This is a genomic window from Mycobacterium sp. 852002-10029_SCH5224772 (assembly GCF_001667315.1).
Lineage (GTDB): Bacteria > Actinomycetota > Actinomycetes > Mycobacteriales > Mycobacteriaceae > Mycobacterium.
Window position 1 is genome coordinate 115344 of sequence record NZ_LZHT01000110.1, and the last position, 55459, is coordinate 170802.

Annotated in this window: 63 protein-coding genes (1 of these 63 running past the window's edge); 24 read left to right on the forward strand and 39 right to left on the reverse strand. The window is 66.2% G+C overall.

Annotation, left to right across the window (positions count from 1 at the left end):
• Window positions 1-87: 87 nt before the first annotated feature.
• Both A5775_RS19950 and A5775_RS19955 read right to left on the reverse strand, forming a co-directional pair.
• Complete coding sequence (locus A5775_RS19950) at window positions 88-384, reverse strand: hypothetical protein (RefSeq protein ID WP_082953094.1); 297 nt, start codon at window positions 382-384, stop codon at window positions 88-90.
• 206 nt (window positions 385-590) lie between these two features.
• Entirely contained in the window at window positions 591-1919 is a 1329-nt protein-coding gene (locus A5775_RS19955; protein WP_067256354.1) for a HAMP domain-containing sensor histidine kinase, read from the reverse strand.
• A 255-nt stretch (window positions 1920-2174) separates the two neighbouring features.
• Here A5775_RS19955 and A5775_RS19960 point away from each other — a divergent pair, with 255 nt between their 5' ends.
• The 4 genes from A5775_RS19960 (at window position 2175) to A5775_RS19975 (ending at window position 6282) form a co-directional block, all read left to right on the forward strand.
• A complete protein-coding gene (locus A5775_RS19960; protein WP_067256189.1) occupies window positions 2175-2825 on the forward strand; it encodes a TetR/AcrR family transcriptional regulator in 651 nt (216 codons plus the stop codon).
• On the forward strand, window positions 2822-4033 hold the full coding sequence (locus A5775_RS19965; protein WP_067256191.1) for an acyl-CoA dehydrogenase family protein: 1212 nt from the start codon (window positions 2822-2824) through the stop codon (window positions 4031-4033). The genes A5775_RS19960 and A5775_RS19965 overlap by 4 nt, the downstream gene beginning before the upstream one ends.
• A gap of 61 nt (window positions 4034-4094) precedes the next feature.
• On the forward strand, window positions 4095-5312 hold the full coding sequence (locus A5775_RS19970) for a GNAT family N-acetyltransferase (RefSeq protein WP_067256193.1): 1218 nt from the start codon (window positions 4095-4097) through the stop codon (window positions 5310-5312).
• Between the two features lie 22 nt (window positions 5313-5334).
• Window positions 5335-6282, forward strand: coding sequence for an FAD-binding oxidoreductase (locus A5775_RS19975; RefSeq protein WP_067256355.1), 948 nt, complete (start codon window positions 5335-5337; stop codon window positions 6280-6282).
• A 16-nt stretch (window positions 6283-6298) separates the two neighbouring features.
• Here A5775_RS19975 and A5775_RS19980 read toward each other — a convergent pair whose 3' ends face one another.
• From A5775_RS19980 to A5775_RS19990, 3 genes are all read right to left on the reverse strand, one after another.
• Window positions 6299-6580, reverse strand: a complete 282-nt coding sequence (locus A5775_RS19980; RefSeq protein ID WP_067102654.1) for a hypothetical protein — start codon at window positions 6578-6580, stop codon at window positions 6299-6301.
• Window positions 6581-6700: 120 nt separating this feature from the next.
• Window positions 6701-7738 carry an LLM class F420-dependent oxidoreductase gene (locus A5775_RS19985; protein WP_067256358.1) on the reverse strand — a complete coding sequence of 346 codons (1038 nt, stop codon included), beginning with the start codon at window positions 7736-7738 and terminating at the stop codon, window positions 6701-6703.
• Between the two features lie 11 nt (window positions 7739-7749).
• A complete protein-coding gene (locus tag A5775_RS19990; RefSeq protein ID WP_067256195.1) occupies window positions 7750-8172 on the reverse strand; it encodes a nuclear transport factor 2 family protein in 423 nt (140 codons plus the stop codon).
• A 122-nt stretch (window positions 8173-8294) separates the two neighbouring features.
• On the opposite strand from A5775_RS19990, the gene A5775_RS19995 reads away from it, so the two are divergent.
• Entirely contained in the window at window positions 8295-8861 is a 567-nt protein-coding gene (locus tag A5775_RS19995) for a PadR family transcriptional regulator (protein WP_067256197.1), read from the forward strand.
• Window positions 8862-8886: 25 nt separating this feature from the next.
• Here the strand turns inward: A5775_RS19995 and A5775_RS20000 are convergent, their stop codons facing one another.
• On the reverse strand, window positions 8887-9777 hold the full coding sequence (locus tag A5775_RS20000) for an SAM-dependent methyltransferase (protein ID WP_067256199.1): 891 nt from the start codon (window positions 9775-9777) through the stop codon (window positions 8887-8889).
• 122 nt (window positions 9778-9899) lie between these two features.
• Here A5775_RS20000 and A5775_RS20005 point away from each other — a divergent pair, with 122 nt between their 5' ends.
• A complete protein-coding gene (locus A5775_RS20005; RefSeq protein WP_067256201.1) occupies window positions 9900-10655 on the forward strand; it encodes a haloacid dehalogenase type II in 756 nt (251 codons plus the stop codon).
• A gap of 36 nt (window positions 10656-10691) precedes the next feature.
• Here A5775_RS20005 and A5775_RS20010 read toward each other — a convergent pair whose 3' ends face one another.
• On the reverse strand, window positions 10692-11411 hold the full coding sequence (locus A5775_RS20010) for a CoA pyrophosphatase (RefSeq protein ID WP_067256203.1): 720 nt from the start codon (window positions 11409-11411) through the stop codon (window positions 10692-10694).
• A 72-nt stretch (window positions 11412-11483) separates the two neighbouring features.
• Here A5775_RS20010 and A5775_RS20015 point away from each other — a divergent pair, with 72 nt between their 5' ends.
• Both A5775_RS20015 and A5775_RS20020 read left to right on the forward strand, forming a co-directional pair.
• Entirely contained in the window at window positions 11484-12377 is an 894-nt protein-coding gene (locus A5775_RS20015; protein ID WP_067256205.1) for a hypothetical protein, read from the forward strand.
• Window positions 12374-12640 carry a YdeI/OmpD-associated family protein gene (locus tag A5775_RS20020; protein ID WP_067256207.1) on the forward strand — a complete coding sequence of 89 codons (267 nt, stop codon included), beginning with the start codon at window positions 12374-12376 and terminating at the stop codon, window positions 12638-12640. Before A5775_RS20015 ends, A5775_RS20020 begins: the two co-directional genes overlap by 4 nt.
• A gap of 30 nt (window positions 12641-12670) precedes the next feature.
• Here the strand turns inward: A5775_RS20020 and A5775_RS20025 are convergent, their stop codons facing one another.
• From A5775_RS20025 to A5775_RS20035, 3 genes are all read right to left on the reverse strand, one after another.
• Window positions 12671-13024 (reverse strand): VOC family protein, encoded by a 354-nt coding sequence (locus tag A5775_RS20025; protein ID WP_067256209.1) that lies wholly within the window; start codon window positions 13022-13024, stop codon window positions 12671-12673.
• A 72-nt stretch (window positions 13025-13096) separates the two neighbouring features.
• Window positions 13097-13567, reverse strand: a complete 471-nt coding sequence (locus A5775_RS20030) for a hypothetical protein (protein WP_231995226.1) — start codon at window positions 13565-13567, stop codon at window positions 13097-13099.
• A 176-nt stretch (window positions 13568-13743) separates the two neighbouring features.
• The gene (locus tag A5775_RS20035) at window positions 13744-14628 is read right to left on the reverse strand and encodes a cyclopropane mycolic acid synthase family methyltransferase (RefSeq protein ID WP_067256215.1); all 885 of its coding nucleotides are present in this window, start codon (window positions 14626-14628) and stop codon (window positions 13744-13746) included.
• A 341-nt stretch (window positions 14629-14969) separates the two neighbouring features.
• Here A5775_RS20035 and A5775_RS20040 point away from each other — a divergent pair, with 341 nt between their 5' ends.
• The 3 genes from A5775_RS20040 to A5775_RS20050 all read left to right on the forward strand — a co-directional run bounded on the left by A5775_RS20040 (window position 14970) and on the right by A5775_RS20050 (window position 18688).
• Window positions 14970-15542: a hemerythrin domain-containing protein gene (locus tag A5775_RS20040; protein WP_067256217.1), complete on the forward strand. Its 573-nt coding sequence runs from the start codon at window positions 14970-14972 to the stop codon at window positions 15540-15542.
• A gap of 298 nt (window positions 15543-15840) precedes the next feature.
• Window positions 15841-17169, forward strand: a complete 1329-nt coding sequence (locus A5775_RS20045; protein ID WP_067256219.1) for an MFS transporter — start codon at window positions 15841-15843, stop codon at window positions 17167-17169.
• 163 nt (window positions 17170-17332) lie between these two features.
• Entirely contained in the window at window positions 17333-18688 is a 1356-nt protein-coding gene (locus A5775_RS20050; RefSeq protein ID WP_067256223.1) for a wax ester/triacylglycerol synthase family O-acyltransferase, read from the forward strand.
• 35 nt (window positions 18689-18723) lie between these two features.
• On the opposite strand, the gene A5775_RS20055 is transcribed toward A5775_RS20050, so the two are convergent.
• Window positions 18724-19326 (reverse strand): TetR/AcrR family transcriptional regulator, encoded by a 603-nt coding sequence (locus A5775_RS20055; protein ID WP_067256226.1) that lies wholly within the window; start codon window positions 19324-19326, stop codon window positions 18724-18726.
• 103 nt (window positions 19327-19429) lie between these two features.
• Between A5775_RS20055 and A5775_RS20060 the strand changes: the two genes are divergently transcribed.
• From A5775_RS20060 to A5775_RS20075, 4 genes are all read left to right on the forward strand, one after another.
• The gene (locus A5775_RS20060; RefSeq protein WP_067256228.1) at window positions 19430-20608 is read left to right on the forward strand and encodes a spirocyclase AveC family protein; all 1179 of its coding nucleotides are present in this window, start codon (window positions 19430-19432) and stop codon (window positions 20606-20608) included.
• Window positions 20609-21430 (forward strand): CbbQ/NirQ/NorQ/GpvN family protein, encoded by an 822-nt coding sequence (locus tag A5775_RS20065; protein ID WP_067256231.1) that lies wholly within the window; start codon window positions 20609-20611, stop codon window positions 21428-21430.
• Window positions 21430-23109: a nitric oxide reductase activation protein NorD gene (locus A5775_RS20070; RefSeq protein WP_067256233.1), complete on the forward strand. Its 1680-nt coding sequence runs from the start codon at window positions 21430-21432 to the stop codon at window positions 23107-23109. Before A5775_RS20065 ends, A5775_RS20070 begins: the two co-directional genes overlap by 1 nt.
• Before the next feature lie 77 nt (window positions 23110-23186).
• Window positions 23187-24404 (forward strand): cytochrome P450, encoded by a 1218-nt coding sequence (locus A5775_RS20075; RefSeq protein ID WP_067256236.1) that lies wholly within the window; start codon window positions 23187-23189, stop codon window positions 24402-24404.
• Window positions 24405-24425: 21 nt separating this feature from the next.
• Here A5775_RS20075 and A5775_RS20080 read toward each other — a convergent pair whose 3' ends face one another.
• Together A5775_RS20080 and A5775_RS20085 are read right to left on the reverse strand one after the other, a co-directional pair.
• Entirely contained in the window at window positions 24426-24845 is a 420-nt protein-coding gene (locus tag A5775_RS20080; RefSeq protein ID WP_197512769.1) for an ATP-binding protein, read from the reverse strand.
• Window positions 24846-24974: 129 nt separating this feature from the next.
• Window positions 24975-25955 (reverse strand): 2-hydroxyacid dehydrogenase, encoded by a 981-nt coding sequence (locus A5775_RS20085; protein ID WP_067256241.1) that lies wholly within the window; start codon window positions 25953-25955, stop codon window positions 24975-24977.
• A gap of 85 nt (window positions 25956-26040) precedes the next feature.
• Here A5775_RS20085 and A5775_RS20090 point away from each other — a divergent pair, with 85 nt between their 5' ends.
• Window positions 26041-26898: an LLM class F420-dependent oxidoreductase gene (locus tag A5775_RS20090; protein ID WP_067256243.1), complete on the forward strand. Its 858-nt coding sequence runs from the start codon at window positions 26041-26043 to the stop codon at window positions 26896-26898.
• A gap of 16 nt (window positions 26899-26914) precedes the next feature.
• On the opposite strand, the gene A5775_RS20095 is transcribed toward A5775_RS20090, so the two are convergent.
• Together A5775_RS20095 and A5775_RS20100 are read right to left on the reverse strand one after the other, a co-directional pair.
• Complete coding sequence (locus tag A5775_RS20095) at window positions 26915-28429, reverse strand: SulP family inorganic anion transporter (protein WP_067256246.1); 1515 nt, start codon at window positions 28427-28429, stop codon at window positions 26915-26917.
• A 312-nt stretch (window positions 28430-28741) separates the two neighbouring features.
• A complete protein-coding gene (locus A5775_RS20100) occupies window positions 28742-29164 on the reverse strand; it encodes a nitroreductase family deazaflavin-dependent oxidoreductase (protein ID WP_067256249.1) in 423 nt (140 codons plus the stop codon).
• Between the two features lie 160 nt (window positions 29165-29324).
• Here A5775_RS20100 and A5775_RS20105 point away from each other — a divergent pair, with 160 nt between their 5' ends.
• Both A5775_RS20105 and A5775_RS20110 read left to right on the forward strand, forming a co-directional pair.
• The gene (locus tag A5775_RS20105) at window positions 29325-30224 is read left to right on the forward strand and encodes a class I SAM-dependent methyltransferase (protein WP_067256252.1); all 900 of its coding nucleotides are present in this window, start codon (window positions 29325-29327) and stop codon (window positions 30222-30224) included.
• Between the two features lie 135 nt (window positions 30225-30359).
• A complete protein-coding gene (locus tag A5775_RS20110; protein WP_067256255.1) occupies window positions 30360-31046 on the forward strand; it encodes a class I SAM-dependent methyltransferase in 687 nt (228 codons plus the stop codon).
• Window positions 31047-31065: 19 nt separating this feature from the next.
• Here the strand turns inward: A5775_RS20110 and A5775_RS20115 are convergent, their stop codons facing one another.
• The 3 genes from A5775_RS20115 to A5775_RS20125 are packed head-to-tail and all read right to left on the reverse strand — an operon-like array spanning window position 31066 to window position 33583.
• Window positions 31066-32679: a PPE domain-containing protein gene (locus tag A5775_RS20115; protein WP_067256360.1), complete on the reverse strand. Its 1614-nt coding sequence runs from the start codon at window positions 32677-32679 to the stop codon at window positions 31066-31068.
• Between the two features lie 20 nt (window positions 32680-32699).
• Window positions 32700-33008 carry a PE domain-containing protein gene (locus A5775_RS20120; protein ID WP_067256362.1) on the reverse strand — a complete coding sequence of 103 codons (309 nt, stop codon included), beginning with the start codon at window positions 33006-33008 and terminating at the stop codon, window positions 32700-32702.
• A gap of 17 nt (window positions 33009-33025) precedes the next feature.
• Window positions 33026-33583, reverse strand: coding sequence for a hypothetical protein (locus tag A5775_RS20125; protein ID WP_067256257.1), 558 nt, complete (start codon window positions 33581-33583; stop codon window positions 33026-33028).
• Between the two features lie 71 nt (window positions 33584-33654).
• On the opposite strand from A5775_RS20125, the gene A5775_RS20130 reads away from it, so the two are divergent.
• From A5775_RS20130 to A5775_RS25725, 3 genes are all read left to right on the forward strand, one after another.
• Window positions 33655-34080: a hypothetical protein gene (locus A5775_RS20130; protein ID WP_067256260.1), complete on the forward strand. Its 426-nt coding sequence runs from the start codon at window positions 33655-33657 to the stop codon at window positions 34078-34080.
• The gene (locus tag A5775_RS20135) at window positions 34077-34862 is read left to right on the forward strand and encodes a hypothetical protein (protein ID WP_067256262.1); all 786 of its coding nucleotides are present in this window, start codon (window positions 34077-34079) and stop codon (window positions 34860-34862) included. The genes A5775_RS20130 and A5775_RS20135 overlap by 4 nt, the downstream gene beginning before the upstream one ends.
• A 67-nt stretch (window positions 34863-34929) precedes the next feature.
• Window positions 34930-35097 carry a hypothetical protein gene (locus tag A5775_RS25725; protein ID WP_197512754.1) on the forward strand — a complete coding sequence of 56 codons (168 nt, stop codon included), beginning with the start codon at window positions 34930-34932 and terminating at the stop codon, window positions 35095-35097.
• A gap of 47 nt (window positions 35098-35144) precedes the next feature.
• On the opposite strand, the gene A5775_RS20140 is transcribed toward A5775_RS25725, so the two are convergent.
• The 13 genes from A5775_RS20140 to A5775_RS20200 form a co-directional block, all read right to left on the reverse strand.
• A complete protein-coding gene (locus A5775_RS20140; RefSeq protein WP_067256265.1) occupies window positions 35145-35513 on the reverse strand; it encodes a hypothetical protein in 369 nt (122 codons plus the stop codon).
• 13 nt (window positions 35514-35526) lie between these two features.
• Entirely contained in the window at window positions 35527-35751 is a 225-nt protein-coding gene (locus tag A5775_RS20145) for a hypothetical protein (protein ID WP_067256364.1), read from the reverse strand.
• Window positions 35752-36024: 273 nt separating this feature from the next.
• Window positions 36025-37284: a TetR/AcrR family transcriptional regulator gene (locus A5775_RS20150; protein ID WP_067256267.1), complete on the reverse strand. Its 1260-nt coding sequence runs from the start codon at window positions 37282-37284 to the stop codon at window positions 36025-36027.
• A 129-nt stretch (window positions 37285-37413) separates the two neighbouring features.
• Entirely contained in the window at window positions 37414-38199 is a 786-nt protein-coding gene (locus A5775_RS20155; RefSeq protein ID WP_067256270.1) for a mannan-binding family protein, read from the reverse strand.
• Window positions 38200-38211: 12 nt separating this feature from the next.
• Window positions 38212-38808: an Mce protein gene (locus tag A5775_RS20160; protein WP_067256272.1), complete on the reverse strand. Its 597-nt coding sequence runs from the start codon at window positions 38806-38808 to the stop codon at window positions 38212-38214.
• A 33-nt stretch (window positions 38809-38841) separates the two neighbouring features.
• Window positions 38842-40092 (reverse strand): MlaD family protein, encoded by a 1251-nt coding sequence (locus tag A5775_RS20165; protein ID WP_067256274.1) that lies wholly within the window; start codon window positions 40090-40092, stop codon window positions 38842-38844.
• Window positions 40089-41321 carry an MlaD family protein gene (locus tag A5775_RS20170; protein WP_067256277.1) on the reverse strand — a complete coding sequence of 411 codons (1233 nt, stop codon included), beginning with the start codon at window positions 41319-41321 and terminating at the stop codon, window positions 40089-40091. Before A5775_RS20170 ends, A5775_RS20165 begins: the two co-directional genes overlap by 4 nt.
• A 2-nt stretch (window positions 41322-41323) precedes the next feature.
• Window positions 41324-42439, reverse strand: coding sequence for an MCE family protein (locus tag A5775_RS20175; RefSeq protein WP_067256279.1), 1116 nt, complete (start codon window positions 42437-42439; stop codon window positions 41324-41326).
• Window positions 42436-43482 (reverse strand): MCE family protein, encoded by a 1047-nt coding sequence (locus A5775_RS20180; protein WP_067256281.1) that lies wholly within the window; start codon window positions 43480-43482, stop codon window positions 42436-42438. Before A5775_RS20180 ends, A5775_RS20175 begins: the two co-directional genes overlap by 4 nt.
• Window positions 43475-44554, reverse strand: a complete 1080-nt coding sequence (locus A5775_RS20185; RefSeq protein ID WP_067256284.1) for an MlaD family protein — start codon at window positions 44552-44554, stop codon at window positions 43475-43477. The genes A5775_RS20180 and A5775_RS20185 overlap by 8 nt, the downstream gene beginning before the upstream one ends.
• The gene (locus A5775_RS20190; RefSeq protein WP_067256286.1) at window positions 44551-46125 is read right to left on the reverse strand and encodes an MlaD family protein; all 1575 of its coding nucleotides are present in this window, start codon (window positions 46123-46125) and stop codon (window positions 44551-44553) included. The genes A5775_RS20185 and A5775_RS20190 overlap by 4 nt, the downstream gene beginning before the upstream one ends.
• Entirely contained in the window at window positions 46126-46983 is an 858-nt protein-coding gene (locus A5775_RS20195; protein WP_067256289.1) for an ABC transporter permease, read from the reverse strand.
• Between the two features lies 1 nt (window position 46984).
• The gene (locus A5775_RS20200; RefSeq protein ID WP_067256291.1) at window positions 46985-47854 is read right to left on the reverse strand and encodes an ABC transporter permease; all 870 of its coding nucleotides are present in this window, start codon (window positions 47852-47854) and stop codon (window positions 46985-46987) included.
• A 333-nt stretch (window positions 47855-48187) separates the two neighbouring features.
• Here A5775_RS20200 and A5775_RS20205 point away from each other — a divergent pair, with 333 nt between their 5' ends.
• Together A5775_RS20205 and A5775_RS20210 are read left to right on the forward strand one after the other, a co-directional pair.
• On the forward strand, window positions 48188-48796 hold the full coding sequence (locus A5775_RS20205; RefSeq protein ID WP_067256293.1) for a hypothetical protein: 609 nt from the start codon (window positions 48188-48190) through the stop codon (window positions 48794-48796).
• On the forward strand, window positions 48787-49533 hold the full coding sequence (locus tag A5775_RS20210; protein ID WP_067256295.1) for an Mce protein: 747 nt from the start codon (window positions 48787-48789) through the stop codon (window positions 49531-49533). Before A5775_RS20205 ends, A5775_RS20210 begins: the two co-directional genes overlap by 10 nt.
• A 22-nt stretch (window positions 49534-49555) precedes the next feature.
• Here the strand turns inward: A5775_RS20210 and A5775_RS20215 are convergent, their stop codons facing one another.
• From A5775_RS20215 to A5775_RS20230, 5 genes are read right to left on the reverse strand one after another with little or no spacing between them, the layout of a single operon-like run.
• Window positions 49556-50512, reverse strand: a complete 957-nt coding sequence (locus tag A5775_RS20215; protein ID WP_067256298.1) for a dipeptidase — start codon at window positions 50510-50512, stop codon at window positions 49556-49558.
• Window positions 50513-50536: 24 nt separating this feature from the next.
• Entirely contained in the window at window positions 50537-51100 is a 564-nt protein-coding gene (locus A5775_RS20220; RefSeq protein ID WP_067256300.1) for an arsinothricin resistance N-acetyltransferase ArsN1 family B, read from the reverse strand.
• Between the two features lie 55 nt (window positions 51101-51155).
• Window positions 51156-51590 (reverse strand): SgcJ/EcaC family oxidoreductase, encoded by a 435-nt coding sequence (locus A5775_RS20225; RefSeq protein WP_067256302.1) that lies wholly within the window; start codon window positions 51588-51590, stop codon window positions 51156-51158.
• The gene (locus A5775_RS25915; RefSeq protein WP_231995227.1) at window positions 51587-51979 is read right to left on the reverse strand and encodes a hypothetical protein; all 393 of its coding nucleotides are present in this window, start codon (window positions 51977-51979) and stop codon (window positions 51587-51589) included. The genes A5775_RS20225 and A5775_RS25915 overlap by 4 nt, the downstream gene beginning before the upstream one ends.
• Window positions 51976-53004 (reverse strand): NAD(P)/FAD-dependent oxidoreductase, encoded by a 1029-nt coding sequence (locus A5775_RS20230; protein WP_231995228.1) that lies wholly within the window; start codon window positions 53002-53004, stop codon window positions 51976-51978. Before A5775_RS20230 ends, A5775_RS25915 begins: the two co-directional genes overlap by 4 nt.
• A gap of 441 nt (window positions 53005-53445) precedes the next feature.
• Between A5775_RS20230 and A5775_RS20235 the strand changes: the two genes are divergently transcribed.
• Window positions 53446-54201, forward strand: coding sequence for an alpha/beta fold hydrolase (locus A5775_RS20235; protein ID WP_067256366.1), 756 nt, complete (start codon window positions 53446-53448; stop codon window positions 54199-54201).
• A gap of 10 nt (window positions 54202-54211) precedes the next feature.
• On the opposite strand, the gene A5775_RS20240 is transcribed toward A5775_RS20235, so the two are convergent.
• The 3 genes from A5775_RS20240 to A5775_RS20245 all read right to left on the reverse strand — a co-directional run.
• Complete coding sequence (locus A5775_RS20240; protein WP_067256306.1) at window positions 54212-54889, reverse strand: Crp/Fnr family transcriptional regulator; 678 nt, start codon at window positions 54887-54889, stop codon at window positions 54212-54214.
• A gap of 134 nt (window positions 54890-55023) precedes the next feature.
• Entirely contained in the window at window positions 55024-55155 is a 132-nt protein-coding gene (locus A5775_RS26085) for a hypothetical protein (protein ID WP_255362123.1), read from the reverse strand.
• Between the two features lie 137 nt (window positions 55156-55292).
• A protein-coding gene (locus A5775_RS20245; protein WP_067256308.1) for an FAD-binding oxidoreductase crosses the window boundary here: on the reverse strand, window positions 55293-55459 show its 3' portion. It continues 1267 nt past the right edge of the window; only the last 167 of its 1434 coding nucleotides appear in the window; the start codon falls outside the window, past its right edge; its stop codon occupies window positions 55293-55295.

Consider the following 55459-nt stretch of genomic DNA (forward strand, 5'->3'; position numbering starts at 1 on the left):
CGTCGATAAACCTCAGTCGCCACTCAAGACCCGATAGTCACAAAAGCACCGGCTTAACTCGTGGCGGTCGCGTCCTGAGCGCTTTTGTCAAACGCGGTCGTGATCGCATTCCGCTTCGAGTCGAGTCGAGTCGAATGGGCCATACCAAATAGCGGCGTAATAGCCACCGGGGATATTGCGGCGAATGGCAAGTCGGGTGGATGACGGTGGCACCGATTCCGGCGACATGAACCGGTATGTACCCGGCTTGCTCCAGCCCGGCCGGTACGCAAACTCGTCTGCGGTCGCAACGAACGGCTCGAATCCGAGGAGCGGCATCCGCGCGTCGTAACAGGCTTTGGCGGCCGGTGGATCCGGCACGTCGACACCGGGGTGGCCCAGCACCGCGTCAGCGTCCCGCTTCGCCGGCGTGGTCCGCGCGCTGACCCACATGCCCTCCGGCGGCAGCTCTCCTCGCCCGGGACTCGCGATCGGGCGAACCGGTACGTCGCCGCAGGCACAGGTCCGTCAGCGTCTGTCGGTTCATGCGGCAAAGCCGACATGGAATCCGGTTGCCACACAGAGCATTTCGACCACGACGCGGGCCGCCGCTAGGCGGGGCCGCGCCCATCGCCGGCCAGCCTCAGCAGAAGACGCGTTCCACCAAGCGGGCTGGTCTGCAGTGCCGCTGTGCCGCCGTGCAATTCGGCTTGCTGGGCGACCAGCGCCAGACCTAACCCCGACCCCGAGCGCGACGCTGTCGATCCGCGGGCGAAGCGCTCGAACACCGTGGCACGCTCGGACTCCGGAACCCCGGTGCCGTCGTCGTCGATCGCGATCTCCACGCCCTCACCGGAACTGTTGACGGTCAGCTGGATCTTGCCGGCATTGCCGTGCTTGACCGCGTTGGCGATCGCGTTGTCGATCACCAGCCGCAACCCGGTGGGCAGCCCGATCATCAGCACCGTCGGCGAGGGCACCAGTGACACCTCGGTGTCGGGGTAGATGCGCAGCGCGTCGTGCGCGGCACGGTCCAGTAGCTCGGTGATGTCGAACGGGACGAAATCGTCGACCGTGGTCAGTTCGCCCTGGGCCAGCCGCTCCAGCGCGGTCAGCGTCCCTTCGATGCGGCTCTGAGTGCGGATGACGTCGCCGATGACCTCGTGACGCTGCTCGGGAGGCAGGTCCAGGGTGGACAACACCTCGAGGTTGGTGCGCATGGCCGTCAGCGGTGTGCGCAGCTCGTGCGAGGCGACCGCGGCGAAGTCGCGGGCCGACTCGAGCGCGGCCCTGGTGCGCTGCTGCTCCTTGCCGATGCGGTCCAGCATTCCCTCGACCGCCTCGGCGATCTCGACGGCCTCGCGCACTCCGCGAACCTGGACTTCGTCGGGGCTGGACTGGGCATTGATCGCGCGGGCCTGCTGCGCCAGCAGCAGGAACGGATTGACCATGATCAACGAGATCACCCAGCCCACCACGACCGTGCCGCCGATCACGCTGGCACAGATCAACAGCACCCGCAGATGCAATTCGTTGATCCGATGCTGGGCCTCGGCCAACGGGGCGGCCAGGGCTATCGAGGCAGGGCCCGCGCTGAAGGTACGAACGCGGTACTGCACCCCGTTGATGGTGGTGTTGGCGTAGCCGTCGGGGAGTTGGGGCAACACGATGCTGCTGGGCGCCGACACGGTCACACCGCCGATGCGCGCGGTGCGCACCAGGTTGCCGTCCGGCATGTGCCGGTCGGGGCTGGCGGGCGGCGCGGTGTTGAGCAGGCTGCTGATGTCGCCCAGGCTGGACACCGAATCGAGCCGGCGGTCGAGCTGGCTGTACTGGTCGTTCGTGACGCCCACCCATACCCAGGTGCCCAGCAGCACGACGAGGGTCATCACCGACAGGGCGGCGACGATGACGATGGTGCGCAACGACAGCACCCGCATCGGCAGCTGTACATGCGGGAAGACGCGGATGTCAGGCTCCTTCGGTGGTTGGCTGGTCGGCGGTGAGGCACGACCGACCACGGGGCCTTGTCGACCAACCCGAGTACAACCCTCACGGCAGTAGCGGTTCGGCGCGTTCAAGCCTGGTGGCGTTTCACAAGAATTTACCGCTAACCGCGTCCGCCTCCGCCGCATCACCGGCCAAGGACCGGGTGCCGTTTTGCTACGGACGCGGTGAGTGAGTACTCTCTCACCGTGCTCACTGGGCCTAGTCGGGGACGTGACCGACTGCTTTCCGCGGCGTTGCGGCTCTTCGCCGCCAAGGGGTACGCCACCACGTCGGTGGCCGACATCCAGCGCGAATCGGGCCTGGCACCCGGCTCGGGCGCCCTCTACAAGCACTTCGGCTCCAAACGCGAGTTGCTCGAAGCCGCGGTTGCGCACCGGATCGACAGCATCGTGGCCGCGCGGAAGCAGTACGACGCGGGGCAGCCGGGCAGCGTCGAGCAAGCGGTGCGCACCGCCGGCCAGCTGATCTGGAGCAACCTCAAACACAGCGAGGATCTCCTCAAGGTCATGCTGCGCGAGCCCGACGAACTCGGCGATCTCGACGAGAAGACGTGGCAGGTCATCACCGACAACGCCTACCAGCGCTTCGCCGACGAATTGGCCGCGTCCAATCGCTCCGGCCGCACCAGCATTCCCGACCCCGAAGCCGCGGCGGCCGTTGCGATCGGCTCGCTGTCCTACGCCGCGACGCTGCAAGCGCTGACCGGCCGCCTGCCCGGCAACACCGACGAAGAACGGTATTTCGAGGCGTGGGTCAACCAGACGGTCAGCGTCCTCGCGCAGTACGCAAATCCCCGGAACCCGTTGAACACCAATGATTCAGGAGCAGACCTGTGACGTTTTCACTACAACTGTCCGACGACGTGATCGAAGTCCGCGATTGGGTGCACCAGTTCGCCGCCGACGTCGTCCGCCCGGCCGCCGCGGAATGGGACGAACGCGAGGAGACACCGTGGCCGGTGATCCAGGAGGCCGCGAAGGTGGGGTTGTACTCCCCTGACCTGTTCGCCCAGCAGGCCGCCGAGCCGACGGGCCTGGGCATGCTGACGGTTTTCGAGGAATTGTTCTGGGGCGACGCCGGTATCGCCCTGTCCATCATGGGCACCGGGCTGGCCGCGGCAGCGCTCGCGGGCAACGGCACCCCCGAACAGCTGGGCCGCTGGCTGCCCGAGATGTTCGGCACCGCTGATGAGCCCAAGCTGGGTGCGTTCTGCTCGTCCGAGCCCGACGCGGGCTCCGACGTCGGCGCCATCCGCACGCGGGCGCGCTACGACGAGGCGACCTCCGAGTGGGTCCTCAACGGCACCAAGACCTGGGCGACCAACGGCGGCATCGCCAACGTGCACATCGTGGTGGCCTCGGTCTACCCCGAACTCGGCACCCGCGGCCAGGCGACGTTCGTCATCCCGGCTGGCGTCAAGGGCCTGGCGCAGGGCCAGAAATTCAAGAAGCACGGGATCCGCGCCTCCCACACCGCCGAGGTGGTGCTCGACAATGTCCGGCTGCCCGAGGACCACATCCTCGGGGGTCGGGAGAAGTTCGAGGCGCGCATCGCCCGCGTCAAATCCGGCTCCTCCACGCGCGGGCAGGCCGCGATGAAGACCTTCGAACGCACCCGGCCCACCGTCGGCGCGATGGCCGTCGGCGTGGCCCGGGCCGCCTACGAGTACGCGCTCGAATATGCCTGCCAGCGTGAGCAATTCGGTCGCAAGATCGGCGAGTTCCAGGCGGTGGCGTTCAAGCTGGCGGACATGAAGTGCCGCATCGACGCTGCTCGCCTGCTGGTGTGGCGTGCCGGATGGATGGCCCGCAACGACCAGTCATTCGACTCCGCGGAGGGGTCGATGGCCAAACTGGTGGCCAGCGAGACCGCGGTCTACGTCACCGATGAGGCGATCCAGATCCTGGGCGGCAACGGGTACACCCGCGACTACCCCGTCGAGCGGATGCACCGTGACGCGAAGATCTTCACCATCTTCGAGGGCACCAGCGAGATCCAGCGCCTGGTGGTCTCCCGGGCGCTGACCGGCCTGCCTATCCGGTGACGGCGGCGCTGCCGCGCAGCCCGCGCTCCATGCCGCAGGCGGAACGCGACATGATGGCGTCATGGCCACCGAGATCCGGGTTCTCGACAGTGAAGACGCCCTCACCGCCGCCGCGAACGTGTTTCGCACCGCCATGGTCGGGTTTCCGCCCCTCTCGGGCCTGGCGCCCGGTCAGATCACGACGCTGCTCGAGCGGGGCCGGACCGTCGGGGCATTCGCCGACGGGCAACTTGTCGGCACCGCCGACGCCGTGACGAGCCGGTTGACGCTGCCCGGCCCGGCGATCGTGGGGCATGCCGCCGTCACCCACATCGGCGTATTGCCGTGGTTCACCCGGCAAGGCATCGCCACCGAGCTGATACGACACCAGTTGCGCGACTTCGCGGCACGCGGTGAGGTGGTGACGACCTTGCGCGCCTCGGAGGCGACGATCTACGGGCGGTACGGCTATGGCGTCGCGAGCTCGTCACAATCCGTCGAGGTCCGCACGGCACGTGCGGAGCTGCGGCGCGAGGTCGGGACCGGCGGCCCGGTGCGACTGCTCGACATCGCGCAGGCGTGGGATGTGCTGTCGCGCATCTATGCCGAGAACCGTCCGCGCCGCCCGGGAACCATCGACCGTCCCCAGGTGTGGTGGCAGGGCGTCCGGCTGCGCACCGAATCCGCCTCGGGGCCCGCGTATGTCGCGGTGCACGGCGAGGCGGGATCCGAATCCGGTTTCGCCCGATACCGCCCGATCGACACCGAGCAGTGGTTCGTCAGCGACCAGCGAACCATCGTGGTGGAGGATTTCTTCGCGCCCACCACCGAGGCCTACCTGGGACTGCTGCGCTTTCTGCTCGGACTGGATCTTGTTGACCGCGTGGTGTTTTGGATGCTGCCACTCGACGACCCGCTGCCCTGGCTGATCACCGACCGGCGCGCCGTGCGGGTCACCGCGGTGCACGACGAAACCTGGCTGCGCATCATCGACGCCGAGGCAGCGCTGGCCGCCCGCGGCTATGTCGGTGACGGCGCGGTGACCATCGCGGTCAATGACCCTCTGCTACCGACGAATTCGGCTAGTTTCGCCATTGCGGGCGACGGCGCGGCGGTCACCGACCGGCGACCCGACCTCGAAGTCGAGGTCGACGGGCTGGCCGCCGTTCTGCTGGGCGGGACCACGTGGCGCGAGCTCGCCGTGGCCGGCCTGGTCCGTACCGACGATCCGGCGGCGCTTGTGGTGGCCGATCGACTGTTCGCCGTGCCCGAGGCGCCCCACGCCGGGTTCTTCTTCTGACAACACCCGGGGGGTGAAGAGCATGATCATCGTCATCGGCGCGGGGATATGCGGACTCGCGGCGGCCTACGAACTCTCGCGGCGCGGGCACGACGTGATCGTGCTGGAGCGCGGCCAGCCCTTCGGCGAGCAATCCGCCGGGCTGGCGCGGATATTCCGGATCGCGCACCGACGACCCGACCTATGCCGGTTGGCGCTGGCGGCCCGGGCGGGCTGGCAGCGTTGGGAGTCCGAGTTCGGCGCGGGACGGCTGCTGGGCCCGGAGGGCTTCGTCGCCGCCGGGGCGTGCGACGACGTTGCGGCGGCCATGACATCCGCCGGCGCGCGGTTCTCCTGGCTTGACCCGGCCGACATCGCGGCACGGATTCCCTTCGCGGTCGGGCCTTGGGAGACAGGCGTTTTCGATCCGCTCGGCGGCAGCCTGCGCATCCGCCGCGCGTTGAGCGCATTGGCGCAACGCGTCTCCATCCGGCGCGACGAGGTGCTGTCGGTGGCCGACGACGGCGCGACGACCCTCGCCAACGGCACCGTGCTGCGCGGTGAGCGGGTGCTGATCTGCGCCGGGGCACACACGCCAGATCTGTTCGGCCCGCTCGGCGTCGACTTCGTCCCGCACACCCGGTTCACCTATCGCGGTGCGGACGCGGTCGGTGCGGCGTGCCTGTCCGCGCCCGAAGGCTACGGATTACCGCTCGGCAGTACGGGCCGGTGGGCGTTCGGTCAGGACGTGGCGGACCCCGCGACGGTGCGCGCGCTGTTTCCGTCGCTTTCGCCGGTGGATCAGGTGGACTGCGTCAGTGTTCGTGCACCGTGGCTTGATTCGGGCGGCGACGGCTGGACCGTGGCGCAGCGTGGCCGTGTGCTCGCGTTCGTCGGCAGCAACCTGATGAAATTCGGTCCGCTGCTCGGTGAACTGCTGGCCCGGGCCGTGCTGTGCGACGATGTGCCCGCGGAGTTGCTTTTGGGCTAGCGAGCGCCGCCGGGCGTCAGCCGTGCGGGGCCTCAGAGATCTTGGTGTCCGGCTTCCCGAGCGTCTGGCAATACGTCGTCACGGAGAGCCGGGTTGCGGAAATCTCCACATTGGTCGGATCGGCACCGCTCTTGTCTTTGAGCATCTTGCTGACTTCGTCGTTCTGCTTCTTTTCGTCCTGCGTGGTGAAGTCTTTGCACTTTGTGTCGCCACCGGTGTTGATGACCTGTGAGGCCGAACACGCGCTGGACAGCAAGACGGAGATCGCGATCGTGGCTGCCGCAATGTACTTCATCATTGGCCTTCCTGGGTACGAGTAGTGGTATCAGTACACCAAATCTGCTGGTTTCAAACCCCATCAATCCGCGAACTGCCCCGGCCTCTGCGCCACCGATCGATAACCGGCGGCGGCCGGCACTCACATCAGCTGGCGCAACGTCTCGATCAGCTTGATCCGCTCAGCCGTCGTCGACGCGATGGGCGCCACGTTCAGCGTGGTCACCCCCGCCTCACGGAAGGCCGCCAGACGTTCCCTGACGAACTCGCGGGTTCCGATCAGGTTGACGTCGCGCACCAGGTCGTCCGGCACGACCTTGGCGGCGCCGTCTTTGTCACCGGCCAGGTAGAGCTCTTGGATCCGGTCGGCTTGCGACCCGTACCCGTACTTGGTCGCAAGGGTGTGGTAGAAGTTCTTACCCTTGGCGCCCATCCCGCCGATGTAGAGGGCCAGATGCGGTTTGACGAATTCCCTTAGCGGCTCGACGTTTTCGCCGACGGCCAGGACGGGTCCGGCATAGATGTCGAGCTCGCCCAAGGCGGGGTCCCGCTTGGCCCGGCCGGCCGCCAGCGACGTTCCCCAGACATCCTGCGCCTTTTCGGGCAGGTAGAAGATCGGTTGCCAACCCTCGGCGATCTCGGCCGCCAATTCGACGTTCTTCGGCCCCAGCGCGGCCACCAGAATCGGGATGCGTTCTCGGACAGGCTGATTGATGAGCTTGAGGGGCTTTCCCAGCCCGGTGCCCCGCTCTGGGGGCAGCGGAATCGTATAGTGCTTGCCCTGGTGCTGCACGGTCTCGCGCCGCCACACCTGGCGGCAGATGTCGATGACTTCGCGCGTCCGGCCGATCGGGGCGTCGTAGGGCACACCGTGGAAGCCCTCGATGACCTGCGGACCGGAAGCGCCCAGGCCGAGGGTGAACCGGCCGTCGGAGACGTAGTCCAGCCCGGCCGCGGTCATCGCGGTCAGAGTGGGCGTTCGGGTATAAAGCTGCAGGATGCCCGACGCCAGCTCGACCCGTTTCGTGCTGGCCGCCAGGTAGCCGAGCGCGCTCACCGCGTCGAACGAATACGCTTCGGGCACAAACACAATGTCCAGCCCGGCGCTCTCCAGGTCGGCCACTTCGGCGGCCACGTCCTTGAAGCCGCCGGCATAGTTGATGCTCAATCCAATCCGCATGGTCACTACTTCTACGCGGTGCCGGATTGATTGGCCAATTCGAGCGCCTCCTGGCGGATGCGATCGAACTGGGCACCCATCGCCTCTGACAGTGCGGTCGCGCCCGACAGCGGCCGCACCATCACCATGAAGTCGTCGATGAGTCCGTCGTCGTTGAAATGCAGGAAGTCGCACCCGGTCACCGTCACCCCCGGCGCCCCGACGATCCCGGTCTCGAAAACCAGCGCGTGGTCGCGGCCGCCTGCGTCATGGATCTCCCGGATGTAGCGGAAGTTCTCGAAGACGCGCAGCACCCCGCGCAGGATGGCCGCGGTCATCGGCTTGCCGACGTAAGGCTTGAACGCTACCGGGCTGGTGAACACCACCGATTCGGCCAGCATCGCCTGGATGGCCGTTTCATCGCGCTCTTCGACCGCCTGGCGGAACGGGTGCATCAGCGACCTCACATAGTCAACTTGTTGAGTAGGTTGGGGTTGACGCTAAGCCCCCCGCCACATGATGTCCAGGGTGCGGTTGATCACTTTGTTGCCTAATCGCGCCGTTGTATGCTCGGCCGATGTCGCTGCGCGACGCGGTGTTGGCCGCCCTCCTCGAGGGCGAGTCGTCCGGATACGACCTGGCCAAGGGCTTCGACGCCTCGGTCGCAAACTTCTGGCCGGCCACCCCGCAGCAGCTGTATCGCGAACTGGATCGACTCGCCGAGCAGGGCCTCATCCGGGCGCGGGTCGTGCACCAAGAACGCCGGCCCACCAAGCGGATGTTCTCGCTGACGTCGGCCGGCCGTGAGGCGATCCGGCAATTCACCGCGAAGGCGCCGAAGCCCTCGGTGATCCGCGACGAGTTGCTGATCAAGGTTCAGGCCGCCGACGCCGGAGACATGCCGGCCGTGCGCGACCTCATCCACGAGCGACTGCGATGGGCAACCGCCAAATCGCAGCGCTACGAACGGTTGCGGGCGCGACTGCTCGACGGCCGCAGCGAAGAGGAATACCTGGCCTGTGTCGACCGGGTCGGCCCCTTCCTGACGCTGATCCGCGGAATCTCGTTCGAGGAGGAGAACATTCGATGGGCCGAGCGCGCCCTGGCCGTCATCGAACGGCGCTTGTCGGCGACTGGCGGGTGAGTTTGTCGGCGGTCTCGGGCAAGGTTCAGCGTTCGCGGACCGCGGTGAAGAACTTGGTGCGCATCAACCGATCGAAGACCGCCGGCAGCTCGTGAAACGGCCGTCCGTAGTCGGTGGCCGCCTTTTCGACCAAGTCGACGCCGGTGACACGCCAATACCGCTGGGCCAGAAACTCTTTGGTGTCGGTGCGCGCATCGTCATACCACAGTTCGGCCACCGGCGGGTGACCGGTGTCCTGGCTGATGGTCGGGACATTGTTCGCGAATTCCTGTACTTCGCCGGGGGCGGGACCGAGTTCGGCGGCCAGGCGGCTACCGGCAGCGGATAACTGGTGCAGCTTGTCGAACAGCGCATCCTGCGCCGCCCCTGGCAAATATGGCAGCAGTCCCTCGAGCGCCCACGCCGTCGGTTGGCCGGGGTCGAAGCCGGCCGCAATCAGCGCGCCCGCCCAGTCGTCGCGTAAATCGGTGGCGACGGTGACGCGCCCCGTCGACGGCACGGCGCCCTGACGGTCGAGGACCTGTTGCTTGAAGTCGAGCACTCGAGGCTGATCAACTTCGTAAACCGTATGACCCGAGGGCCATTGCAGTCGGTACGCCCGGGAGTCCAATCCGGCCGCCAAGATGACCGCCTGGCGCGTCCCCGATCGGGCTGCGTGGGCGAAAAACTCATCGAAGAACCGCGTCCGCACCCCCACCCACTGCGCGTTGAAGGCCGCGGCACTACTCATATCGGCGTTGTCAACGGCCGCAATCAAATTCGGCTCGCCGGCGGCGGTGACGAAGCCGGCGGCGTAGTCGTCGTTCGCCAACGGCGGCCGCAGCCCGGCGTCGAGGGCCCGCGCCGCACACACCGCCAAGGCGGTGAAGCCGACACTTGTCACGATATCCCAGGTATCCCCGGCGCTTCGGGCCACAACGGCCTCCCATCAGTCATGAACCAGGACGCTGACAGTTCGTTCGCACAGCTAACGATACCGTACGCCGTGTGCCTCGGCCGGCCGTGTCGCCGCCGCCGAACGCGACGCTAGCCTGAGGAATGACCGATTACCGCTCGCCCTCGACCGGCCGGGCAGTGCGTGCCGTTCTGTTCGATACCTTCGGAACAGTCGTCGACTGGCGATCCGGGATCGCCGCGTCAGTGCGGCACTTCGCGCAGCGCCAACACCTCAGCCTCGACCCAGGCGCGTTCGCGCTGGAATGGCGAAGCCGGTACCTGCCCTCCATGTCCGAAATCCACTCGGGCCGCCGGGAATTCGTGCCGCTGGACGTTCTGCACCGAGAAAACCTCGTCGCATCCCTCGAGAAGTTCGGCGTCAGAGCCGACGCACTGCCCGGCGACGAGGTGGAGGCGCTCGCCCGGTCGTGGCGCTGGCTGCCGCCGTGGCCGGATAGCGTCGAAGGCATCGGCGCCATGAAGCGACACGTCATTGTCGGGCCGCTGTCCAACGGCAACACCGGACTGCTGGTCGACATGGCCAAGTACGCGGGCCTGCCGTGGGATGTGGTGCTCGGTTCCGATGTCAGCAAGGCCTACAAGCCCGACCCGCGCGCGTACCGAACCCCCGCGCATTTGCTGGGCATGGAACCCGGCGAAGTGATGCTGGTTGCTGCACACACCGCCGACCTCGAGGCGGCCCGCGATAGCGGCCTGGCCACCGGTTTCGTCGCCCGCCCACAGGAGTACGGACCGGGCCAGGATCCAGGCCCGGAACCCCCGGGCGCCTGGGACGTCTCGGGCACGTCGCTGGTCGAATTGGCGCGGTCGCTGTTCGGTGCGCCGGGCCAAGCTTGACCGAGCGCCGCCGCCGTCGAACAGGCTGCGCGATAGCTACTTCCACGCAAAGACCGGTTGTTCCAGGCCGGCGACCGGGTCGTGGCGGCCTTCCAAGCCGAGCCACCGCAGCTGCAGGAGAACCGCCCCGGTGGGGGCGTGGATCAGGTCACCCCCCAACGGGATCTGCACAACCGGTCGCGGGCTCTCCGGGATGGCGATGAATCGTGGCGAATCATCACGTTGCAGTTGGTGCAGGCCCACCCGGTACACCGCGACGACCTCGGCGGGCGAGGGGTGCGGATCCAGGCGGCCGCCACCCCAGATCACCACCGGGGTAATGACATATCCGGACCGAGTCGGGTAGTCGTCGAGGAGTCCCAGCACGCTCGCCTCGGGCAATTCGACGCCGACCTCCTCGCACAGTTCCCGCAGCGCGGCATCGACCGCGGTCTCGCCGGGGTCGAGGCGGCCGCCGGGAAGTGCCCACTGCGCGGCGTGTGAGGTGAGACGAGATGCCCTGCGGCACAGCAGGAACGCCGCACCGCCCGACACGTCGACCATGCGCCCGTCGAGGCCGGCCCCCGGCAGCGGACGATCAGCATTCCACTCGTCCACCGACACCGGATCGACCCGATCCTCCCCGATGTCGGAATCGACGAGCACCACCGCGACGGCGGCGTGCCGCTTGGTCGAATCGGCGACGATTCGACGGTCATGATTTGCCAGGTTGTTCCGGATCCGCTCATGGAGTGACTGGTCGTAGGGGATGGTCACCTCTCGAGCCTAGGCCGGAGCGCTTGGGCGGCGTGCTTGGTTCCTGCCCGCAACCAATGGTTAACTGCGAGCATGCGACGACAACCGGTGCTGGCTCGACGCTTCTTCGATCGCTACGAGCCCGTGCATGCGGTGACATATTTCGCACCCGAGGCCCGGGCGGCATTGGACGCGTTGGGTTACCGCGGTTTCTGGATGGGCTACTTCGCGGCCCGCTCGGCGCCGCTGGGCATGGCGCCACCGGAGGTCGTGACCGCGGTCTTCTACAATTTCGCACCCGAACGGGTTGCCAAGGCGCTGCCGGCGGCGTGGGAGATCGCGAGCCCGCAAGCTGCGTTGCAGGCGCGGCAGGCGTCCGCGGTGGCGGCGCTGCGCCGCTATGGCCTCGGTCCGGACGAAAACGTCAGCGTGGCAGCCGAACTCGCCGGGAAGGCGGCACGCCACGCGCCGCTCGACGCTCGTCCGCTGTTCGCCGCGAACCTGGCGCTGCCCTGGCCCGCCGATCCCCTGGCCGCACTGTGGCACGCCACGACGCTGTTGCGCGAGCATCGCGGTGACGCGCACGTGGCGGTGCTGGCCGCCGCCGGGATTTCCGGCCGCGAATCCAACGTCTTGCATGCCGCGGCGGGCAACATCGCTCGCGACTACATCGCGCGCGCCCGCGATTATGACGAGTCTGCGTGGCGTCATCACGAGCAGCGCCTCGCCGAGCGGGGGTTGCTCGACGCCGGCGGGTCCCTGACCGCGGCGGGGCGCGAACTGAAGGATCACATCGAGTCGATGACCGACGCGCTTTCCTTGTCGGCGCTCGACGCGCTCAGCGACGACGAGGTCGAGAGGCTGTTCCAGGCCCTTTCCCCCATCACCCGCGCCGTGGTCGCCGGCGGCGATATCCCCGCGGCGACGCCGATGACGTTGCGTCGCGACGAATTGCACGATGACAGCGCGCATTTGGTGAGTCGATGAGCGGCCGGCGAGTACCCGGCGGGGTGGTGCACAAGCTGCCCGCCGACCTGCGCGAGGCATTGATCGCCAACGCCGCGGCGCTCGCCGCCTGGAACGACATCACGCCGTTGGCCCGAAACGAGTTCATCTGTTGGGTCGAGGATGCCAAGCAGGAGGCCACCCGGGCGCGCCGTATCCGACGCACCAAGGAGGAGTTGGAGGAGGGCAAACGCCGGCCCTGCTGCTGGCCGGGCTGCAAACACCGCGAACGCACTGGAAGGTAAACGGCCACCGGCGTTTCAATGTCCCCGCGACTAGCGGCCCAGCGGTTTGTAGAAGACCAGGCCGTTGCCCTTGTTGTCATAGACCACGGCGCGTCGTTCGTGAGCGTCGTCATAGGGGCCCTTCACGATGCCACCACCGTTGGCCTCGACAGCCTCCGCCGCGGCGTCGACGTCCGCGGTCTTGAAGCCGACCACAACCTGCCCGGGGATGGGATGGTCGACCGCGGTCGCCAGTGCCAACGTGACCGGGCCCGCATCGAGGGCCGCGAAGTGCGCCCCATCGCGAAACTTCAGCGGCATGCCCAGGGTCTCGCTGTAAAACCGGATCGACTCGTCCAAGTCGTCGGTCGACAGGATGATCATCTTTGCTTCATGCTCGCTCATGGCGCCTCCCTATGGCCGGATCGCTACCAGACTAGGCGGGGCAGGCTTCCCGGTCCGGTTCGGGGACCGCGCTCAGGCGGCGCCGGAGGAAACCGGTTGACCCTCAAGGTAATCCATGGGCGGTGCATCACCGTGTCCCGCGCCCCGGGCGGCAACCGCGGTGGCCAGCGCCGTACCGCCCTCGATGGTACCCACCACCACCACGCGGTCGTTGACCGTGAATTGCGGTGCCGCGGCGGCGGGTTGGCGACCGCGATGGGTGATCACCGTGGTGTCCGGGGTGAAGCGATAGGTCTGGGTGTACCCGTCGGCGCTGCGCATGGTCACCGAGTCCACGGTCACGGCGATCACGGTGCCCTCCTGCTTCACCGGCTGCGAGACGGCCGGCGGCCCCACATCGGCGACGACGGTTCGCTTCTCGGCGTGAACCCCGTTGAGCACCAACGCCGTCAGGCACGCTGCGCACAACAGCGAAGCGCAGACAACGTCGCACACCTTCGCTACGCCGGACATGCCGCGCCGCTGACCTCGATCGGTAGGCATCGGGGTTTGCTCAGGCGACTCCGGCATGCGGTGCTTGGCGGCCACGATCCGTCCTTCCTGCGGTTTGCGCCGAAGGACATCGACACCTAACCGGATCAGGTTGTTGCCGTGGAATTACCCGCCGTGCTACGACGGTAAACGCGGACCCCGCCGATTGGGAGGTGGACGGAGGCCTGTCAGCCCTTGGTCAGGGTGAACTGTGCGACGTCCGTGTAGCCCTCACGGAACAGGTCCGCGCAGCCGGTCAGGTACTTCATGTACCGGTCGTAGACCTCTTGGGACTGAATCGCGATGGCCTCGTCGCGGCGCGCCTCGAGCGCGGCCGCCCAGGTGTCGAGGGTGCGCGCGTAGTGCAGGCGCAGCGGCTGCACCAGCTTCACACCGAAGCCGGCACGCTGGGCGTGCTCCACGACGCCCTTGGCTTGGGGAAGGTCCCCGCCGGGGAAGATCTCGTCCATGATGAATTTCATGAACCGCAACTTCGTCATGGTGATGGGTAACCCGCGCTCGGCGAACTCCTCGTCACTGGGCTTGATGATGGTGTGCAGCATCATCACGCCGTCGGCCGGAAGCGCCTCGTAGGCCGTCTTGAAGAAATCGTCGTAGCGGTCGCGGCCGAAATGTTCAAAGGCGCCGATGGAGACGATGCGGTCGACTTTTTCGTCGAACTGCTCCCAGCCCTGCAGCAGCACCCGCTTGGACCGCTCGGACGGATGGCTGTCGAGACGCCCCTGCACGTGCGCCTGCTGATTGCGGCTCAGCGTGAGCCCGACGACGTTGACGTCATACCGCTCGATCGCGCGGACGATGGTGGTGCCCCACCCGCACCCGACGTCGAGCAATGTCATGCCTGGCCGCAATCCCAGTTTGCCCAGCGAGAGGTCGACCTTGGCGATCTGCGCCTCTTCCAGCGTCATGTCCTCGCGCTCGAAATACGCGCAACTGTAGGTGCGCGTCGGGTCCAAGAAGAGCGCGAAGAACTCGTCGGACAGGTCGTAGTGCGCTTGTACGTCCTCGAAATGCGGTTCCAAGCTGACGGCATCGCCGGGATTTTCGGACAAGGCACAACCTCTGACTTATTCATATCGGGTTTGACGGCGCGATCGAAATCGATCGCCTCACGGACGCTCCAGTGTATCCGGCCGCCTCGGCGCGCCGGACCGGCGAGTTCCCGTGCAGCGTCGGGCCGCCAAAGGGCGAAGGGCTCGCCAGATCGCTTACCTCCGCGCAAATTTGGTAATCCACTGCCGCGCAGGGCAACTCGGGCATGCACATCATTCGGGTGATCGCCGAGCCGTTATGTGGAACCCTTGGACGGGTAAGCCGACGCGGGCGTCCTTTAATGATGTCGAGCGCGTGCTAACCCGGCTGGTTGACCGGCGTGAGAGAGGCGGAGACCCCGATGGCCGACATCACCATGTTGATCCTCGCCGACCATGACTGGTTTCGCGAACAGTTCGCCCGCCTCGATTACCTTCAGGCGCAGCGGCCCGCCGACCCGACCGGGCTCGAACAGGTATGGCGACCGCTCGCCGACAAGCTCGACGTGCATGCCTACATCGAGGAAAAGATCTTCTATCCGCAGCTGCTCAAACGCGGCGGGGAGGACGCCGAAGGCGAGACCCTCGACGCCATCGGCGACCACAACGACATTCGCGACGGGGTGCGCGAGGCCGACGCGGCCGAACTCGGCACTGAGCAGTGGTGGGCGGCGGTCGGGCGGACCCGGGAGGCCAACGACGACCACATGGGCGAAGAGGAGCGCGAAGGGCTGTCGGACTTCCGCCGCAACGCCCCGATCGGCCTTCGCGAAGCGCTCGGGCGCCAATACAGCGAGTTCATGGCCGAGCACCCCACCACCGAGGGGTTGCCGATCACGGATCGCGATCCGCGTCGCTACGTCGAGCGGATGGGCGGCCCGCGGCCCAAGCCCGCGGACTGTTCGTTGCGCATCGGCAGTCTGAAGGGTCAATGACCTGCGCGCGTGACCGCAGGAACGTGACTGGGATAACCGATCTCGGCGTCGGCGGGCCATAACGCCGAGATCGCCGCTGCCGGCAACCCCGTTCTAGCTGGTGTTTGTCGCGCGCGATCGAACGCGCGCACGGCCAAGCCGGATCGCCGCGATAGCCGTCGGCCGTCCGACGTCGGGCGTGTGAAGCCCACCCCGGCGGTTGTCCCTGAGAAAGTTGTGGGTAAGTCTTGATTCGATGGGTATTCGCCGCCGCCGGAGGAAATGGGCACGTAACGAAATCAGGGTCGCCGATCCAGCGATGCGTCGGACCATCATGGGCACCGCGATCGGGAACTTCATGGAGTGGTACGACTTCGGCGTCTACGGCTACATCGCGACCACGATCGCCCAGGTGTTCTATCCCGGCAAGAGCGTCAGCGGAGTCCACCTGATCGCGACCTTCGGCACGCTCGCGGCGGCATTCGTCGTGCGTCCGCTCGGCGGGTTCATCTTCGGTCCGCTGGGCGACCGGATCGGACGCCACCGGGTTCTGGTGGTCACCATCCTGATGATGACGGTGAGCACGACCGTGACCGGCCTGCTGCCCACCTATAGCACCATCGGCATCTGGGCGCCGATCCTGCTCGTCCTCGCACGGGTATTCCAGGGCCTGTCGACCGGTGGCGAATACGTCGGCGCAATGACCTATCTCGTCGAGCAGGCCCCCGACAATAAGCGCGGCATGATGGTCGGGTTCTTGCCGATGGGCAATCTGGTGGGGTTCGTCCTGGCCGGCTTGCTGGTGACCGGGCTGCAGACCTGGCTGCCCGAGGACGCCATGCTGACCTACGGCTGGCGGATTCCGCTGCTGTTGGGCTTGCCTTTCGGCCTGGTCGCGCTGTTTTTGCGGCTCCGGCTCGAGGAGTCATCGGCCTACCAAAGCGCCCACGACGACGCGCAGTCGGGCGACCAGGGCCGCCAGCCCATCCGGCGCACCATCGTCGAGCAGTGGCGGCCGATGCTGATCTGCGCGGCGCTGGTGCTGACCTCTCAGGTCGCCGACTTCATGCTCACCGGCTATTTGCCGACGTATTTGCGGCTCTTTGTGCGCGTACGCCACACCGCCGGACTGGTCATGATCGTGTCCACGCTGGCGATCCTGATGGTCACCGTGGTGCTCGTGGCCGCGTTGTCCGATCGCATCGGCGTCAAACCCATCATGTGGACCGGCTGCGGCTTGCTGATCGTGGCCTCGATCCCGGCGTTCCTGCTCATCCGTTTCGGCGGCATTTATCCGGTGATCTTCATCGGCGTGCTGCTGGTCGGGCTGATGGAACTGTGCTTCGACAGCACCGGGCCGGCCATGCTGCCGGCGCTGTTTCCCACAAATGTGCGCTACGGGGCGCTGGCCATCTCCTACAACATCTCGATCTCGCTCGTCGGCGGCATCACCCCGCTGATCGCCCAGGCGCTGGTATCGGGCACCGGGAACGTGATGGTGCCGGCCTACATGCTGATCTTCGGCGGCGTGGTGGGTGCGATCACGTTGCTGTTCACCCCCGAAGTCGCCGGCAAGCCGTTGCCGGGCTCCGGGCCCGCGGTCGAGACCGAGCGGGAGGCGCGCGCGCTCGCCGACGACGTCCGCTAGCGAGATGTGCTGACATCGATCACCGCGCGTTGGGCGGTGGGCCGGTAACCCGTCGGTCAGGTACGTCGGTTCATTTGAGTGTGGCCGGCGCCCGGTTGGGTTACTAGGAGGTAGGCCGTCTATGCGGTGGGCGGCGCGACGACAACAGTTGGGGGCGACATCCATGGAACCGATATCACCGACGGATGCGTTGTTCCTGATCGGCGAGTCACGCGAACATCCGATGCACGTGGGCTCGCTACAGCTCTTCGAACCCCCCGAGGATGCCGGACCCCATTTCGTGCGCGACAGCTATCAGGCGATGCTCGGGTGCACGGACGTGCAACCGGCCTTCAGCAAACGTCCGGCCTTCTTCGGCGGCATCACCAACGTCGCATGGACCCTCGACAAGGACGTCGAGCTCGACTACCACCTTCGCCGTTCCGCGCTGCCGGAACCGGGACGGGTCCGGGACCTGTTGGAGCTGGTCTCCCGGCTGCACGGCAGCCTGCTCGACCGGCACCGCCCGATGTGGGAAGCCCACCTGGTCGAAGGCCTGCAGGACGGGCGGTACGCCGTGTACACGAAGTATCACCACTCCCTCATGGACGGCGTCTCGGCGCTTCGCCTGTTGCAGCGGGCCTTCACGCCCGATCCGGACGATGACCAGGTGCGGGTCCCGTGGAACCTGGCCCCGCGCGAGCGCGGCGGACGTAAACGCCCGTCCCTTTTCGAGCGGGCCGGCCGCACCGCGGGGTCGGCGCTGGCGTTGGCGCCGTCCACGCTGAAGCTCGCGCGGGCCGCGCTGCTCGAACAACAACTCACCCTTCCGTTCCAGGCGCCGCGGTCGATGTTCAACGTCCGGATCGGCGGCGCGCGGCGGGTGGCCGCGCAGTCGTGGGCGTTGGAGCGCGTCAACGCGGTCAAGGCGGCCGCCGGCGTCACGGTCAATGACGTGATACTCGCCATGTGCGCCGGGGCCCTGCGGGCCTATCTGCTGGATCAGAACGCCCTGCCGGACGCCCCGCTGACCGCGATGGTCCCGGTCAATCTGCGCAAGGACGACGACGACAGCGGCGGGAACATGGTCGGCACCTTTTTGTGCAACCTCGCCACCGACCTCGACGACCCGGCGAAACGCCTCGAGACCATCAGCGCATCCATCCGCGACACCAAGGAGGTGTTCTGGCAGCTGCCGCCGGTTCAGCAGTTGGCCCTGTCGGCCTTCAACATCGGCGGATTGTTCTTCGGGCTGATCCCCGGTTATCTTTCCGCGGCCTCTCCGCCGTTCAACATCGTCATTTCGAACGTGTCGACGGGCGGCTCGGAGCAGCTGTACTGGCGTGGCGCCCGCTTGGCCGGAAACTATCCGTTGTCCATCCCTCTCGACGGCCAGGCGGTCAACATCACGGTGACCAACAACGCCGACAACCTCGACTTCGGCCTGGTTGGCTGCCGCCGCAGCGTCCCGCACCTGCAGCGAATGCTCGGTCACCTGGAGGCGTCACTGAAGGAATTGGAGATCGCCACCGGAGTCTGAGACGCGTTGCGCCGAAGCGCTTTTCGTGTCGAGGCTCAGGGCAGTTTGATCACCGAGACGTACATCTCCACAATCGGCCGGAAGAGGTCGACGTCATCGAGTTGGCTGCCCAACACGACCGAGTCGCTGGTGGCGACGAGAACCTGGGCGAACGTCGATGCGGGGATCAGCAACGTGCCGCCGAGCCGGTCTATGCCCGCCACGATGAACTTTGCCAGCGCCTCGACGGCCTCTGATCTCTTGGCGGCCACGCGTTCCCGCGCGTCGGGGTTGCGCAGCAGGTAGAGCATGAACTCGTGACCCAGCGCTGCGTGCTCCGCCCCGCGGTCGCGGCTGAGCTGGCTCCAGCGCTTGGCGATCTCATCGAGTTCGCGCGCACCGATCTGCGTTGCCGGGGCCATCACTTCGGTGAAGTTGACAAAGTACCGACGCCAGTAGCGATCACTGACCGCCAAAAAGAGATCTTCCTTAGTCGAAAAGTGTTTGTAGATCGCGCCTTTCGTGTAGCCGGCGGCGTGGGCAATATCGTCGAGCGTCGCCGCGACGAAACCCTTTTCGCCGAAGACTTCCTCGGCGGCGTCGATCAGGAGTGAGCGAGTGTGCTCCAGGCGACGCTCTCGCGTCCAACGCTCAACCATGCGCCAGATTCTGCCAGAGCTTGCGAGAAGCTATTCCGTTTCCCAGATACTCATGAGTATATTGCTCGGAGCGTGGAATGCCGACCGGGAGGACACCAGCGTCATGAGCGATCTCGCTAACAAGAACCAAGCCTCGTCTGTCACCGAGTCACTGCCCGGCGCCGCCGAACTGGGTGCGCAGAGTCAGTCCCCGGTGAAGCCGATCAAAGTGTGGGCCGTGGCCGGTGGCGCGCTCCTGGCTCTCCAGCTATACGTGTGGATCCGCTGGATCACCGGCCCCTACTTCGAGCGGGTGCCCTCGGGGCCGAGCGAGCCACCGATGTACATGAAGGTGCCGCTCATGGCGAACGCGGTGGTTCTGTGGATCGCCCTGCCGGTTGTCCTGTGGTGGTTCTTCATCAGGCCGTGGCGGCGCGAGCGGCGAATCACGCTGGACGGCATGCTCGTGGTGTCGATGGGCCTGATGTTCTTCCAGGATCCGTTGCTGAACTACTTCAACACGTGGTGTACCTACAACACCTGGCTGTTCAACCGAGGCTCGTGGTCGTCGAACATCCCGGGGTGGGTCTCCCCGGAGGAACCGGGCCATCAGGTGGCCGAGCCCCTCTTGACCAACGCGCCGGGTTACGCATATGGCGTCCTGCTGATCACGATCGTCGGGTGTTGGATCATGCGCAAAATCAAGACGCGCTGGCCGAACATCAGCAATCTTCGGTTGGTCCTCGTCACTTACGCTCTCGCATTCGTGTTCGACTTCGTCATGGAGGGTCTGGTCCTGCTACCGATCGGCTTCTACACCTACCCCGGTGCCATCAGGTCCGTTTCGATCAACGCCGACACCTACTACCAATGGCCGGTCTACGAAGGCCTGATGTGGGGTGGCGTGCAGGCGGCGCTGTGCTGTCTGCGCTTCTTCACCGACGATCGTGGCCGCACCGTCGTCGAGCGCGGATTGGACCACGTTCGGGGCGGATTGGCGCGACAGCAGTTCACTCGGTTTCTGGCGATCTTCGCCGGCGTCAGCGCGTGCTTCTTCTTCTTCTACAACGTGCCCGCGCAATGGATCGGAATGCACGCCGACCCGTGGCCGCAAGACCACCAGAAGCGTTCGTACTTCAACGGCGGAATCTGCGGCGACGGGACGGACACGCCATGCCCGAACCCCGGTCTGCCGATACCCACCAAGCGCTCCGGGTATGTCGATGTGCACGGCCACCTCGTCCTTCCGCCGGGCGGCCAGCTGCCCGACGTCATCCCCTTCGAGCGGGCGCCAGGACACTAGGTGCTGACGAACTCCGAGCCCGCCGCCGTCCGTGCCGCTTCGGAGGCGCCGTTCTATCGGCCCGCCGGCGATGAGGTGGAGGTCTTTCGCGCGGCGGCAGGTCGCGGCCTGCCGGTCTTGCTGAAGGGGCCGACGGGATGCGGCAAGACGCGGTTCGTGGAGGCGATGGCCCATGCGCTGGGTCGCAATTTGATCACCGTCGCGGCCCACGAAGACATGACGTCGGCCGACCTGGTCGGACGTTTTCTTCTCAAAGGGGGAGAAACGATCTGGGTGGATGGGCCGTTGACCCGGGCCGTCCGCGAAGGCGCGATCTGCTACCTGGACGAAATCGTCGAGGCGCGCCAGGACACCACGGTGGTCATCCATCCGCTCGCCGATCATCGCCGCGAGCTTCTGGTCGACCGCCTGGGGACGACGGTGCCTGCGGCACCGGGGTTTCAACTGGTCATCTCCTACAATCCCGGGTACCAAAGCGTGCTGAAGAACATCAAGGAGTCGACGCGGCAGCGATTCGTGGCGATCGAGCTCGGTTTCCCGTCCGTTGACGCCGAGACGGAAGTCGTTGCCCACGAGGCGGGAATCGACGCTGCGACGGCGCGCGCTCTGGTCACGGTCGGCAACGCGATCCGACAGCTCGACGGTTCACCGCTACGCGAAGTGTCGTCCACCCGCATGCTGATCCTGGCCGGCAGCCTGGCCGCCGAAGGACTCAACCTGCGCAGCGCCGTCCAGGCGGCGATCGTCCGGATCCTGTCCGATGATCGGGAGGTCATCGCCGCGCTCGGCGAGCTCGTCGACTCACTCCTGCCCACGATGTGATGACGTCGGATTCCGTTGCCCCGCAACGGTATCGGTTTCTTGCCACCCACATCGCCGGCCGGTCCGTCGACGTCGTCGAAGCGGCGGCCGGCCAGGATGCCTACACGAACGGCGAGGTCATCTTCGTCCCGGCGGACGGCTCCGCCGCGCAGCAGCGCCGGCAGGTGCTGGTCCAGAGCGCGCTGCTCGGCGCGGGCAGCCTGGATCGCCGATGGGTGAAGCGGCTGCGGGCGCGCCCGGCCGTCGCGCGCCGCTACCTCGCCCTGGAAGGCCACCGGGTGCTGGCGGAACTCGCCCGCACGGTTCCGCTGGCGGCGGCGCTTCGCCTCGACGGAGCACCCTGTACCGTAAGCCCGGATGAGTCCCTCGAGATAGCCAGGGGCACAAGCGCAATCGCAGACCCTCCGGAGTGGTTCGGCGTCATCCGCCCAGCGCAGCTCCTGTCCTCTTCCGCCGGCCGGGCCACGCCTGCCACGGATACGGATCTCCAGAGGGCGATCGAGCTCGTCGTCGCACGGGAGACCGACGACGAGGACGACCACCCCGGCGAGGAAAGCAAGGTCCTCAAGCTGTTCGACAACCCGCTGTTCAGTTCACGAGCCCTCATGGACTTTCTCCGAAAACTGTTGGGCGAGGCGCCGTCGCGCGGTGACGACTCTTCGGGCGGGGAGTTTGCGGCCCGCGCGATCCGGCCGGCGCGAACGGTCAGCCCGACTGCACGTCCACTGCCGACACGCATCAATTTCGTCGATGGCAGGCCCGGCGCGGCATTGGGCATCGGCGGTGCCCTGCACCCGGAGTGGGACGTCTTCAACAATCGCTATCGGGCGGACTGGTGCCGGGTGATTGATTTTCCACTCACCGAGCCCACCCACATCTCGTCGGCGAAGGTGTCGCGCGACGACGAGCTACGGCGACGACTGGCGCGCGTCGGCCTGGGACCCAGGCTCCTGCGGGCGCGCGCCGACGGCGACGACATCGACATCGAGGCACTCGTCGACCTCTTCATCGACCTGCGCTCCGGCTGTTCACCCACGGAGGCCATCTACACCCAGCGTCGCGATCTCGTTCGAAACCTCGGCGTCCTCATTCTCCTCGACGCCTCCGGATCGGCCACCGACGCCGACCCACAGGGGAACACCGTCCACGATCACCAGCGACGTGCGGCGGCAACGGTGGCGATGACCCTGGAGGAACTCGGCGACCGCGTGGCCGTCTATGCGTTTCGATCCCACGGGCGGCATGCCGTGCACCTGCCGGCGATCAAAACGTTCGGGCAGCGCTTCGGCGCCCCGCAACGCGCGCGGCTCAATCAGCTTGAGCCGTCGGGCTATACCCGCCTCGGAGCGGCGATCCGCGGGGCGGGCGAGATTCTCAACGCTCAAGCCGGCACACCAAACCGGCTGCTTCTCGTCTTGTCAGACGGGTGCCCCTATGACGACGGCTACGACGGTCGTTACGCGGAAGCCGACGCGAACAAGGCGCTCGAAGAACTCCGCCGCGATGGTGTCGCCTGTCTGTGCCTTTCCATCGGGAGTACCACCGCCGCCGACTCGCTCGAACGCGTCTTCGGCTCCGCCAGCTACGTCAGCGCCGCGACCTTGACCGAAGTGAGCCCGCGGATGGACGAGATGTTCGTGACGGCGTTACGCGAGCGCGCTTCGCCGAGACCGATGTGAGAGGCGTCGTTCTACCACGGTACCTACTGTAAGGTCCACGGTAAGATCGCGCGTGCCGCTTCGGGGAAGGGTGAGCCATGCCAAGCACCGTTGATACCCGCAATCAATTGCGGCCCGACGTCGATCTGACCGACGGCGCCTTCTACGCGGGGGACTCGCGACCGACATATCGGTGGATGCGCGAGAACGAGCCGGTGTTTCGGGACCGCAATGGGCTGGCCGCCGCCGCGACGTATCAGGCGGTGATCGACGCCGAGCGGGCGCCGGAGCTGTTCTCCAACGCCGGCGGTATCCGGCCCGACCAGGACGCGCCGCCCATGATGATCGCCATGGATGACCCCGCTCACCTGTTGCGGCGCAAGCTGGTCAATGCGGGCTTCACCCGTAAACGCGTCAAGGACAGGGAGCCCTCGATCGGTGCGCTGTGCGACGCGCTGATCGACAACGTCTGCGAACGCGGCGAATGCGACTTCGTCTGGGACCTTGCCGCCCCCCTTCCGATGGCGGTCATCGGCGACATGCTCGGAGTGCTGCCCGAAGAGCGACAGATGTTCCTGCGCTGGTCCGACGACATGGTCACGATGCTCAGCAGCACGACCGCGCAAGAGGACTTTCAGGTCTCCATCGACGCCTTCGCCGCCTACACCGAATACATGACGAGCATGATCGCGGCGCGCAGGGCCGAGCCCACCGATGACTTGGTCAGCGTGCTGGTGCATTCGGAGGTCGACGGCGAGAAGCTGGCCGACCACGAGATCGTGACCGAGGTCTTGCTATTGCTCATCGGCGGCGACGAGACCACCCGGCACACGCTGTCCGGCGGCACCGCCCAAATCCTGCGCCACCCGCAGCAGCACCGCCAACTGGTCAACGATGTGGCGTTGCTGCCCAATGCGATCGAAGAGATGCTGAGGTGGACCGCACCCGTCAAGAACATGGCCCGCACCATGACCGCCGATCTCAAGTTCCACGGCACGCAGCTCGAGCAGGGCGAGAAGATCATCTTGCTTTTCGAATCGGCGAACTTCGACGAGGCGGTGTTCGGTGATCCCGATCGCTTCCGAATTGACCGCTACCCCAACAACCATCTGGCATTCGGCTTTGGGACCCACTTTTGTCTGGGCAACCAGCTGGCGCGCCTGGAGCTGTCGATGATGCTCGAAAGGTTGCTGAAACGGCTCCCCGACATGGAGCTGGCGTCCGAGGACCCGCTGCCGCTGCGGCCGGCCAACTTCGTCAGCGGCCTGGAAAACATGCCGGTCAAGTTCACGCCCTCGGCGCCGTTGGGCGGCTGACCTCGGCATGCTCGGTGAAAGTTATTGTCCCCCAGCGCCGTCGGCGTCGGTCGCGTAGTCCAAGTAGACGCTGGTGCCGTTGGGGCGAGCATGGATGGTGCAGTGGTTGGCAAGGTTGTGCATCAGCGTGATGCCGCGCGAGGCGCGGGGGTCGTTGGTCTGCCTCGACGGAGGCTTGCGCCAACTTCCGCGATCACTGACGCACACCCGGATTGACTCGGCGCCGGGATCGTAGCTGGCCTGCAGTTTCATTCCGCCGGCCTGGGGAGAGGAGCGGTAGGCGTGCTCGACGCAGTTGGCCAGCGCTTCGTTGACTCCCAAAACGACGTCCTCACGAATGTCTTCCGGCGCGTGCACCTCCTGCCGCAGCCACCGCTGCAGGGCATGGCGCCACTCCGCCGCCGTATCGGGGCGGGCGGTGCCGGCGAGCGTCAAACGCACCGGCGCGGCTAATGGGCTCATGAAAGCCGCATACCCAGATGCGGTTGCAGCGATAACCTTCTCGCGGTATCGCTTCGGACACAGACAGGTTTCCATCCAGGATCGCCTGGTCACAGCGCCGCGAAGCCGTCAGCCGTGGCGACGCGGTGTCAGTACGGGCGTCACAAGCTCGCCAGTGCCGAGGTAGCTGTCGAGATTGCGGATCGCCAGCAGCGCCATCGCCCGACGGGTCCGGGGCGTGGCGCTGCCGATGTGGGGGAGAAGGACCACGTTGTCCAGGTCACACAGTTCGGGCGGTACCTGCGGTTCGTCTGCGAAGACGTCCAGCCCCGCTCCCGCCAGCCCCCCGCCGACCAGCAGCTCCACCAGCGCGTCCTGATCGACGACGCCGCCCCGGGCGATGTTGATCAAATACCCCTCGGGCCCCAACGCCTGCAGCACGGCGCGGTCGACCAGCTTGTGGGTCCCGTGGTCGCCCGTGGTGGCGACGACCAGCACATCGACCGACTCGGCGAGCTGCACGGGCGACGCGGCGTAACGGTACGGCGACCCGTCGATGCGGCGCCGGTTGTGATAGGCGACGGCGCAATCGAATCCGAGCAGCCTGGCCGCGATCGCCGAACCGATGCGGCCCAGGCCCAGGATGCCGACCTGAAGGCCACTGACGTCCTTAACGTTCCCGGCGTACGGAAACCGACCCTCGCGCGCCCACCGTCCGGCCCGCACATAGCGATCGGCGGCGCCGAAACGGCGCAGCGTCATCAACATCAGGCCCAGCGCCGTATCGGCGACCGTGTCCGACAGTACGTCGGGGGTATTGCTCACACCGATGCCGCGGCGCTTCGCCGCCTCCAGGTCGATCAGGTCCACCCCGGCCCCGTCGTTGACGATGACCTCCAGGTTGGGCAATGCCGCGATGGTGTCGGCGTCGACGCCCGGGGGCCCCCACGTCAGCAGCACCCGCACCTCGGCGGCATGCTCTACCAAGAACCGGGCTCGCGCCGGGCCGTCGGGAAGCTTCGGAATGTCGTAACGCGCCGCCAGCTCGTCTTCGAGCGCCGGCTCCAACTCGCCGACCCGCAGCACGCCGCTCAGCTTCTTGGCCGTCACGACCCCATCATGCTCGAAGCCCGCACCCGGACTTCTCGACGGGCCGCGCGGGAAGCAAACACGACGCGGAGCGGTTGCATCGCGAATGCGCATTGGCGTCGTCATCCCACAAACCGAGCTCGGATCGGACCCCGCCGTCCTGCGCGCGTACGCCCAGCGCGTCGAAGAACTCGGGTTCGCCCACATGCTCGCCTACGACCACGTCGTCGGCGCCGACACGACGGTGCATCAAGGCTTTCAGGGCCCCTACGACATCGACTCGACGTTTCACGAGCCGTTCGTGATGCTCGGCTACCTGGCCGCAATCACCACGCTGGAACTCGTGACCGGCGTCATCATCTTGCCGCAGCGGCAGTCGGTGCTGGTGGCCAAGCAGGCCGCCGAGGTCGACCTGCTCACCGGCGGTCGCTTCCGCCTCGGTGTCGGATTGGGCTGGAACGCCGTGGAGTACGAAGCGCTCGGGGAGACGTTCACCAATCGCGGCAAACGCTCCGAGGAGCAGGTCGAGCTCATGCGCAAGCTCTGGACGCAGCGATCGGTCACCTTCGACGGCAAGTACCACACGGTGACCGGCGCGGGACTGGCCCCGCTGCCCACCCAGCGGCCGATCCCGGTGTGGTTCGGGGCGGCCTCCGACCGCGCCTACGAACGCGCCGGTCGTCTCGGCGACGGCTGGTTTCCCATGGTCGAACCTGGTCCCGGCCTTGACCACGCGCTCGAGCAGGTGAACGGCGCGGCCGAGTCGGCGGGCCGAAACCCGCAGAGCATCGGCATGGAAGCCCGGGTCAGCTGGACCGGCGACCCAGACAAGCTCGCCGCCGACATCGCCGCATGGAAAGCCGCCGGGGCCAGCCATCTGTCGGTGAACACCATGAAGGCCGGCTTGGCGCATGTCGACGACCACCTCGCCGCGTTAGAGCGGGTGGCTGCCGACCTGAAGTAGCGGGCGCGGGCCGGTGTTACGCGCGTCCCTCCGCGGATAGCTGAGCGACCAGGCTCAGGTGCGTGTTGCGGCGATGGGGTTTTGACGGATTGCCCTCGTGCCCAACGGATTCCACTTCGATCGTTTCACGGAGATGGACCTCTCCGCCCGTGGCGGTATGCCGTCGTTGCCAGTCGCTGATCGCCTGGTGCGCGGCGTGGTCGAGATAGTTCGTGAGCAGGTGGAGGGTCACCGACGTGCGTTCGGGGATGGACGCCAGAACCCCGGTCAGCCTCGGCAACGACAGGAACGTGCACGCCCCCTCGACGACGACGTGCCATCCATCATCTACCGGCTTGGCCTCGATCCTGGCGCGCACCACCCGCCATCCGGTCACGACGACGGCCAACGCAAGTCCGATCATGACGCCGTGCAGCAGATTGAGGAAGACGACGCTGACGATGGTGACCAGGTAGACGGCGAGATCGCCATTGCGCAAGGCGGTTTCGATGTGCGCCGGTTTCAACAGCTCGATCCCGATGACGATGAGTAGGCCGGCAAGGGCAGCGGTCGGGATCTTTTCGACCAGTCCGGCGAAGGGCACGGCGAACAGCAGGATCCAGAACCCGTGCATGATCGTCGAGGCCCGTGTTTTCGCGCCGGCGTTCACGTTGGCCGCGCTGCGCACGATGACACCGGCGATGGGCAGCCCGCCGATCGCGCCCGAGGCGATGTTCGCGGCGCCCTGTCCGATCAGTTCGCGGTTGAAGTCGGTTCGCGGTCCGTTGTGCATGCGATCGATCGATACCGCGGTCAGTAGGCTCTGGACGCTGGTGATCAAGGTGACCGTGATGACGGCGATGACGACGGCTCCCCAATTGCCGTGCGGCAGCGACGGCAACTGCAGCGCGTCGAGCACCGAGCCATTCAGGACGATCCGGGACACGTGGAACGGGAACATCACCGAGATGGCCGTGACCACCACGATGGCGACCAGTGGGCCGGGAATGCTGGCCACCCGCGCCGGAACCCAGCGCCAGGCAACGAGAATGGCGATCACCAGCAGCCCCAGCACCAGTCCCGGCCGGTGAGCGCCGAGAATCTGCGCGGGCAGGCCCGTGACATTGCTCCATGCCGAGCTTTGCGACGCGCCGCCCAGCAATACGTGCACTTGCTGCAAGGCAATCGTGATCCCGATGCCGGCCAGCATCGCGTGTACCACGACGGGCGAGATCGCCAAGGCGGCTCGCGCAATACGGCTGAATCCCAACGCGACCTGCAGGATCCCGGCGATGACGGTGATGAAACATGTTACAGCCCAGCCGAACTGATGAATGACGTCGGCGACGACGACGGTGAGCCCGGCGGCGGGCCCACTGACCTGCAGGGGCGACCCACCGATCCAGCCGCCGACGATGCCCCCGACGACCGCCGCTATCAAGCCGGCGAGAACCGGGGCGTCTGACGCCAGTGCGATCCCGAGCGACAACGGCAGCGCCACCAGGAAAACCACCAATGACGCGGGCAGGTCATATTGGGCGGCCTCGCGCATCCGGTCAATCCGGGACGACGCGCACTGCTCCACACCTTGTCGACCTGGCGATTCAGCGTGTTGCAAGGGCCTCTCCTGAATTCGTCAGTGACGGTGGAGTTTTTGGATGTCCATCCGACAACGGCAAGCCGAGAAATGCGTAAAGTCGCGCGGCCCAGGCGATTACGAATGCGGTGAACATCGTTGTCCAGCCAGCCATGCCTGGCCTCTGCGTACGAAAGTAGGTGGGCAGGCAACCGCGGTCAACCGGACGGGCGGGGCGCATATCGAATGCAAATGTTTTCGCGGCCCGTCGGCGGTGGCAAAAAGCACTCATTCCAGAACGAATACGGGGATCTGCCGTGCCGTTTTTGTTTGGTATTCCGCGTAGGGCGGAAACGCTTCGACGGCCCGCTGCCACCACTCGTCGCGCTCGGGTCCCTCGAGTTCGCGAGCCTGCAGCGTGGCAACCTTGTCGCCGTCTTGCAGCGTCACCGCCGGATTCGCCTTGACATTGGCATACCACGCGGGATGCTCGGGGGCGCCCCCGTGGGACGCGACTATGGCGTAGCGGCCGTCGTGCTCGACGCGCATCAGCGGGACGTAGCGCGCTTTGCCGGACTTCGCCCCCGTGATGGTCAGCAAAACGATGGGCCGGTCGAAGACTTCAACTCCGTCGGTGGTGCCGCGACTCAAGATCTGTTCGGTCTGGTCGCGGACCCAGCCCCTGGGACTCAGCTCGATGTTGTCACCCATGCCGACAGTGAACACCCCGGCACTGCTCGCCCCATTCCCGGGGCCACGCCTGCGCACGCCCTCCCGCTCCGACTGTCGCACCCGGCGCGCCCGGGTACAGTTGACTCGTCGCTTATATAAGCTAACTAATCACGCGCATAGTCGCCGAGGGGAGATTGGCGTGACCCGCAGCGAGAACGACACATGGGATCTGGCGTCCAGCGTCGGAGCCACCGCGACGGCGGTCGCCGCACAGCGTGCGATCGCCTCCCAGGGTCCCGACGCCCTGCTGAATGACCCGTGGGCCGACCCGCTCGTCCGCGCCGTGGGCATCGAGACCTTCATCAAGCTCCTCGACAGCCAGATCGACCGCAGCGACGATCCGCTACTGAGCCGCCAGGCCGTGAGGGAGCAAATCACGGTGCGCACCCGGTTCTTCGACGATTTCTTTATGCACGCGACCGGCTCGGGCATCCGGCAGGCGGTCATCCTGGCTTCCGGATTGGACACCCGGGCCTACCGGCTGCGCTGGCCGGCGGACACGATCGTCTACGAGATCGACCAACCCGAGGTCATCGAGTTCAAGACGCGCACGCTGGCTGGCCTGGGTGCCACGCCCGGCGCACAGCGCCGCACGGTCCCAATCGATCTGCGCGACGATTGGCCGGCGGCCCTCGAGGCGGCCGGATTCGACGCTGCGCGGCCGACCGCCTGGAGCGCCGAGGGGTTGCTCGTTTACTTGCCGCCCGAGGCGCAAGACCGGCTGTTCGACAACATCGCCGCCGTGTCCGCGACCGGCAGCCGGATCGCCACGGAGCACCTGGACCTGCGCAAGATTCCGTCGGATTGGGCGCAGAAGCTGACCGAACGGTCTCGGCGCATCGGCTCCAGCATCAATCTGGCCGATCTGTTCTACACCGGCGAGCGCAACACGGCGGCCGAGTACCTGGGTGCACGCGGTTGGCAGATCGACATACAAACCACCGAGCAGGCCTTCGCCGCTCAGGGGTTCGGAGTGCCCAACGACGAGCTGGCGTCGTTGGGCGATGCCTCGGGCTACCTGACCGCCACATTGACGTAGCGGCGACCAGAGAGGCCCCGCCGTCGGGGATTGCCGGCGTACCAGCCTATTTCAGCGGGATCGCGCATTGCGGTGGTCGCCGACCTATATATCAACCTACTTGACATATATCAGGGTGCTTGATACAACGGTGTCATGACCCAACCAACTCACGAGATGTTCGAAGCCGCCTACCGGGGCGAGGCCCCCGAGATGGGCGAGGGCAACCGGCCACCGTGGAGCATCGGTGAGCCGCAGCCGGAGATCGCGGCCCTCATCGATGCCGGCAAGTTCCACGGTGACGTGCTCGATGCCGGTTGCGGCGAGGCCGCGGTGTCGCTGTACCTGGCCGAACGCGGTTTCGCCACGGTGGGCCTGGACCAGTCGCCCACTGCCATCGAGCTGGCGCGCGAGAAGGCCGCCAGGCGCGGCCTGACCGACGCCACCTTCGATGTCGCCGACATCAGCGCCTTCACCGGATACGACGGCCGCTTCGGCACCATCGTCGACAGCACCCTTTTCCACTCGATGCCCGTGGAGCTGCGCGACGGCTATCAGCAATCGATCGTTCGTGCCGCCGCGCCGGGGGCCTCGTACTTTGTGCTCGTCTTCGATCGCGCCGCGATGCCGGCCGATGGCCCGGTCAATGCGGTCACCGAGGACGAGCTGCGCGACGCGGTCTCGAAGTACTGGGTGATCGACGAGATCCGGCCGGCACGTATCCACGCCAACGTGCCCGACAGCTTTCTGACGGGGTTTGAGGCCTTCGCCGCCGACATCCGCGACGAGGGCAACGGCCGTAAATCGGTAGGAGCCTGGTTACTGTCCGCGCACCTCGGTTAGCGACGCCCCGGGGAGCGGCCTACTGACCGTCCCAGCTCTCCGGCAGCATCGGCGCCCGGGGGGCCTCGCCGGACTCGTTGCCGGCCAACGTGATCAGGCCCGCGGCATGCACGTCGGGCTTGGGCAGCGTTCCGGTGAAGCCCTCTATCGAGCCACCGGATGCCGAGGCCAGTACCCGATCGGGCGCGGAAGCAGTGGCCCCGCCGGAATCGGCGTCGGCGTCGATGAATTCGTAGCGGTACCCGGGATCGATGACCGACCGCGGGCGGCGCCGTGACCGCCCCTGTTCCCGCTCCGCGACCGACGCCCGCGCCACTGCCGCGGCGCTCTGCGCGGCCGGCAGTTCGGTCCTGGCCCGGGTCTGCGCCTTCGATCCCATGCCAAGACCGACGCCGCCCACCATGTAGCCGAAGCCCTCGGCACCGGTCACCGGCGCCGGGGGCGTGGGCGGCGCCGCGGGTGGCGCGACGGTGGAGGCGGCGGTCGCCGGGGTCGACACCACCGACGTGGCCGGCGCCGCCGGACTGGTCGGGGCCGTCGGAGCCATCGCCGGCGCGGCCGAGGCCACCGGCGGCTGCATGCCCACCACGGCGGGTTGCGGGGTGTCGACGGGCGCGGGCATGGCCGCGGGCGCGCCCACGCCGGCCAATCCCGCCAAGCCGGCCAGGCCGGCCAGGCCCCCCAGGCTCGTGATGGACAGGGTCAAGGCGACCTGCAGCAGCAGCGGCAGCTCCTGGAGAATGAACCGCAGCGTCCTGATCGTCCAGTTGATGATCCGAAAGGTCTGCCACGCGATGAAATAGTTCATCAGCGCCGGGAACGTGGACGGGTTGAGCAGACCTGAAGCGTTCTGCTGAAGCCACGCCGCGGCCTGGGCGTTGCCGTTGAAGAAGTTCCCCAGGTTCTGCAGATACTCCGACGGGCTCCAGTTTGGCTGGCCCTGACCGGGGATCTTCTCGCCGTCGGGCCCGAAGAGCATCTCCCAGATCTCTTCTGGTGTGGGCAACTCGAACGACCCCTGCCCGCCACCCCCGCCGGTGCCACTTCCGGGTCCGCCGCTGCCACCGCCGCCGGTGCCCCTGCCGGCCCCGGTGCCGGTTCCGCTCCCGGCGCCGGCCCCGCTTCGCTTCCCACTCCCCGACCCGGCGCCGCTGGTCATCTGCACGGCTTCGGTCGTGACCTGATAGGTGGTCATCGTGGTGGCCGCCTGCGTCCACATCCGTGCGTAGTCGGCCTCGTTGAGCGCAATCGGAATCGTGTTGATCCCAAAGAAATTCGTCGCCACCAAGGCCGCGTGCATGGCATGGTTGGCGGCCAGCTCGGGAAGCGTCGGCATCGCGGCCAGTGCGGCCGTGTACGCGGTGGCCACCCCTTGATGCTGGGCGGCCGCTTCAGCGCTCAGCGTGCCGGCGAGCTCCAGCCAGGCCAGATACGGCATGTGCGCGGCGACGTACGTTTCGGCGGTCGGGCCGTCCCACACTCCGGCCGATCCGGTCAGCACCGCCGTCAATTCCGTTGCCGCCGATTGGTATTGGGCGCTCAAAGACGCCCAGGTTCCCGCGGCCGCGAGTAACGGGCCCGGCCCCGGACCGCTGCTCAGCAACGTCGAATGCACCTCTGGCGGCAGCGCCATGAACACCGGAGCGGTCACCGTCAGCCGCCCGCTACCAGATAGGTCGCCGCGTCCGCGACATCCTCGGCGGCGTACCCGACGCCGGCCACGCTGACGCCCAACCCGGCCCGGCCCAGCACCTCGACGCCTTTGGCCGCCGCGGCCGTATGCTGGCTGCCCCTACCGCTGAAAACGGCGGCTGCCGCCAGCGATACCGGATCGACGGCCGGGGGAACCACAACCGATACCACCGGGGCTGCGGCCGCCTGCGCGGCCGCGAGCTGGGCGGTGATCGCCTCCACCGCCGCGCTTGTCGCGGCCAGGCCCTCGGGAAGAACTCGTAGCGTCACAGCGGCCACTCCTCAAATCAGTTTTGCCCAACTAACGTGCCGGTTGCCGGGGGCAGGTAACCCACACAAAGCGCCACCAGCCAGGCGAGCAGACCGGCTGCGAATCCGAAAACCAAATGCCAGCCGGCCTTCTCGAGCAGCCCACTCGACACCCAGGTCGACAGGTGACCGCCGGCGTGCGGTCCGAACACCGAAGTGGCCAGTGCGACAAGATGAATCGGTGCGGCGGCCACCGACAACAACCACCGCCGCCGCCGCACCACCGGCAGGGAGGCGGCGGCATACAGCAACGCCGCGGCGGCCACATAACGACTACTCCACAGGGGATCGGTCCACCCATGCATCGGCAACGCCGCGATCGACGAGGCCGCCCCGACCGCCAGCACCGTCTCGCGCCGGGCCGTCACCAGCGCCACCGCCACCAGCAGGGTCAACCAAACCAACCCACGGTGTCCGGGCAGGCCCAGCGGGATCCGGATATCGGTGGAGGCGACGATCGTAGCGCCCGCGAGCAGGGGGAACACCGCCTCGCGGGCGGCCACCAAGCCGGCCGCCGGACGTTGCATCACGGTCATCCGGAAAGCATAAATTGCCGGCACCTACCCTGCTCCTCATTTGCGGCGTATTCACAGGATAGGATCCGAAAATGCGCAGCTACACGCGCCCCCTTCGGGCAGTCGCGGCCCTAGCCATCAGCGCTGGGGTCGCCGCATGCGGGGCCTCCGGGAGCGACAATCCACTCGTCGTGCAGGACAGTCACCGGGTCCTCGAGCGGTTCACCATCGCGCAGCTGCAGCAGCTCCCCCAGGTGGAGATCGCCACACCGCAATCGCACGGCGCACAGGCCCAGAAGGGGCCCAGCGTGCGATCGATTCTGAATGCTGCAGGCGCGGCCGGAGCCACCAGGGTTCGGGTGGAAGGGCGGGACCCGGCCCAGACGCTGATCGCGGCCGCGCTCGACGATCAGACCATCCTCAGCTTCACCAAACGCAAGACGCTCAAGCTCACGGGCGCGAAACTCAGCCGCGATCAATGGGTCCGCGATGTCACCGCCCTGGTGGTCAACCCATGACCGACGCGTGCGCGCTCGCCGGTGTGGACCTGCTCATCGGCATCGACGACACCGACAACCCGTATACGCCTGGCACCGGCCGGCGCGCCCGGGCCCTGCTTCACGAGCTGGCCGATGCGGGCCTCGGCTCATCCGCGGGCGCCACTCGTCACCAGCTGCTCGTCGACGACCGGATCCCCTATACGTCCCACAATTCGAGCGCATGCCTGGCCTGGCGCAGCGCCGGCGGCGACCCGCACGCGGTGCGGGCCGGGATCATCCAACTCGGCGGGCGGTTCTTGGAACGGGTCTGCCCGCCCGATGCCGACCCGGGGCTCGCCGTCGTCGCTCCGGGCGAACTCGCCGACGCCGCGGTGCTTATTGAGTTCGGTCGCCGCGCCAAACGAGAGGTCTTGCACCCCAGCGAAGCTCGCGAACTTGCCAAGGCGATCGGGGTGCATCTGTCGGGACACGGCGGAACCCGGGAAGGAATGACCGGCGCACTGGCGGCGGTCGGCCTGCACCTTTCCGGCAACGACGGGCTGTTCATCACCCTGCCCGGCATCCGCAAGCTGCCCCACCATGCCACCATCGACACCGTTCGCACGCTGACCCCGATCGACGTCGCCCGCGACGCCCTGCATCGCCAACCGACGCCCGGTGAGGTGATCGAACTGGGCGACTGGGTGCGCCCGGTGCTGCTCGACGGGCTGGCCGTCTTGCTTCTCGAGCCGCCGCGTCACCAAGACGACGGGGGCAGAACCTGGCGAACGGCACCCCGCGCCGTGGTCAAACAGTATTGAGTGTTTCGGCGCACGCGATTCGGGAGACCCTGACTGGAGCCATTGCCGACGTTCAGAGGAGATCCCGGTGGATCAGCAAGGCAACATCGACCCGCCCGCTGCGCCCGCGGACGCCCGGAAGACAACCGAAGAACAGCGGAAGCGGCAGGAACAGCTCGAGCACCAGAACGAAGACCTCAATGCCCCGGGTTTGCACCAGTCACGGCACGACACCCCCGACGAGAGCACGCGATAGCGACGACTGTTCATTCCCAACGGTTTTCGTCCTATCGCGGCAGTCCGTCAGCCGTCGTTGTGCTCGGTGCGGGCTCGGCGATCGTGGGCGAGTGCCGCGGCCGCCGCCCAGGTCAGCGTCAACCCTCCGAGGGCCGCGGCGGGGATGGCCCACACGCGCCGGGCCATCAGCGCGCTATTGCATTGGCCCACGTAGTTGCCGCCGGCCGGGTGCGACGCGCCGGGGTTTGCCCGGTGGCTCGGCTTCTTCTCGGCGTCGGATGCTTGGGTCAGATCAGTGGTAAAGCCGCTGCCGCATTTGACTTGCCAGCCGAACTGGTCGTAGGCCTCGATGAAAACCGGGAATCGCAATGCTAAGAGCCCGCCGGCCAAGAACACCACCGCCGCGAAGACAACGAGCGGTCCGCGGTTGACCATGCGCCTGAGCCCCCTAGGTCATGCAAACGTTCGCGAACAGCAGCACCGGCCAGGACACGATCGAGCCGAGGAACGACACCACCAGATCGACGCCGTGCATTTCGTGCAGATGCGCTGTATGGGTGCTCGACCAGATCACCCCGACGATCAGGTACGGCGTCCCCAGCAGGATGCCCAGCCCAAGCAGTTCGGCGATGGTCAACTGATACTCGAGGAGCTGACGGATCCTGCTGAGCATGAGCATCCCTTTCGCGCGGGCGCTGTCGGAGTCGCGGCCGGCCCACACCAACAGGTGAGGACCACCACATTCCGGCGCGCGGACTAGACGCTAGATATGTTAATTCCCATTCGGACGATTTGGTAGTGCATCGGGCCGATAGGCAACGATTAGCACCGGGTGACTTTCGCGGAGATATGCTGCCGGAACGGCACGTTCAACCTCCAGGGGACCGTTGATCCTGGCAGTGACGGCGCCGCAAGTGCAGGGCCGTTCTCTGGCTTGAATGATATTTCAGCGACGTCGTCGGTTGTCGCCAACCGCGTCGGGGGACGCGGCCGGCCGTCCCAGCACCGTCACCTCCATCAAGCGACGAACCGTGAGGGTGGCCGACTGACTGGTGTCGGGGTACACGAGTCGCCCGATGTCCACCGCAAGCGCGAACGCGGCGTGCACGGCGTAGCGCGCGCGGCCAAGGGTGAGTTCCGGTCTTGCCGCTACGGCGAGCTTGGCCCAGGATTCCACGGTGGAGCGCTGAATGTTGTAGAGCAGCACGGCGTCTGTGTTGGGCAGGTTGTGACGCTCGGTGTAGTACACACACGCGAGTTCGGGGTTGGCCAACGACCGGGTCACGTAGGCGTCGATGAGCCGCGCGAGCGCCTGCTCGGGATCGTCGCTGGTGGCCAGGATGCTGGACAGGTCACCGGAGAGTTGGTCGGCGGCTCGCCGGTAGTAGACCGCCAAGATGGCGGCCTTGCCCGGGAAGTACTGGTAGATGCTGGCAACCGGGATGCCCACCGCGGCGGCGATGTCTTCCATGCCGGTCTCGCGGTAGCCGCGTTCGTTGAACAGGCGCATCGACTCGTGGAGCAGCAGCTCGTAGCTGCCGGCGGCGCTGGTCAGCGTCGACGTCCGCAACGGTTGGGATCCGCGGCCGCGCGGCGCCGGCAACTCGGCCTGCAACACCGCGGTCGCGACATCGTTGAGCGCGGCCCGAATCTCCGCGTTACCGAGGCGGGATCGATGGTCGGTGATACTGCCGATGACACTCAGTGTGGCCGCCGACAACAACCAGCGTTGCCGCGAGGTCAGTTTCGGCCGCAACCTCATCAGCGGACGCTGCAGGCGCCGGTTGATCAGCTTGATCTGTTCGGCCAGAGCGCGCTGATCGTCGCCGCGCAGGTAGCGACCCTCCCACCGATACAGTCCACCGGCGGTGCGATTGACGATCGTGCTGTCGATCAACGCACCGGTGAGGGCGCTGAGTTGCTCCTCGGGGTCGCCATCGGCGGGCAAAGCGTCTGCGAACGCCGTGGCGTCGACCAGCTGCTGCCCCAGCGCCAAGAAGACGTCGCGGAACAGGTCGTATTTGCCCTGCGAATGCCGGTACAAGGCGGCGGCGGAGATTCCGACCCGCGCCGCGATGTTTTCCATGCTGACCGCGTGGTAGCCCAACTCGCTGAAGGCATCGGTCGCGGCGCGGGCGATCTGGATCTTGCGGTCCTTCGGGCGCCGCTTCACTTGATCTGCGGACGAGCGGCTAGCCGACGGCATACAGATCACCGTAGCCGCAGTAACGGCGGACCGGGCGATCGGTAGACGACCGGTTTTGCGATGGCGGCGGGCTGCTGAGGGGCGGCCGGGCGCAGGGTCGTACCCGAGGTCATTGGACGTCCAACCCCGTTACGCCCCGCCGAATTCCGGGCGCAGCACCGAGCTGAGCGCGCTGAGCGGGATATGCGGCTGGGCGGTGCCTCCGTCCATAAACCATTGCTGGGACTGCCCGTACTGGATCGGGGAGTCGTGCCCGACCGGGTAATCCGGCATGTAGAGAATCAGTTCGTCGGGTGTGAGAGCCCACGCCTTGTAGCCCCCGGAGAACACCTTGTCCGGAGTCCAGCGGTCGACGGTAAAGGGATATGTCCCAGGGGAGTGCTGCCACGCGGCGCGGTCGAGCGCCTCTTGAATGAAGGGTTCGGCCAACGGCGGGATGGCGGCCAGCGGGTCGACACCGGGTTTGGTGATGTCACCCAGCTGCAACCGGCGGCCGCCCGCCATGTCGAAGGTGAAGGTGCGATAGGCGTTGTTGAATGACGGTCCGTCGGCGTGGTAGTCCTCGTTGAAGGCCACGCTCAGTGCCCGCCCGTGGGGGAAAACCTGGAAGTTTTCCTCGCCCCAACTGTCTTGGACCATCGAGGCGCCCTTCGTGCGCCAGTTGTTCATCAGGTTGTGCAGGTATTCGCGGATCGCGGGGCCGCTGGTGGGGTTTTCGACCAGGTCACCGGGCAGAGCCATCTTGATGTCGCGCACGGCTTTTCGCTCGGATGTCACCGAGGTGTGGCAGTACTGCCCGTCCAAGTCGCCCGCGAGGTCGCCGCAAAAAGACTGCACCGACGCCGACGCCGACGGTGCGCTGAGCACCGCGGCCGTCACCGCCGCCACCGTGACCGAGAGCCGGATAATCCGCATGACCGAAATGCCTTAGGGTAGTTCGACTTTGCTAGCCAGCCAGCGGCTACCGACATTGTCCATTGTGATCTTCATGCGACTCCGGTCGACGCGGCCGTCGGGACGCACCGCGTTGCTGACCGTCTGGTCGACCATCAACAACACCACCACCCTGGTTTTGCTTTGGGATTCGATCGCGGAGTCGACCACGGTGCCGTGCGCGGTGGCCTTGTTGTCGACCAGCAATTGCCGAAGCTGCACGCTGGCCTTGGTGTACGTATCTTTGAATTCCCCTGTGGCCCCGCCGAGTACGGCGGCAAAGTTCTGGTCGACCTGGTTGGAATCGATGCTGGTCAGCACCTGGGCATAATCGATCGCGGTTCGCTGGGCCGCCTGCCCGGCCCGGCTCACCGTGTGCTCATCCCACAGCTTCCAGCCCAGCCCGCCCGCCAGGCCGAACGCACACACGTAAATCGCGACCACCAGCGCGATGCGGTTGTAACGTTTCCACTGCCGCGCCGTGGCTTTCGGCTTCTGTTCGTCGGTGTCCGACGCGTCTTCACGGTCATCGGCGGGTGGCTTCTCGACGTCCTCGTTGGCGTCGCACTCTTTGTCGGCGGTCACGGTCACGGTGCCTCCTTGCGGTCCGGGATGTCGGTGGGTTCAGTGAGGTGGCTCGATCGGCAGTACCGGTCCGCCGTAGGGCGTCGGAATGGTGAACCGCCCCTTAGGTGTTGGGTCGGCGGTTTGGCCGAGGTCGGCGCCGGCGGGAGGCCCCGCCGTGTCGTCGCCGCCCGGACGCGGCGCATTCTTCGCACCGCGGATCAACACCTGGGGGTCGTCGTCGCGGCAGTAGGTGTACAGGAACGGTTCGGGATAGTCCGCCGACGACGACGGCCGCCGCGGCGTGCCGTAGTCACAGGTGTAGCGCGGGTAGATGTCGGCGGTCGCCCACAACCCGTGCTCGTGCATGGTGGTCATCAGGGCCTCGAGCGTGGACCCACGATAGTTCGGAAAGACCGCGTTCAAAGCCGGAACCCGGACATAGATGATCCGAGCGGTGGTCACAAGGTTGGCCAGCAGGCCGACCATGGTGTCGGAGTTGTCGTCGAACAGGTTATCCACCGAAGACATCGCGTGCGGCGTCTGGTCGACGAATGTGCGGTAGCCGCGGTCCATCTTGTTCACGCCGGTCATGAGGTCGCCGACATTGCGCGATGCGACCGCGAGCCCGGCATTCTTGTCGGAGAGCGTAGTCAAGACCACGCGGCTGGTCTTGAGCAGGCTGACCGTTTGCGGCAGCACCGGGTCCATTGTCGAGAGCAGGAACGTCGAACCGTCGATGATGTCGGTGAGCTTTTGCGGGCCCTCCTTGCTCAAACTCAGTTCCCGCTTGACGATTTCGAGCTTCTTCGGGTCGGTTTGGGCAAGCATTCCGTCCGCGTCGGCGAGGACCTGGGACAGCGGGATGGGAGTCGTGGTGCGCTGCGGGCCGATCACGCTGCCGTTCGCCAGGAACGGACCGCTGTTGGAGGTGGGCTCGAAATCGATGTACTGCTCGCCCGCGGGCGACAGGCCGGACACCCGCACCGGGCTGGCGGCCGGAATCTTGGTATTCGCGTTGATGTTCGCGAGCACCTCGATCCCCGTCGGCGTGGGCCGCAGCGACTGGATTCGCCCGACCCGGATCCCCCGGACGGACACGTCCTGGTTGGCCAGCAGCCCGCCGGAGTCAGGCAGCCGGATCGTGACCTGATAGGTGGAGTCCAGCGGGTTGACGCGCAGGGCACCGATCGTCAGGTAGGCCAGCCCGACCACGAGCGTGAGGCCCAGGGCGATGCCGGACAGCCACGCCCGTTGCCGGTGCCCGGTCCTGACCGCGCCGACGATGAATCGGGCGATGGCGTCGATCACCGCGGTGGCTCCGGGGTCATGGGATCCGCGGGTGCCTCTCCGCCCGGCGGCTGCGGGAGGGGAGGACCGCTTGGCGTCCACGGACTTTGGCCCATCGGCGTTTGCGGCCCGCGACCCACGACGCGTTCCTGCAGCCGCCACAACACGTACTTGATCGAGCCGATCATGTAGTTCCAGTCGCGGCGCATGGGCCCGTGGAATGCCGGATCCCCCTTGAACCCCCCTGTCTCGGCGCCGGTACCGGGCCGCGATCCCATGACCAGGCGATCGAAGCTTCCACGCACCGAAATCGCATCGCTGGAGGTCGTTTTCACGAAGGGCGGGATCAGCCGGTTCAGCCCGGCAAGACTGGTGTCGGGGCTCAACACGACGTCGTTCCATGCGCCGGCGATGGTGTTGGCGTCCTTGATGACGCTGCGGCCTGTCTTGTCGGTGCCGGCGATGGACGGGAACTTGGAAAGCTGGCGGGTCGTGGCACCGAGTTCGTCGACTACGTCACTGATTTCATCGGCGTTGCCGGACAACACGTTCGTCGCCGGCCCGACCGCCTGCAACACCTCGGTGATCGCTTGGTTCTTCTCATCCAGCCGGTCGGCCAGGCCCGCCGTCTCGGTCACCGCCACGTCGATCTGTTCCGAGCGGGCATTGAGCTTGCCCAGCAACAGATTGGTCCGGTTGATCAGGTCACCGAACGCACGTCCCTGATCGCCGGTTGCCTTGCCTGCGCCGTTGACGATGTTGGTGAAGTTGCGCACCGCACCACCGTTGACGAGCAGCGCGGCCGAACTCAGCACGCTCTCCACGGTGGCGGCGGCGCGGGTGGCCGGCAGCCCGATGGTTTCGCCGCCCCTGAGCAGCGGCGCAGTCGGGTCCATCGGGGTCGGTGGCTTGATGGCGACGAACACATCGCCCAGCGGTGTCGCGGACCGTAGCTCCGCGGTGCTGCCGACGGGGACGCGGACACCGTCCATGATGCGCAGGGTGGTCACCGCGGTGTAGTTGCGCGCAACCATCGATTCGAGTTGTCCGACATCGGCGCCGGCGAGTTTGACCTTCGCGTGGGCGGGCAGATTCAGGGCGTTGGAGAACACCGCGTTGAGCAGATATCCCCCGCCGCCGATTCCCGGCGCCGGCAGCGGCAAGCTGGCCAGCCCGTTGGTGGCGCAGCCCGAACTGACCATGATCGCGCTCAGCGCCACCGCCAATGCCTTGTGTTTGCGCCAGTTCATCGCTACTGCCCCATCGCCGAGAGACCGTCGAGAATGTAGGTCAGACCGAAGTCGGGGCCGTAATCCTGCAGTGTGCCCGTGCTGCAACCCAATTGGCGCAGGTGCATCAGGTTGCAGAGTTCTTTCGCGGACTGACTGTCGGTGAGCGCCTTGTCGAGCAGGCCATGCACGCGGAGCGCGCCATTGTTCTGATCGACGGTGTTGTACAGGTTTTCCAGCGTCAGCGGGAGCACATCGAGCAATTCGGCAACGTTGCGCTGGTCATCGACGACCGTCTTGGCGACGGTGTCCCCATTGCGGACGGCCTGCTTGAGGTTGTCCCGATTGTTCTCGATCAGTGTGGTGACTTCTTCGAGGATGCGGTTGATGGTGCGCCCGGTGGCGCCGGTACCGAACTTCTCGTCGGCCAGGATCTGGCTGAGCTGGCGTGTGGTGGAACCGAACTCGCGCACCTTGGAGTCGTTGCGCGCGGCGGCCTCGGTGATCGAGCTGAGGTCGGTGATGATGGTGGTCAATTGCTCGCGGGTGGTGATGCCCCGCTCGGAGCTGAGTCGCAGCGCCTTGGAAAGTTCGTCGAGGGCGGCCAGGATCTTCTTGCCGTTTCCGTCGGTGATGGCGACCGCCGCGCCGCTGAGGTCGGCGACCGGGCCGCCGCCTTTCCCGTCGCCCTTGAGCGATTTGGAGACTTTGTCGAGCATGTCGAGCACGCGGTCGAATGCCACGGGGGTCTTGGTCCTGGTCAGCCCGATGGTGTCGTGGTTCTTGAGCACCGGGCCGCTGCGGTACGGCGGCGTCAGTTCGACCTGCCGGTCGGTGAGTATCGAGGTGGTGATGGTGACCGCGCGGGCCGCGGCGGGAATCTTGACTTTCCTGTCCACCGTCAGCTCGGCCTCGACGTAGCTACCTTTGGACGTGACCTTGCTGACCTTCCCCACCGGCATACCGAGCACCGCGACCACATTGCCTTCGTAAAGACCTGCGGCGCTGTCGAATTGAGCGGTCACCGTCATGGTGTCGAGGCGCGCCTTGACATAGTGGCCGACCACGCCGATGGTGACAGCGGCCGCCGCCGCTGCCGCGACGGTAACGGCGATGAGCTTGCGCCTATCGGAAATCATTTGCAGTCCTTGAAGTACTGGATCATCTTGAATTCCTTTGCGCGGCCACTGATGGCGCACATCCACGAGTCGATGGCGAGCCCGTTGGGGAGGTTGAATTCGACGACCGGTCCGTAGCCGGTGGCGTTGGTCAAACCCCGCAGCGTCACCGGGGCGACCTGCAGAATGTTGCGCACCAAGTCGTCGTGCTGGCCGATCATGTTCGTCAGGTCGTGCAGGTTGGCGAACAATTCGTCAAGCATGGGCCGGTTGGTGACGACGACCTTGTCGAGCTGATCGACGAGCTCGGTCAGCGCCGCGAACATGGCGTGGAAGGTGGCCTGGCGGGCCACCAGATGGCCGAGCAGGTCCTGACCCTGGTCCATCAGATGTCCGATGTTGGTCTGCTGGCGCCGCAGCGTATTGACCACTCGCTGTGTGCTTTTCAGCAGCGTGCCGAGCTGCCCGCGACGGTCGGCGGTGATCGTCGACAGCGTCTGCAGATTCGCGACGGCCTGCGGGATCAGCGGCGGCACCCCGCCGAGTTGCTTGCCCAGCACGGCGAGCGACTGCGCGAATTGGTCGGAGTCGACCTGTTCGAAGGTGGTGGTGGCGTCTTCGAGTAGAGACTGCAGGTCGTAGGGCACCGCGGTGTGGGACAGAGTGATCGTGTTGGCCGGAAGGGCGCCCGGGCCGTCGGGCACCAACTCGAGGTAGCGCGACCCGAGGATGGTCATCACCTTGATGACCGCCCGCGTGTCCTTGCCGAGCGAGACGTTGTCACGCACGCTCAATCCGGCTTCGACGTGATCGCCGTCGAGTTTCATGCTGGTGACGTGCCCGACCTCGATGCCGGCGATCGTGATGGGGCTTCCGGGCCGCAGCGTGGCGGCTTGCAGGAATTCGGCGATGTAATGGGTGTAACCGACGCCGAGAAGCTTGATTCCGAGCGACACCGCGACAAGAACCGCGACCACCACCAGCCCGGCCAGCCCGAGCCAGGTCCTGTTGTACGACTCGAGCGGTCGCCGCTGCAGCCATCGGGGTTTCAGTGCGTCACCCATTGGCCATGTTCCTGCATCGCGGGGTGTGCCATCCCAGGTTCTTCGTGGTGATCGGGTACGCGTTTCCGGGCGTCGCCGCGTTGACGATGAACGTGGTGATGTCGTTGAGTCCGGGGAAAAAGCCCGTCGCGTTCAGGTCGCAGGCGTAGGCGTTGCCGTAGGTGCCCTCACCGATGGCCCGCGCGAAGCCTTTGAGCAACAGGGGCAGGTTGTCACCGGTGAAGGCCAGCTGGGGTTCGATTCCGGCCAGGTGCTTGCTGAATCCCGGCTCCCGGGTGATCAGCTGGTTCAACGACGGGTCGACGTCGTCGGCGATCGCCGCGAGGCGACGGGTCACCCGGGCGATCGAACCCACCGAGTCCTGCAACTCCGGGCGACGGTCATCGAAATTGGCCACCGCGGAACGGGTTTGATCGAGTGCGTGGTCGAGGTCGTCGTTTTGGCGCGCGACGGTGTCGGTGACTTTGGTGAGATTGCTGATGAGGTCGCCCAGCGACCGGTCGCGCGCCGACAGCGTCCGGGTGATCGTCGACGTCTGCTGCACCAGCAGCGGAATGGACGCCTGATCACCTTGCAACGACTGCAGAACCCCCTTGGTCAGGTCATCGGCGTCTTTGGGATTCAGCAGGGTGAACAAGGGCTCGAATCCGTTGAGCAGCTTGCCGACGTCGAAGGAGGGGTCCGTCTGCTGCACGGGTATCACGCTTTTAGCCGAAAGCATTCCCCTGCTGCCGGTCTCGCCCAGCGACAAGCCCAGATAGCGCTGTCCGATGATGTTTTGGTAGGTCACCGATGCCACGGTGTTGCCGTACAGGTGCTGGTTGTTCTCGACGATGAACGAGACCTTCGCCAGCTTCCCCGCCAGTTCGATGTTTTCGACACGGCCCACCCGCACGCCGGCCATACGGACGTCGTCGCCGATCCGTAATCCGTACACGTCGGTGAACATCGCCGCGTACGGCGTGGTCGGCCCGGCCACATCGCGCCGCAGGGTGGCGTAGACCATCCACGTCACGGCGATGGCGATCGCCATGAACAGCGACAGCCCGATCAGCGGTCCGCGTACCTTCATTTCGGTTCACCCGCCGCCGGCTGGGGTTGGGGTTGCTGAGGCTGTAGGGAGACCGCCGTACCGCGCGCCACCGGCCCCAGGAGCAGTTGCGTCGCCACCGACGCGGGACGGCCCTGGCCGGTGATCACCCCGAGCTGGTCGCGTTCGTGTTGGCTACCGACGGGGCCGCCGTTGCCGCCGTAGGCCGCGGGCGCCGCCGCACCGGGGGGTGCCGGACTCGGGGGAGGCGGTCCCGGCACCGGTGGCGGCGGCGCATCGTCGGGATCGGCGGTCCCCGGGACTCGCGGCGTCGGGCCGACCTGCCATGGCCACCACGGCAACGGCGGGTTGGGGTCTTCCAGGCTGGGGTTGGGGTTCAGTAGCGGCGGGCCCACCGCGGCGAGGTTGCCGTCGGGTCCCAACTGCGTGCCCGGGGGCGGCGCCAAATCCGCGGGCGCGTGGTAGTTCTGCGGCAGCAACACCTCGGGAAGGTCGGGGCGCACCGCGATCGTCGGGGCCGTGAAGCAACTCGGGCCCAGCAACTGGCCGTAGCGCGGGCAATCGGCGCGGGTGTAGGTATAGGTCGGCGTCAGCGCCAGATTGACGCGCATGTTTCCGGTGTCCATCTCCGGATCCCACACCTCGTCAAAGAACTTGTCGGACAACCGGTTCAGTCGGGTGAAGATGGGGACGAATTTGTCGCTGTTCAAAGCGAAGACGCCGAGGGCGGGTGTGAGGTTCTGACTCATTTCGATCAGTTGGTCGGTGTGGTTGTCGAACGCTTGCCGGTTCACTCCGAAGGTGTGGTGCGAGCCGGTGAGCAACGACCGGAACGCCTCGCGCTTTTCGGCCAGGGTCTGCATCGGCTTGACCGCATCATGCAAGACGTCGACGAGGTCGGGCGCTGTGGACTGCAGGCCGCGAGTGGCGTCCAGCAGCGCGGAGACGGTCGATGGGCCGGGGTCGGTGGCCACGATGGCGTTGAGCTCATCGAGCACCCGGGTCATCTGCGCACCGGCGGTGAGCAGTGCGCCGCGCCGGTTATTGGTGGCGGCCGCGACGGCGGCCAGGATTCCGACGCTGTGGTCTTCGCGGCCCCGGCCGGTCGCGGCGAGGATGTCGCGCAGCTTGCTGATCGTGGTCTGGAAGATCACCGTCGAAAGCTGCAGGTCCTCGGGGATGCGCGTCCCGTTGCGGATACTCGGGCTCGGGCCGCCGTCGATGAGTTGCACCGACGAGACCGCGAACACGTTGCTGGGCACCACCCTCGCGGTCACCGCGTTCGGAATGTCCTTGGCGTATTCGGGTTTGAGGTTGATGTGCACGTAATTCGGCTTGCCGTAGGCCGCGGGGACGACATTGTCGACGGCGCCGACGAGCAGCCCGTGATATTTGACGTCGGAGCGCGCCGGTAGCCCATCCCCCACGTTTGTCAGCTCAGCGACCACGCGGATGTAATCGTTGAGCCGTCCGGTGGACTTCAACAGGAGGCTCCCCGTGATCAGACCCGCGATCAGCAGCACCGCCGCCCCCAGGGCCACCAGCTGTTGGTCGGTGGGTCCCCGCCCGTCGAAATCTAGCGAGTTTGCCATTCAGCCACCAAATCTCGCGCCGGCGTCGATGCTCCACAGCGCCATCGTCAGCAACATATTGACCATGATCACGACCGTGATGCTCGCCCGCATGGCGTGCCCGGCCGCTACGCCCACACCCTCGGGCCCGCCTGCGGCGTAGAACCCGTAGTAGCACTGCACGGTGGAGGAAAGCCACACGAAGACAACGCACTTGAGCACCGAGTACGCGATGTCTTTGGCGCTGAGCATCATGGTGAAGTAGTGCAGGTACGGGCCGATGGATCCGCCACTGATGACGTTGGCGACGACCTGGCACGTGAGGTAGGTGACCGCGAGACAGGCTATGTAGAGGGGGATTACGGCGATGATGGAGGCCATGAGCCTCGTCGTGACCAGGAACGGGATCGGGCGTATCGCCAGGGATTCCAGGGCGTCGATCTCTTCGGCGATGCGCATGGCGCCGAGCTGCGCGGTGAATCGGCAGCCGGCCTGCATCGCGAACGCCAGGGAGGCCATGATGGGCGCCAGTTCGCGGGTGTTGACCAGTGACGAGATGATGCCGGTCGCGGGGCCCAATCCGAGCAGGTTGAGGAAGTTGTATCCCTCCACGGCCACCAGTGCGCCCGCAGTGAAGCCGAGCACCACCGCGACGCCGGCGGTGCCGCCGCCGACTACGATCGACCCGTTGCCCCAGGCGATGTTCGACAGCAGCCGCTGGAATTCCGCGCGGTATTGCCGCAGGACAATCGGTACCGCGACCACGGCCCGCACGAAGAAGACCAGCATGTGCCCCAGCCGCATCGTCGGCGCGGCCGCGGCCCGGTACGCACCGATGATCGGTCGTGCCAGCCCGGGAACGTATGCGGAGGCCGTCATTTCACAGCCCCGTCCTGGGAAACAGTGTGTTGTACAACTGGCTGATTCCGACGTTGACGATCATCAGCACCAAAATCGATTCCACCACAGCCGCGTTCACGGAGTTGGCCACGCCCGCCGGGCCGCCCTTGGTGAAAAGCCCTTTTTGGCAGGCGATTACCGCGACGATGGCGCCATAGATCACCGCCTTGAGCAGCGCGACGATCATGTCCTCGGTGGTGGCGAACGACGAAAACGTCGCCACGAAACTTCCCGGCGCGCCCCGCTGGAAGTACACATTGAACAGGTAGCTGGCTAAAAAGCCGACGAAACAGGTGATTCCGGTCAGGGCGACCCCGACCATGATCGCGGCGGCGAACCGAGGTACGACCAGACGGCGGATCACCGAGACCCCCATCACCTCCATCGCGTCGGTTTCTTCGCGCATGGTCCGAGAACCGAGATCAGCGGTGATGGCGGACCCGACGGCCGACGCCATCAGCACCGCGGCCACCAGCGAGGCGGCCTGACGGATGACGGCGAGCCCGCTGGCGGCGCCGGCGAGCGAGGTGGCACCGACCTGATTGGCCAGCAGCGCGAACTGGATGGACAGGGTCACCCCGATCGGCAGCGCCACCAGGACGGTGGGCAGCACCGCCGTTGCCGCCATGAACGCGCCCTGCCGCACGAACTCCGCCCATTGGAAGCGGCCGGTGAACAGGTCGACCATGCAGTACTCGACCGTGCGCACCGCAAGGATGTACTGCTCACCGAGTGTGTTGAGTGAGGCAAGAGGGTGTCGTACGACGTAGCCCGCGGACCAGTCCTGAATAGTGGCCACGCTGTCGGGCGCCCGGTCTTCGGTGAGCGGGCGGTCGTCCTGGGCCGTCATCGCCGGATGCGCCTCAGCGCGCCCACTCGTAGGTATGTGTGTTCATCGGTGAACTTCCGGTGTGCCCCCACGGGCGGCTATGTTAACCGCTACTCAGACTATGTGGAAGATCTCACTTTGCACTTTGTGCAGAGTCAGCGGTCGAGGCACCAGCCCAACACGGTAATGACCCGTGGTCATTTGCCGTATTCGCCTGGTATCGCACCCTTGACGCGCCGGTGACTTCACGAGAAGATCGCCTTTCGAGGCGCCGATGTTAATGACGGTTTGTAGATAGAGCGGATGGTTCGGTGTTCGGTGGTCTCGGGTTATCGTGTTCCTGGGAAGGCGCGGATGATTCTGGCGAGGTTGCGACGGACGGCTGGCGGCATCGCGTGTGCCGGACCGGCGCTCGCCGCCGCCATCGCGCTCTCGGGCCCGGCCTGCGCCGATCCGGGTCAGCCTCCCCCGCCGCTACCGGCGTTCACGCCGGCGCCCAGCGATTGGTCACCGAACTTCGACATCTGGCCGTACAACACGTTCACCTCTCGGGTGACACCCGAGATGATCGGCGCAATGTCCGACTCCTGCCAATGGTTCACGTCCCAATTCGATCCATTGATGGGCCAGATCAACGACTTCAACCGATACCTCGGTGACCAGCACGACGACTACGCGGCCGGTGGGGTGCAGCGGAACGCCAATGCCGTTGTCACCAATATCGACCGGTCGACGGCCTTTCTGGGCAAGCGGGTGAAGCCACTGATCATCACCAACGAACCCGACAATTTCGGCCCCTATTCGCCGATATACGGCGGGGAATCGATGACCCACTTGACATTTCAGTTGTCGCGGATCAGCGACAGCATCAAGAGAAAGGATCCGTCGGGCGTCACCCACGCGAATATCGTCTCGGCCACCGGCTGGGCGAATGCGCTGCGCGACTCCGGTGCATGCAACTGATGAATTTCCGAGCATCGCTGCGAACGGTCGCCACCCCACGGACGTGGTTCGTGAATCGCTTCCGCATCGCCGCAGAAGGCACAGAAGGCGCAGAGGCCCCGGAGGTCGCGGAAGCTGCCGTGACCCAGCCACCGGCCGACGCGGGGGAGGCGACTGAGTCGACCGCAGAAGCGGTGCAGCCCGCCGAGGCCGGCGACCACGGCGAGGACGAGGACACCCCCGATGCGGACGACGATCCGCGGCCGAACACACGAAATGACCGGCGGGCCGACGTTGCCCGGTGGGCCGCCGCGACAATCTTGGCCGCCGTACTCGCCGGCGCCGGATACGAGGGCTGGTTGCTGTTCCAGCATCACCAGAAGGAGGTCGCCGCGGCCCAAGCACTCACCGCGGCAAAGAAATACATCCTCGCACTGACCAGCGTCGACACCAACGCGATCGATAAGAATTTCACCGAGGTTCTCGATGGGTCGACCGGCGAGTTCAAAGACATGTACACCAAATCCAGTGCGCAGCTGCGCCAAACGCTCATCGATAACAAAGCGGCGGCGCACGGCAGCGTGGTTGACGCCGCGGTCCAGTCGGCGACCGAGGACAAGGTGGTCGTTGTGCTGTTTGTCGATCAGTCGGTGAGCAATGGGGCCTCACCGACACCTCAGCTGGACCGCAGCAGGGTGAAGATGACCATGGAAAAGGTGGACGGCCGATGGCTGGCCAGCAAGGTCGATCTCCCGTGAATTGCTTCTCCCGGTGGCGTATTCAGGTGCGCCAGGCTCGTTGGGCCACCCGATAGAAGTTTCCGCCGAGCACCGCTCGGATGTCGCGGCTGTTCCATCCCTTGGCTCGCAGGTGTTCGCCGAGCGTCACAAAGGTTTCCGGCGGCATCCACTGGATCGGGCCCCAGCGCGTGTAGCTGTCGTCGAACAGGTGGGGGTTGCGCCGCAGCTCGTCGATGAAATCGGCGGCGTCGAAACAGAAGTCGGTGCTGACGCCGACGTGCTCGACGCCGACGAGCTCGACGGCGTATTCCAGGTGGCGTGTCATCACTTCCAGCGTGGGCGTGTTGGGTCCGAGGAAGATGCCGACGCCGGTGATGCCGATGACACCGCCCGTCTGCGCGCAGGCCCGCGCCTGGTCATCGGTGATGTTCCGGGGATGTTCCCACAGCGCACGCATGCAGGAATGGCTGTAAACGACCGGGCCGGTGGATGCCTCGCACATGTCGAGGCCGGTGCGCGCGCTGCAGTGGGATCCGTCGGGAACGATGCCGACGGAGTTCAGTTCGGCAACGACCGCACGGCCCCAGGCGGTGAGGCCGCCATCTTTGCGGTCGAGGCACCCGCTGCCCGCGCGGTTGGCGTTGTTGTAGGTCGGCAACAGGGTGCGTACTCCGAGGTTCGCCAGAGTGCGCACATTCTCGAGATCATCGTCAAGTGGGTGTGAGTCTTCCAGGTCAAAGACCACCGCGATGCGCCCGGCCCGCGTCGCCGCGTCGACCTCAGCGATGGTGGCCGTCAGTTCCAGGGCGGCGTGTGCGTCGACCGCGGCGCGATAGTGGTGCAGGAGCGCCACCGCGTCGCTGAAGCTGTGCGGTGAATATCCCGCGTTGACCGAAACCAAAGTGCCACCGGCGTATTGGTAACGAGTCAACGGATCGATTCCGGTTTCGGTGTTGAGCGGCAGACAGGTGTGCTGGTCCCAGAGCAATGCGGTCATGGATGGTGAACTCTCCTCAGACCTCTAGGGGGCTTTCGTCTCGAGCGCGGAATTCACGGTGTGCTCGGCCAGCTGGGCCCAAGGCTTGGGCTCCTCCGGGGACTGGGACAGGTCGGCCAGCCGGCGATGCCACCAGCCGACATCCCACCATCTTTTCTGCTTGAAGCCCACGCTGGTAAAGACGCCGACGGGGGTGAAGCCTGATGCCTCGTGCAAACCGACGCTGGAGGGATTGGGAAGCGTAATCCCCGCATAGGCATTGATGTAGCCCTGTGCGGCAAGCAGATTGAGCAGTGCCGTGTAGATTCGGCGGCCATGCCCTCGGCCGTGAATCGATGCGTCCAGATACAGCGACACATCGACGCACCACCGGTAGGCATCCCGCGCCCGGTGCGGGTGCGCATAGGCATATCCCTTGACGCCTTCGCCATCCGTGACGACCAGCCAGGGCAGGACGGCAAGCGTGCTGGTTATCCTCGACCGCATCTCCTGGACGCCTGGCGGCACCGTCTCGAAGGAGATCGCCGTGTCGCGCACGTACGGCAGATAGATATCAGCGATGGCGCCTGCGTCCTCCGGAGTCGCCATTCGTATCCTCACGACCACAGAAGGATAGTCGGACAGCGACGGATGGCGGCGCCCTTCAGGAAAAGAATTTTGCCATAAGGGTTTCGGCGAACCGGCGATGCGTGGTGTTGTGCGAGGACGCAAGTAGCCAGCGGCCCTCAGTCCGCACGGCGACACTGGTGTTCACTCGAGTATTGCGCCGACTGCGTGGTCGCGTCTTCTTCGCCACCGTCGCATGTGCCTGGATCAGGGCGACGTCGGGCGTGAGAAACCGGATTTGGCTGACGTCGATCTGCAGGCGCGTTCCCTTGAGGAGCTTACGAAACAGCGGCACGTACGATGCCGCGATCGCGTCGCGGCCCTTGTGGTAGGTGCCCAGGAACGTGACGTAATCCGCATCCTCGGTAAAGACGCCGGCGTAGGCCTCGGGATCGCCGTCGACCCAACCGTTTACCTGCTGAACGATCAGCGTGCGGATGGCACTCTCGTCGGCCGGCTGGGCGCCGTTCATCGGGATGCCTCCCGCAGCCGTTCGCGCCGATAGTGCTGCTGCGCACGGCCAAGCCGCCGCCGCAGGTTCGTCCGAACGACGCGGAGTAGCAATGCGGGGTCCTGCAGCCGCTCCGGGGGATCGAGGAGGTGAGTGACCCGCAGCAGCCGTTCGGTTACGACGGTGTCGTGACCGGCAGCGTTCAGCATCGCCTCGACGAACCGGCCGCGCAGCCGGCGGCGCAGGGAAGGTTTGCGGGCGGGCGACGGGGCTCGGTCGTTGGCCTCGTTCATCGCCCATGTCGGCCCGATGTCGCGTGCTGTCCTGTGAAAGAAGCGGGGGGCCAAGTCGGCGTCGCCACGACTTAGACAGTCTTGCAGTGCGAGCGCTTGTTGTGCCGCCATCGTCATGCCTTGCCCGTACACGGGATTGGGGCTGCACAGCGCATCGCCGATGACGAGCAGCCCGCTGGGGAATCTCGGCATCTGGTCGTAGCGTCGCCACACCGCCGCGGGGTTGCGGAAGGTGGGTGCGCCTGGCGCAGTCCGGCCATGATGTCCGGGGGCAATGCGCGGGCGGCCAGCTCGAGCATTGTGGTGAAATCGGGTGGCGCTCCGCCGGTGTCGATCGTGCGCCCAACCGCGAACATCCAGGTGTCGTTCTCGCAGGCCAGCAGGAGGCCACCAGGCTTGCCGCCACCCCCGAGGTTGAACACGACCATCTGTTTGTCGATGCATCCGTAAGGGATGCCCAGCAGCTGGCTGGAATAGCCCAGCGTTGCGGTGGAGCGTGTCTCGGGTGGCCGCCCGTAGCCCATGGCCTCCAAAAAGGCTGGCGTTCGGGCGGACCTTCCCATGGCGTCGACGACCAGAGCGGCGGACAGGTCGGTGGGCGCGCCGTTGTCGCGGTGCACGATTCGCACACCGATGACCGCTTGGGCCTCGACAACCGGCTCGATCACCTCGTGGCCGTCCAGAAGCGCCACGTTGGGTAGAGCCGCGACGCGCCGATGCAGGTGGGACTCCACGAACGGGCGACTGGCCAGGCATAACGTCACCGCGGTGGGATCAGTCAACGTACCCGAGCGTTGGAGCTCGTAATGACCGGTACGCACATAAAACCGCGACAGGTCCCCGTCGTTGATAATGACCGCACCGGCCGCGCCCAGCTCGTCGATCAGGCCGGGAAACAGTTCGGCGAGCACTTGCGTGCCACGGCTGAGGAACATGTGCACGTGACGGCCTTGCGGGACGCCCTTGCGGTGGGTGGGATGACCGGGAGCCTGGTCGCGCTCGACCACGCTAACTGAGTCGTAGAACTCCGAAAGTACCCGCGCGGCAAGCAGTCCCGCGATCCCGGCGCCCAGCACAACGGCGTGCTCGCCCACCGCGCGCTTATGGGCAGCCGAGCCCACACGGTTCGTGTTGTGACCCATGCCGCAGCAGCATACCGCAAATCTAAGGTTATAGTAAGAATCTTAAGACAAGGGTAATAGCCGGTTGTTCTCGGGGGAGGAGCCTCGACGGGACGCGCCATGGTTCCGGTACGGGCCGATCGACCGGATACATGGCGATCGGCTCCCCACCCGGGAACGCCGACCAACCCATCCCGGTGAAAGTTGGATCTATGCAATGCATTTGCGCCGAGGACCAGCGCGTCCTTCCGGAAACGTTCCGCTGCAGTTAAAGTGGGACATCGGCGGGCTGACGTGCATCGCGAACAGGGAGGGTCAAAACTGTTTTCCCGTTCGCGCCAAATGCCGGTTACACCGGCCTGGTTCACTGCCGCACTCGATCAACCTCCCGAGCAGGGTGAGGTCGATGTCGACGGCTGCCGCATCCACCTACGGATCTGGGGCGCCGCGGACCAACCTCCGGTGGTGCTGATCCACGGGGGCGGAGCGCACTCCGGGTGGTGGGATCACATCGCGCCGTTCTTTTCCCGCACCCACCGGGTGATCGCACTGGATCTGTCCGGACATGGCGACAGTGGATCACGCGAGGGTTACGACCTGCGGACGTGGGCAACCGAAGTGATGGCGGCCGCGTCTGCCGCCGGGCCCGCCGGCCGGCCGACCATCGTGGGTCACAGCATGGGCGGGTGGGTCGCGTCCACAGCCGCAATCCACCACAGCCAGCAGATCAATAGCATGCTGGTGATCGACTCGCCGTTGTGGGAGCGGGTGCCCGAGGAAGGGCGCCTACGCCGGCACAAGCACACCGAATACCGGACCAGAGATGAGATCCTGGCCCGTTTTACGGCCGTGCCGTCGCAGGAGTTGATCCTCCCTTATGTACGCCAACACATCGCAGCCGAGTCGGTGCGCAAGACCAACGCGGGGTGGGTTTGGAAATTCGACCCGGCGATTTTCGGCGGCGAGTTTCTCGAGCCAACTCCCGCCGACGAGGAATCATTGGAGAGCATGCTCGTCGCAATGCGTTGCCGCGTAGGCTATTTGCAGTGCGAATCGGGAATGGTGCCGCCGGCCATGGCCGAACGGATCCGTTCTCTTTTACAGCTGAGAGGCCCCTTCGTCGAGCTGGCCGAAGCCGGTCATCATCCGATGCTGGACCAACCGCTCCCCTTGGTTGCGACGCTGCGCACCCTGCTGGAATTCTGGTCGATCACGTAGGGCGTGGGCGTCAGGCCCGTGCGCGCCGGGCCAGCTTCGCGGGCTGATCGATGATCAGGGCCTTGCCCTGCTGCCGAATCCAGCCGCGTTGGGTGAAGTCCGATAGCGCCTTGTTGACCGTTTCGCGCGAGGAGCCGACAAGTTGAGCGAGCTCCTTCTGCGTGAGGTGGTGCTCGACGCGCACCGGGCCCTCGTTGTTGGTGCCGAATCGCATTGCCAGATCGAGGATTTGCTTGGCCACCCGGGCGGGCACATCGGTGAAGATCAAGTCGCACAAGGTGTTGTTGGTGTGCCGGAGTCGGCGCGCCAGCACCCGCAGCAGCTGCTCCGCGATTTCGGGTCGTTCGACCATCCATGTCCGCAGGGCGTGGCGGTCCATCCTGACGGCTTCCACCTCGGCCAGCGTGATCACCGTCGAGGTTCGCGGGCCCGGATCGAACAGTGCGAGCTCACCGAACACGTCGCCAGGGCCCAGCACCGCGAAGACGGTTTCACGACCGTCCGCTGTCTGATGGCGGATCTTCACCGCGCCCGACAAGATCACAAACAGGTCGTCGCCCACGTCGCCTTCGACGAAGACGGTGCGCCTGCGCGGGAAGGATACGTGCTCCAGGTGGCGGGCCAACGCGGCGACCGCATCGGGTGCAATTCCCTGGAAGATGCCCGCTCGCGCCAAAATGTCGTCCACGCCGCCCCTTTCAACGCGTTCCGCACGGCGTTTGCGCGCACTGGGCGCTGCTCCAATAGGGGGCGTCCTGGCTCGCGTCCTCGACTTTACACCAGGGTAAAATTCCGTAACGCAGCAGGTCGGAAGGCCGACGGCTAAGCGGCCGACGTCGTGGCGGTCGCCGCGGTGGTGACTTCGGAATACAGGTTGCCACACGCATCGCAATGGACCTGATATTCGAGCTTGTCGTCGTCACGCTCGAGAAAGCTGTACTGCGCCCACGCCATGCATCGCGGGCACCGTGCTCGACCGTGTTCCACTGCCATTCGTCAAACCCTTCACTCGCAGAGACGCAGTGGAAATACCCCGCGCGAAGGGGGTCTAATCATCGACTTGCGGGCCCGCGCGGTACGGCGCCGGGTAGCTAGTAATTCAGCCCGGAGAACATCACTCGGCCGGGGTCATATTTCTGCCGTACCGCGCTCAGCCGGGAGAGGTTCGGGCCGAAGTAGCGCGCCGGCGACTGGTTGGCCTCGACGTAGTTCACGTAGCCGCCGACCGAATACTGTTGCACCGCTTGGTGTGCCGTGC

Coding starts and splice junctions, on each gene's coding strand:
- A5775_RS19955 (WP_067256354.1), bottom strand. CDS start 1,919: ATGCGGGTGCTGTCGTTGCGCACCATCGTCATCGTCGCCGCCCTGTCG.
- A5775_RS19970 (WP_067256193.1), top strand. CDS start 4,095: ATGGCCACCGAGATCCGGGTTCTCGACAGTGAAGACGCCCTCACCGCC.
- A5775_RS19975 (WP_067256355.1), top strand. CDS start 5,335: ATGATCATCGTCATCGGCGCGGGGATATGCGGACTCGCGGCGGCCTAC.
- A5775_RS19980 (WP_067102654.1), bottom strand. CDS start 6,580: ATGATGAAGTACATTGCGGCAGCCACGATCGCGATCTCCGTCTTGCTG.
- A5775_RS19985 (WP_067256358.1), bottom strand. CDS start 7,738: ATGCGGATTGGATTGAGCATCAACTATGCCGGCGGCTTCAAGGACGTG.
- A5775_RS19990 (WP_067256195.1), bottom strand. CDS start 8,172: ATGCACCCGTTCCGCCAGGCGGTCGAAGAGCGCGATGAAACGGCCATC.
- A5775_RS19995 (WP_067256197.1), top strand. CDS start 8,295: ATGTCGCTGCGCGACGCGGTGTTGGCCGCCCTCCTCGAGGGCGAGTCG.
- A5775_RS20005 (WP_067256201.1), top strand. CDS start 9,900: ATGACCGATTACCGCTCGCCCTCGACCGGCCGGGCAGTGCGTGCCGTT.
- A5775_RS20015 (WP_067256205.1), top strand. CDS start 11,484: ATGCGACGACAACCGGTGCTGGCTCGACGCTTCTTCGATCGCTACGAG.
- A5775_RS20020 (WP_067256207.1), top strand. CDS start 12,374: ATGAGCGGCCGGCGAGTACCCGGCGGGGTGGTGCACAAGCTGCCCGCC.
- A5775_RS20025 (WP_067256209.1), bottom strand. CDS start 13,024: ATGAGCGAGCATGAAGCAAAGATGATCATCCTGTCGACCGACGACTTG.
- A5775_RS20030 (WP_231995226.1), bottom strand. CDS start 13,567: ATGCCTACCGATCGAGGTCAGCGGCGCGGCATGTCCGGCGTAGCGAAG.
- A5775_RS20040 (WP_067256217.1), top strand. CDS start 14,970: ATGGCCGACATCACCATGTTGATCCTCGCCGACCATGACTGGTTTCGC.
- A5775_RS20045 (WP_067256219.1), top strand. CDS start 15,841: ATGCGTCGGACCATCATGGGCACCGCGATCGGGAACTTCATGGAGTGG.
- A5775_RS20050 (WP_067256223.1), top strand. CDS start 17,333: ATGGAACCGATATCACCGACGGATGCGTTGTTCCTGATCGGCGAGTCA.
- A5775_RS20055 (WP_067256226.1), bottom strand. CDS start 19,326: ATGGTTGAGCGTTGGACGCGAGAGCGTCGCCTGGAGCACACTCGCTCA.
- A5775_RS20060 (WP_067256228.1), top strand. CDS start 19,430: ATGAGCGATCTCGCTAACAAGAACCAAGCCTCGTCTGTCACCGAGTCA.
- A5775_RS20070 (WP_067256233.1), top strand. CDS start 21,430: ATGACGTCGGATTCCGTTGCCCCGCAACGGTATCGGTTTCTTGCCACC.
- A5775_RS20075 (WP_067256236.1), top strand. CDS start 23,187: ATGCCAAGCACCGTTGATACCCGCAATCAATTGCGGCCCGACGTCGAT.
- A5775_RS20090 (WP_067256243.1), top strand. CDS start 26,041: ATGCGCATTGGCGTCGTCATCCCACAAACCGAGCTCGGATCGGACCCC.
- A5775_RS20095 (WP_067256246.1), bottom strand. CDS start 28,429: ATGCGCGAGGCCGCCCAATATGACCTGCCCGCGTCATTGGTGGTTTTC.
- A5775_RS20100 (WP_067256249.1), bottom strand. CDS start 29,164: ATGGGTGACAACATCGAGCTGAGTCCCAGGGGCTGGGTCCGCGACCAG.
- A5775_RS20110 (WP_067256255.1), top strand. CDS start 30,360: ATGACCCAACCAACTCACGAGATGTTCGAAGCCGCCTACCGGGGCGAG.
- A5775_RS20115 (WP_067256360.1), bottom strand. CDS start 32,679: ATGGCGCTGCCGCCAGAGGTGCATTCGACGTTGCTGAGCAGCGGTCCG.
- A5775_RS20125 (WP_067256257.1), bottom strand. CDS start 33,583: ATGACCGTGATGCAACGTCCGGCGGCCGGCTTGGTGGCCGCCCGCGAG.
- A5775_RS20130 (WP_067256260.1), top strand. CDS start 33,655: ATGCGCAGCTACACGCGCCCCCTTCGGGCAGTCGCGGCCCTAGCCATC.
- A5775_RS20135 (WP_067256262.1), top strand. CDS start 34,077: ATGACCGACGCGTGCGCGCTCGCCGGTGTGGACCTGCTCATCGGCATC.
- A5775_RS20140 (WP_067256265.1), bottom strand. CDS start 35,513: ATGGTCAACCGCGGACCGCTCGTTGTCTTCGCGGCGGTGGTGTTCTTG.
- A5775_RS20145 (WP_067256364.1), bottom strand. CDS start 35,751: ATGCTCAGCAGGATCCGTCAGCTCCTCGAGTATCAGTTGACCATCGCC.
- A5775_RS20150 (WP_067256267.1), bottom strand. CDS start 37,284: ATGCCGTCGGCTAGCCGCTCGTCCGCAGATCAAGTGAAGCGGCGCCCG.
- A5775_RS20155 (WP_067256270.1), bottom strand. CDS start 38,199: ATGCGGATTATCCGGCTCTCGGTCACGGTGGCGGCGGTGACGGCCGCG.
- A5775_RS20170 (WP_067256277.1), bottom strand. CDS start 41,321: ATGAACTGGCGCAAACACAAGGCATTGGCGGTGGCGCTGAGCGCGATC.
- A5775_RS20175 (WP_067256279.1), bottom strand. CDS start 42,439: ATGATTTCCGATAGGCGCAAGCTCATCGCCGTTACCGTCGCGGCAGCG.
- A5775_RS20180 (WP_067256281.1), bottom strand. CDS start 43,482: ATGGGTGACGCACTGAAACCCCGATGGCTGCAGCGGCGACCGCTCGAG.
- A5775_RS20185 (WP_067256284.1), bottom strand. CDS start 44,554: ATGAAGGTACGCGGACCGCTGATCGGGCTGTCGCTGTTCATGGCGATC.
- A5775_RS20190 (WP_067256286.1), bottom strand. CDS start 46,125: ATGGCAAACTCGCTAGATTTCGACGGGCGGGGACCCACCGACCAACAG.
- A5775_RS20195 (WP_067256289.1), bottom strand. CDS start 46,983: ATGACGGCCTCCGCATACGTTCCCGGGCTGGCACGACCGATCATCGGT.
- A5775_RS20200 (WP_067256291.1), bottom strand. CDS start 47,854: ATGACGGCCCAGGACGACCGCCCGCTCACCGAAGACCGGGCGCCCGAC.
- A5775_RS20205 (WP_067256293.1), top strand. CDS start 48,188: ATGATTCTGGCGAGGTTGCGACGGACGGCTGGCGGCATCGCGTGTGCC.
- A5775_RS20210 (WP_067256295.1), top strand. CDS start 48,787: ATGCAACTGATGAATTTCCGAGCATCGCTGCGAACGGTCGCCACCCCA.
- A5775_RS20215 (WP_067256298.1), bottom strand. CDS start 50,512: ATGACCGCATTGCTCTGGGACCAGCACACCTGTCTGCCGCTCAACACC.
- A5775_RS20220 (WP_067256300.1), bottom strand. CDS start 51,100: ATGGCGACTCCGGAGGACGCAGGCGCCATCGCTGATATCTATCTGCCG.
- A5775_RS20225 (WP_067256302.1), bottom strand. CDS start 51,590: ATGAACGGCGCCCAGCCGGCCGACGAGAGTGCCATCCGCACGCTGATC.
- A5775_RS25915 (WP_231995227.1), bottom strand. CDS start 51,979: ATGACGATGGCGGCACAACAAGCGCTCGCACTGCAAGACTGTCTAAGT.
- A5775_RS20230 (WP_231995228.1), bottom strand. CDS start 53,004: ATGGGTCACAACACGAACCGTGTGGGCTCGGCTGCCCATAAGCGCGCG.
- A5775_RS26085 (WP_255362123.1), bottom strand. CDS start 55,155: ATGGCGTGGGCGCAGTACAGCTTTCTCGAGCGTGACGACGACAAGCTC.